Here is a 56588-nt window from a genome sequence, read left to right on the forward strand (position 1 = left end):
CTCGGCGGTGCGCTGGTCGGCTGGTGGGGTGCGAGCCCGGCCTTCGGCTTTGCCGCGGCGCTCTCGGCCATCGCCGTCGTGCTGCTCTCCGGCATCTACGAGCCCACCCGTACGCCCTCGCCGCGGCGCCATCCGTTCCAGGACATCCGCGAGGGCGCGGCCTTCGTGTTCCACCATCCGCTGCTGCGGCCGGTGTTCATTACCCAGTTCATCTTCAACACCGGCTGGTTCCTCCAGATCGCCGTGTTCGTGCCCTACGCGGTGCGCCATCTCGGCCTGACCGCCGCAGGCGTCGGCACCGTGCTGACGATGTACGGCGTCGGCATGGTGATCGGCGCGCTGTTCGCCACGCGCGTGATGAAGCGCATCGCCTTCGGCACGGTGGTCGGCCTTGGCCCGGTCACGGGTTTCGTCGCCGCAGTGGTGATGGCGCTGACGGTGCTGGTCCCCTCGCCCTGGCTCGCGGCCTTGAGCTTCTTCCTGCTCGGCGTCGGGCCGATCCTGTGGGTGATTTCGACCACGACCCTGCGGCAGTCCGTGACGCCGCCGCGCCTGCTCGGACGCGTCTCCGCCATCAACATCATGAGCTACGGCGCCCGCCCGCTCGGCTCGGCGCTTGGCGCGATCGTCGGCGGCCTCTGGAGCGCAGAGGCCTGCCTGTATCTCGCAGCCGCCGTGTTCGGCGTGCAGGCGCTGGTGATCTGGCTGTCGCCTGCAGTGACGCTGGACCGGCAGCCGGCCATGGTGGGGGACGAAGTACCGGCGCGGTGCTAGTCCGGTACGCAACCAGCGGCGATGGCCCGCGCCAGTCGGGCAACCGCCGGCGCAATGGTCTGCTGCGGGTAGCCGCTAAAGCCCAGCATCAGCGCCGACTGCGCCGGCGCCTCGATATAGTGGCGGCTCATCGCGCGAACGGTGACGCCGTGGTCGCGAGCGGCCCGTTCGATCTTCACGTCGGAAAGTCCCCGTCGCGTGTAGGCAACCAGGTGCATGCCCTGGTCCGGCGGCTCGACCGACAAATGGTCGCCCAGGCGCCGCCTCAGTGCCGCAACGAGGGTATCGCGCTGGCGGCGATACACTTCCCGCATTCTGCGGATGTGGGCTGCGAAATGCCCCTCCTCCATGAAGGCCGCAGCAACGGACTGGCAGAGGCTCGACGGTTGACGGTCGATCAGATAGCGCGCGGCAACGAAATTCCGCACCAGCGGGTGTGGCAGCACGGCGTAGCCAAGCCGCAGTCCGGGGAAGAGCGCCTTGTTGAGAGTTCCGACGTAAATGACACGGCCGGCCTCATCCAGGCCCTGAAGCGAAGCGAGGGGACGGCCGCCGTAGCGGAATTCGCTGGCGTAATCGTCCTCGATGATCCAGGCGCCGGACTCGCGGGCCCAGGCGAGAAGTTCGAGGCGGCGCGCCATCGACAGGGGAACGCCTGTCGGAAACTGGTGCGAGGCCGTTATGAAAACTGCGCGCGCCTTCGGGGCGCGGCGGATCCCTTCCGTGACGTTCACGCCGTGCTGGTCAACCGGGATGGCGCAAACCTTCGCGCCTGACGCAGCGAGCGTAAGACGGGTCAGGGTATAGCCGGGGTCTTCGATCCAGACCTCCTTGTCCGGCCCGGGCATGACACGTGCGACGATGTCCACGGCTTGCTGCGTGCCGGCGGTGATCACGATCTGGTCGACCTCGCAGCGCACGCCGCGTGCGGCCCGAAGATAGTCGCAAACCGACTTGCGCAGCTCCAGCAAGCCACGCGGATCGCCATAGCCGAGATGATGTCGCTCAAACGATCGCAGCGTGCGCGCCGTGAGTTTGCGCCACAATTCGGCGCTACGTGCATCCAACAGCGTGCGACCCAGGTTGAAGGGACGCTCGTCATTCTGCGTCGTCACATCGACGAAATCGCCGAGGCCGTGAAAGGAGGCCACGCCTGCCGCGGCCGGTGCCGCCCGCGTCTTGCGGCCATGAGGCGCGGCAAACGGTTCAGGCAGATCGGACGCAACGTAAGTCCCCGCCCCCTTCCTGCCGAAGGCATAACCTTCGGCTAGCAGCTGCTCGAAAGCCGAAACAACTGCGGTACGCGAGACGCCGAGCTGCGCCGCAAGGTCGCGCGTCGAGGGCAACTTGGCCGCCGGACGAAGCGCTCCGGACAGAATTGCCGATCGTAGTTCGAGGTAGATTTGGCGGAATACCGGCGCCTCCGCCGTACGGTCGACGCTGAAGGAATAGAGTTCTGCCCAGCTCTGCCTGCTCTTCACGGGTCCTCGTCCGACAGGGTGAGCCGCACGTTGAGAAGTGGTATGCCGCAATAGGACCAAGTGGACCTTTGCTCAAGACCACTATTTTTCTATCCTGTTTCGGATAACAAGGAAACCTGAAATGTCCGCTCATTCGGATCGCGGCGCGGAGCGTCTTGCACCATGAGTTCACCGCAAATCCGGCGCGAGGACCGCGCCATGTCGCAGGAGCGGATCCTGGAGATGCTGGCACGCGGATATGCTGGCCATCTTGCGACAGTCAGCGAGGACGGCTTTCCCTACTGTATCCCGCTCCTCTATCTCTGGCTCGACGGTGAGGTGTATCTGCACACGACGGCCGCCCGGGGACATCTGCGCGCAAACATCGAGCGAGATCCCCGCGTCTGCATCGAGATCGATGAGCACGAAGGTGTCTTCGACTATGGCCGGTTCGAATGCGATTCCGGCCTCGCCTATCGAAGCATATGCCTGTTCGGCCGCATCAGGGTCGCGGGCGACACGGGCATCAAGCAGCGGTTCTGCGAAACGTTGATGGCCAAATACGGCAAGCCGGATACGACGCGACCGAAGGGGTTCTTCCCGCGGCTCGACATCATCACCGTCTACGCCGTCGCCATTGAGCGCATGACCGGCAAGGAGACTTCGATGCCGCCGCTTTCCGAACAATGGCCCGCCAAGGATCGAACGAAAACGCCCAATGTCTCGGCCCCTACGATCCGCCGCTAGTTCGCCAGATACCGCTCGTAGCTCCCGGTCACCGGCTCGCTCGTATCGACCTCGGGATCGAGCGTGTAGAGGTCCTGCGCGCGGCCGATGCCGCGCAGCGCGTAGCGGCCGGTGGAGACGAGGTAGCGGCGGCCAGTGGCGTCCAGGCCCTTGTAGAACTCGGCCGAGGCCAGCAGCTCGCGGTCGACCGAACGGCTCATCGAGGCGATGCGGCTGACCTCGTTGACGGTGGGGCCGACGACGGTGAAGTCGAGCCGATCCGCGCTGCCGATATTGCCGTAAAAGACCTCGCCGACATGCAGGCCGATATAGGCCGACGTTGTGGGACGGCCATCGGCCTCCCGCCGCTTGTTCAGCGCAGCGACGTTCTTGCGGAACAGATGCTCGGCGCGCAGCGCAGCGCGCCGAGCGTCCGACATGTCCTCTCCCCAGAACATCGCGAGCACGCCATCGCCGATCAGCTTCAGCACGTCGCCGCCGGCATCGTGGATCGCGTCGATCACGGCCTGCGCATAGTCGTTGAGGAACGGGATGATCTCGTCGGGGCCGATGCTCTCGCTGATTCCGGTCGAGCCGCGCAAATCCGAATACCACAGCACGGCATTGATGCGCTCGGTGACGCCGCGCGTGATGCGCCCGCCCAGCACCTGCGCGGAGGCATCGCGGCCGAGATAGACGCGGCCGAGGGTTCGCGCGATGTCGACCTGCTGCGCCGACTTGATCGCGAGCCCCAGCACCGGCACGAGATCGCGCAGAGCTTCGAGCTCGGGTTCGGAGAAGCCGCTATCGCGGCGCGTGGTCCAGCAGGAATAGAGGCAATCCATCAGGCCGAGCGCGCCGTTCTCGCCGAAGCGATGCACGAAGGCGAGATAGTGCTTGTGGCCCTTTTCCGCGAGCTCGCCGATCTGCGAGAAATCCATCGAGGGCGCGTCGGCGAGATCAATCACCATCTCGTCGTTGCCGTGCTCGAGCATGTGGAAGAACACCGAGCGGCGCCAGCTCCTGGCCGCGTCGCCTTCGGCGGTCGAGCCGTATTCGAACGCGTCGCTCTCGTTGCTGGGACGGTCGCTCCAGCGGAAGCCGCGGCCCTCATAGATCGGATGCAGCGTGTCGATCACGACGAGCCCGCGCGAGAGTTCCAGCCCTTCGGCGCGACAGCGCTCGCAGAAGCCGCGGAGCAGCTCGTTTTCGGGCAGGCCCGTGAGCCCTTGGCCGGTCAGCCAGTTCATCAGCGCGAGGCGCGAGGTCAATTGCATGCGCCATTATGGCGTGCATTCGTGACGAGCGAAAGGCCGCGCGCGAACCGTGCGCAACCAAGGCTCCCGTCCGCAGCAGATCGAACATGTCGCGGACGCTGTTGACGCACTCTCGCCGCGGGCCGCAAATGCAACCGATGACACCGCCGCACACCGCGACCAGAATCGCACCAAGATGAGCCAGCGCCAGCTTCCAATCATCCTGGCGCTCGGCACCACGCAGACCCTGGCCTGGGCTTCCAGCTACTACCTGCCGGCGCTGCTCGCCGATCCCATGGCGCGCGACCTCGGCGTCTCCTCCAACTGGATCTTTGGCGCGTTCTCGGCCTCACTCGTGATCTCGGCGATGCTCGGCCCGCGCATCGGGCGGCAGATCGATCTGTTCGGGGGCCGGCAGGTGCTGTCGGTCTCGAACCTGACGATGGCCGCGGGTCTCGTCCTGCTCGGCCTCTCGCACTCATTGGCGGTGATGGCGTTCGCCTGGCTCGTGCTCGGCATCGGCATGGCGATGGGGCTCTATGACGCCGCCTTCGCCGCGCTGAGCCGCATCTACGGCACCGAGGCGCGCAGGCCTATCACCGGCATCACGCTGATGGCAGGCTTCGCCTCGACCGTCGGCTGGCCCCTCACCGCCTGGGGCCTGTCCCATATCGGCTGGCGCGAGACCTGTTTTGCCTGGGCGGCCGCCAACATCCTGATCGGCCTGCCCCTGAACTTCTTCATGCTGCCGGCGATCAAGGGCGCCGGGCAGGCCGCGGCGACGGCCGAGAAGCCGCATTTGCCGCTCGACCGAACCATGGTGCTGCTCGCCTTCGTGTTCGCGGCGGTCTGGACCGTCACCGGCGCAATGGCCGTCCATTTCCCGCGCCTGCTGGAGGCCACGGGTGCGACGCATGTCGAGGCCATCGCCGCCGGCGCGCTGATCGGCCCGGCACAGGTGGCCGCGCGCATTCTCGAAGCGGGCTTTCTGAGCCGCTTCCATCCGCTGTGGTCGACGCGCCTTGCCTGCGTCACCCATCCGCTCGGCGCCGCAATCCTCGCCATCTTCGGCGCGCCCGCCGCAAGCGCGTTTGCGCTGCTCCACGGCTCGGGCAACGGCATTCTCACGATCGCGCGCGGCACGCTGCCGCTGTCGATCTTCGGCCCGAAGGACTTCGGCTACCGCCTCGGCATCATCGGCGCGCCGGCGCGGATGGCGCAGGCCGTGGCGCCGCTGGCCTTCGGCCTGCTCATCGATGTCATGGGCGCCAAGGTGCTGATCGTCTCCTCCGCGCTCAGCCTCTCGGCGCTGGCCGCGCTGTTCCTGATCCGCGCCGAACGGCGCCCGGATTGACCGCGCAGCCCCTTTCGCGCACAAGCGGGCCATGAGCGAAGACAACAGCCCGCCCCGCACCTTCAAAGGCCTGCTGCGCTGGGCAACCACGCCGCCGCAGGCCTGGGGCGTCTATCTCCTCGCCATCATCCTGGTCTGGCTGCTCTCGTTCTACGCCGGCACGCTCAAGCCGAAGAAGACACCGGACGCCAGCCCGTCCCCGGTCACGGCACCGCGCACTTAAGCCGGCTTCGCCTGGCTGGTCGCGATCCAGATGCCGGCGAACACAGCAACCAGCCCGATCAGAAGGTTTGCGGTGATCGGCTCGCCGATGAGCAGCGCCGCCAGCAAGGTCGCGGCAATCGGGTTGACCGTCATGGTATTGGCAACGCGGGTCGGCGTCGCCCGCGCCAGCGCCATGACCCAGAGGATGAAGGCGAGCGCGCCGCCGCCGATGCCGAGATAGATGCCGGCAATCCACTGCGCCGTCGTGAAGTGATCGAGCGCCGCAAAGCTGCCCTTCACGAACCCCGCCAGCACCAGCACGGCAGCGCCCGCGCCCATGCCGACAGTGAGAAAGCCGAGCGCGCTCGAGCGCTGCATCAGCGGGCGCGATAGCACGTTGTAGAACGCCATGCAGAACACGGCACCGGTCATGATCAGTTCGCCGCGCCAGGCGCCGGGCGGGCTCTGGGCAAGCCCCGCTGCCAGCGCCGCTGTCACACCGAGCACGGCGATGCCGACGCCAATGATCTTGCGCGCCGTCAGCCGCTCGACGCCGAGGATCGCACCGACCACCATAGTGTGGAGCGGCAGCGTCGCCAGCGCGAGACTGGCGCGCGCGGCGGTCGTGTAGGACACCGCGATATTGTAGAGAATGAAGAACAGGCCGAAGAAGCAGATGCCGAGCAGCGCCACCGCCGGCCAATCAGGCCGCTGCGGCCAGCGCACGCCGAGCAGGAGCGCACACGGCAACAGGCAGAGAAAGCCGATCCCCCAGCGCAGGATTGCCAGCAGAACCGGATCGGCGCCGCCGACGAGATAGCGGGTGATCGCCGCGGCTGTGCCGCCGAGGCTGCTCGACGCCAGCGCGATCGCAACCCCGGCCCACTCTCCCACGATCATCTCCTGTCGCGGAGCTTTCCTAGGCCGTAGCACGCTGCTGCTGCCAGCATCATGGCAGCAGCCTCGACGCAAACGTTAGTCGTAAAACTCAGGCGCCATCTTCTGGCTGTCGCGCTGGGCCTTGTCGTGGTTGATCCAGAGCTGCGCCTTCTCCTTGGTCAGCGTGTCGGCGATCTTCTGCATCGATGCCGCGCTCTGGTCCTTGTTGGCGTTCATGCTGGGGACGCGGCGGTTGTCCCAATTGTCCTTGAAGTGGACGGCGTCGCCCGACAGCACCACCGCGCCGGTTTTCGGCAGTTTCACCAGCAGCGACTGATGTCCCGGCGTGTGGCCGGGTGTCGACAGGATGGTCACGCTGCCGTCGCCGAATACGTCCTTGTCGCCCGCGAGCAACTCGACCGGATGCGAGGGCTTGAAGCGCGGTTCGTTGTTGGCGCCGGGCCAGTCATATTCGGCCTTCTGCACGTAGAGCGTGGCCTGCGGGAACAGCTCGACATTGCCGGTGTGGTCCGGATGCGTATGCGACACCGCCATCGCCTTGACGTCATCCGGCTTGAGGCCGAGCTGTTCGAGCTGGGCGGCAAGCGTCTTCGGCCGGTGCCAGGTGACGGCCTTGGGATCGGCGGGGACAAGGCCATTCGGCATGGCGGCGACGGCATCGGCGATGCCGGTGTCCCACAGGAACCAGCCCTTGCTGCTGTGCTTGATGAGATAGCAGCTGTCGACGAAGTCCATCGACTTGCCCTCGTTCAGGCCGGGCGTCCAGCGCGAGATGTCCCCGGCGGTGCCCTCCCCGCAATTGAGGACGTAGAGCTTTTCGACGCCCGATTTCTCGGATTGCGCAACGGCCGCGTGGCCGGACAGAGCCAGCGCGGCGACGGCGAGAGCAAACTTGATCCTGGGCATCATCCTTGGTCCCTCTTGCGGAGCCGTGTATGGCTGCGACCGAGGATCAACCCCGGCCGCGCCGCCGAATTCCGTTTCGGCAGATCACATCAATGCGGGCAGGTCTCGACCTCGACCGTGACGTGGCTCAGGCCCTTCAGCCCGGCGAGCCGCTTCTTATAGACGGCCGGCTGCTTCGGCTTGTCCGACACCACCGAGACCAGCACGGCGCAATGGCCGGGCCCGACCTGCCAGAGATGCAGGTCGGTGACGCGGTCCTCTCCGACCTCCATGCGGGCGCGGATGGTGCGTTCGAGCTTCTCGTCGGCGCGCACGTCGAGCAGCACCGCGCCTGATGACTTGACCAGGCCGAACGCCCAGCTCGCGATCACGGCACTGCCGATCAGGCCGACGGCCGGATCGGCCCAGACCCATCCCGAATACATCGCGACCACCAGCGCCGCGATCGCCAGCACCGAGGTCGCCGCATCCGCCATGACGTGGACATAGGCCGCACGAAGATTGTTGTCGTGATGATGGTGGCGATGACCGTGATCGTCGTGATCATCATGCGCATGCCCAAGGCCGTGGTCAAGGCCGTGGTCATGGCCGTGGTCATGGCCGTGATGATGGTGATCATGGCTGTCGCGCAGCAGCCACGCGCTGACGAGGTTGACGCAGAGGCCGAGGGCGGCGACCGCGATGGCCTCGCCATAGACGATCGGCACCGGCGTGAACAGCCGCAGCACGCTCTCATAGGCGATCTCGACCGCGATCAGACCCAGGATGATCGCGCTGGAGAAAGCGGCGAGATCGCCGAACTTGCCCGTGCCGAAGGTGAAATGCGCATTCCCCAGGTGCCGGCGCGCGAAACGGTAGGCGAAAGCGGCAATGCCGAGCGCGGCCGCATGCGTGCCCATGTGCCAGCCGTCGGCAAGCAGCGCCATCGAGCCGAACAGCGAGCCGGCGACGATCTCGCCGACCATCATCACCAGCGTCAGGACGACCACGAGCCAGGTGCGCCGCTCGTTCTCGTCGTGCTTCTCGCCCAGAAAGGCGTGGTCATGGGTCCATTGCTCGGTCGAATGGGAATGCATCGAAAAGTCTCCGAAAGGTCCGTTCCGTTGACCCGCAATATAGACCTGCGGAATGTCCGGGCAAAATCAAGTCAACGAGCCGATTGACAGCCCGGCGCGGTTTCGTTGTAATGACGCTCATGGGGATTGAGCGATCTCCCCACGAGGCGACAAGCCCAAGTATCGCGTCCCGTTTGTCTTTACGAGGGCGCATCATGTCTTCCTACACAACGATATCTGCTGACAAATTGGCACGGCTGATCGGCACGGCGAACGCCCCTGCCCTGATTGACGTGCGCACGGACGAGGATTTTGCCGCAGACCCGCGGCTGATCCCCGGCTCGATCAAGTTCAGCCACAGCAACGTTCCGGACTGGGGCGGCGAATTTTCCGGCCGCTCCGCCATCGTCGCCTGCCTGCGCGGCGAAAAGCTCGCACAGGGCACGGCCGCCTGGCTGCGCCAGCTCGGCGTGCAGGCCGAGACGCTGGAAGGCGGTTTCGAGGGCTGGAAGAACGCAAAGCTGCCGCTGGTCGATGCTGCAAAACTGCCGCCGCGCGACGCCAAGGGACGCACCGTCTGGGTGACGCGGGCCCGGCCGAAGGTCGACCGCATCGCCTGCCCCTGGCTGATCCGCCGCTTCGTCGATCCCAACGCGGTGTTCCTGTTCGTCGCGCCCTCTGAAGTGGTCGCCGTGGGCGAGCGTTTCAACGCGGCGCCGTTCGACATCGAGAGCGTGTTCTGGAGCCACCGCGGCGAGCTCTGCACCTTCGACGTGATGATCGAGGAATTCGGGATTGCCACGCCCCCGCTGCTGCGGCTTGCCACGCTGGTCCGTGGCGCCGACACCGCGCGGCCCGACCTCGCGCCGGAAGCCCCCGGCCTGCTCGCGGCCTCGCTCGGGCTGTCGCGGATGTACGACGACGATCTCGAGCAGCTCGAAGCCGGCATGACGCTCTACGACGCCTTCTACCGCTGGTGCCGCGACGCGACGGCCGAGACCCACAACTGGCCGACCAACAAGGTGAAGGCGTGATGGACACCCGCGCCAATCCAACGGAAGCTGATGCCGGTCACGGCATCAGCTTCGCTGAAGCCTTCCGAGTCTGGCTCCGCGTCGCCTGCCTGAGCTTTGGCGGCCCCGCGGGCCAGATCGCGGTGATGCATCGCATCCTGGTCGAGGAGAAGAACTGGATCTCCGAAGGCCGCTTCCTGCATGCGCTGAACTACTGCATGCTCTTGCCCGGACCGGAGGCGCAGCAGCTTGCCACCTATGTCGGCTGGCTGATGCATCGCACCGCCGGCGGGCTGATGGCGGGCGGGCTCTTCATCCTGCCCGGCATCATCGCCATCATGGGCCTCAGCTATATCTACGCGGCTTTCGGCAATGTCAGCTTCGTCGAGGCGCTGTTCTTCGGGCTGAAGGCGGCCGTGCTGACCATCGTCCTCGAAGCCGTGGTGCGCGTCGGCAAGCGCGCGCTGAAGAACCGCATCATGATTGCACTCGCCGCAATCGCCTTCGTCGCGATCTTCTTCTTCGCGGTCCCCTTCCCGATCATCATCATCGCCGCCGGCGTGATCGGATATGTCGGCGCGCGAGCCGGCCGTCCGGAGTTTGCCCCGGCGGCCCACGGCCCCGGCGGCAGCACCGCCGTGATCGACAGCATGCTCGGCGAAGCCGTTCCCGAGCATGTGCGCCCCAACACCGCACGCGCGATCCGCGTCGGTGCGCTCTGGCTCGCGCTCTGGCTGGTGCCGGTGATCGCGCTGCTTTTAATCCTCGGGCAGGCCAGCGTGTTCAGCCAGATCGCGCTGTTCTTCTCGAAGATGGCGCTGGTCACGTTCGGCGGCGCTTATGCGGTGCTGGCCTATGTCGCCCAGCAGGCGGTCGAGCATTATCATTGGCTGAAGCCGCACGAGATGCTCGACGGTCTCGGCATGGCCGAGACCACGCCGGGTCCGCTGATCATGGTGCTTCAGTTCGTTGGCTTCATGGCCGCCTATCGCGATCCAAGCGGCCTGTCGCCGATGCTTGCAGCGACGCTCGGCGGACTGCTTGCGACCTGGGTCACGTTCACCCCCTGCTTCCTCTGGATCTTCGTCGGCGCCCCCTACATCGAGCGCCTGCGCGGCAACACGGGCCTCGCCGGCGCACTCAGCGCGATCACCGCCGCCGTCGTCGGCGTGATCCTTAACCTCTCGATCTGGTTCGCGCTGCACACGCTGTTCCGCGAGACCGTGCCGGTGCACGCCTTCCCGCTGTCCTTCGACAGGCCGGTGCTGACGAGCGTTGACGTCCCGGCGCTGCTGCTGTCGATCGCGGCCGCGACCGCGATCTTCCGCTTCAAGCTCGGCATGCTCACCGTGCTCGCCGGCAGCTGCGCCGCGGGCGTGGTGCTAAGGCTGGTGGGCCTGATCTAGGCCGCGGCAGCCGCACGACCGAGGTCGAACTCTCCGTCGCGCGGCTCGAGCAGGCGCGACGGTTGCTCCGCGCCCGGCTGCGCCGAGGGACGCTGCGCGGCATCGCAGGTGCCGCGCCACTGCTCGATCAGATCGAGATTCGAATTGGTGCGGAGCGAGTCCTCCAGCGCCGGCATCGCGCTGGCGCCATCGGCCCCCTGCAAAATCCGATCGAACTCCTCGGACCTTCCCTGGAGTCGCGCCTGCCACGAAGCCCACAGCAGCGAGCTCGCCGTGCGGATACCGTGCGTGCGTAGCTTTTCGCGTGCGCTGCCTCCTTCCTTCGGCTTGGGCTGCGGCCCAAGCTGCGTGTAGAGGATGGCCTGGTCGGTCCAGTCGATGATCCGCTCCGGCGGAAGGCGCGTGTTGAGCAGGAGCTCGACGATGTCGGCAGTCGCCATATTCGGGACGTTCTCGATGTCCTCCTCCTCGAGCCTGACCTCGTGCCAGACGGTGAGACCATCGAGATCGCTGATCGGCAATTCTGAGACCATGCTCGGCAAGATGAGGCCCGCCGCCTTCTTGAACATCTGCTCCACGACCTGCCAGAGCACGCGCGGGAATACGCCGAAGACGAAGCCGGCGAGCAGAAGCAGATGGTCGTTCGCGCTAGACACAGCCGTGAAGGTCCAGATCCCGATGACGGCCAGAATGATGCGCAGCGACACCGCGACATAGGCGCTGCCACCGAGATCCTCCAGGACGTAGCGGCGAAACAGCATCTGGAGCGAGAAGAAATAGGCGCCGAGGAACGCGAGCTGGACCGGCGTGCCCGACGGCGTCAGCGCCTGCACGCCCGGACTCACGGTGAAGACAACGTCGGCCTGATACGGCGGCAGCGTGACAAACCAGCCGAGCGAAATCAGCACCGTGGCGAGCAAGACCGGGACCGTCGCAGTCGAGAGTGTCGTCACGCCGCCGGTATCCGCCCTTGAATATTTGCCGAGACGGCCGCTCAGCACATCCGCATAGACGTTCGGCGCAAGCTCGCCATAGATGGCTTCGAACTTCTGAAGATACCCCTGAACGCGACGTCCCCGGATCGCCGCATCCTCGTTCCGCACCTGGCGCAACAGCCCCAGACGATCGAGATTGACCAGGTATTCGTTCAGCAGGCTCGCCTTGCGCGTTCCGACGAAGAGATACCACATTGCGCCGGGCAGCAGGCACACCACGGCCAGGAACACGCCGCGCAGCACCGTGTACTGGTAGAATTTGCCGAGCGAGGCAACAATGGCCACGATCGACACCAGCACCAGCATGAAGAATATGAAGAGCCCCGCACGTGTGGACGCCTTGCTCTCTCTCAGCCATCGCTGCCCGATCGGCATCAGCAAGATCGTCGGGATGACGACAGCGGCGAACAACACGATCGGGATGATCACCTGGCGTGAGTCCCAGATGAAATTGCGGAGCGGCTCCACGCTGAGGACCACGATGAAAACGCCGCCAAGAAATGGAATCACCTCGAAGAACGATTCCAGCCGTTTGGCGAATCCGGATGCGGGCGCCGGAGCTTCAGAATCTGCAAGGTCCGCCTGAGCCGACTCGTCGGCGGGCACGGGTTTTGGAGTGTCGCTCATTGCCAGACCTCCCTTCATTGCGGGAACAGCGTCTGAAAATGCGAACCGCCAGCGCTTATCGGGCATGGCGTAATTTGAGCCGAACTCCGGCCATGGTGCTGGGTCAGCCAGCACTGTCGAATGCTAGCACGACCCCGCTGTGACCGCTGTGAAGTGGTTCACCTTCGATGGCACCAGGTAAAATCAGCATCGACGTCAACGAGCCGTCATGCTCGCCGCGTGCATCAGATCCGAGCGTGACATTTGCGCCACGGCTCTACCCCAAATTGTGCACATCATGCGAATTGCACTTTCCCGAGCAGCGGCATTTCTGGCAGACATGTGCCAAGTTGTCGCAGGCGGGAATGGGGACTGACATGGGGCGTTTCGCGGTCGCTTGGGTGGGCGGGCTTTTGGCATTGGGATTTTCCAGCGCGGCCTTGGCGGCTGATCTGGCGGTGAAGGCACCTCCCCTCGCGCCTATCCCCTTCACCTGGACCGGTTGCTATGTCGGCGCACACGTCGGCGGTGTCGTCAGCGACGACCGGACCACCAACTCGCTTGGAAACTCTGTCTCCTTCAGTTCAACAGGCTTCGTTGGGGGCGGACAGGTCGGCTGCGACTATCAATTTGCGACCAGATGGGTCGTGGGTGCCGAAGGCCGTGCGGCCTGGAGCAGCCTCCGCAACTCGCACGCCGGCACCGTCAGAAACCTCGTGACCGGCGTCGTCGTCCCCAGCCAGTTCACGATGAGCAACGACTTCCTGGCCTCGGCCACCGCGCGGCTCGGCTACGCGTTCGCTGATCGCTGGCTGGTGTTCGTCCGGGGCGGCGGCGCCTGGACGCGTGAAAAGCTTGACGATGCCTTCACGCCCGCTGGTGGCGTCCCCGTCAATCCCAGCGGAGCCAGCACCCGAACCGGCTGGACCGCCGGCACCGGCGTCGACTGGGCGTTCGCGCCGCATTGGTCCGCGGTTTTCGAGTACGACTATTACGACTTCGGCGACCACAGCGCGTTTCTGAGCAATGGAGCCGGCACGACCGTCAACATCTTCAGCCTGAAGGATCGCATTCACGCGGTGACGGCGGGCGTGAACTATCACTTCTAGCGCTAACGCATCATCATCCGCGCAATCGCCTCGCCGATCACCACCGTCGTGAAGTGGGTGTTGGCGCGGCAATCGGACGGCATGATCGAGGCGTCGGCGACGCGTAGGCCCGAGATGCCTTTCACGGTGCCATCAGGGTTGACCACGCCATCGGGGTCGTTGACCCCAGTCATGCGACAACTGCCGGCCGCGTGCTGGATGTCTCCGGTCTCACGGCGCAGCAGCGCATCGAGTTCGTGATCCGGCAACGCCGCAGCTTGCGGAAGCGTCAGATCGGTGTCGGTCAGCCTGATCCAGTCGGCAATACCTGAAAGCGCCGGCTGGGAGGTGATCACGGCCAGTCGTTTCACCGCGTCCATCATGCGCAGCATGTCGCGGGGATCGGCGAGCATGTTCTCCTCGACGATGGGATCGATCGCCGGATCGGTCGAAGCCAGCTTGAGCGTGCCGCGCGAATAGGCGTTGAACAGGCCGGCGCCGATCGCTCCGGGCACGCCGATGCCGCGGTGGTTGAACGCGATCAGGATCATGTCGCGCTTGCCGCCATCGGCGAGGCCGGAGGAATAGGTCACGCAGCAATTGGTGTGGCGAGTGTCCGGATCGGTCGGCCGCAGGTTTTCATGGAGCTGGATCGTCGCGCGAAACAGCGGGTGGTCGAAGAAGTGGCGGCCGACCGGCAGATCGCGCTCGACCGCGATCCCCATCGCCTTCAGCTCATCCGCCGGTCCGATGCCTGAACGCAGCAGGATCGCCGGACTGTGGATGGCGCCGGCGCACAGCACGATCTGGCGCGCGCTGATCTCGTGGGTGCCCTGCCCTTCGATGTGAACACGAAGGCCGGTCGCCCGGCCGTCGCTGATCAGCACGCGATCGACCAGCGCGTGCCCGCGAATCTCGAGATTGGCGCGGCCGCGCGCCGGCTCGAGATAGCCCTCGTTGGTCGTGATGCGGCGGCTGTCGCGGCTGTTGATGGGATAGCAGGCGACGCCCTCGCCATCAGGACCGTTGAGGTCGGCGCACCAGGGATAGCCGTCGCCAGCGCCGCATCGCGCAGGCCACGATCGATCGGGCCCCACTTCTCGGGCGGAGCCCGATAGACCGGCAGCGGTCCGCCGCTTCCATGGCCCGGGGCGTCACCAAATTCCAAATCATCCTCGATCACCGAGAACAGCGGCATCACGTCCTTGGCCGACCAGCCGGTGCAGCCATTGGCTGCCCATTCGTCGAACGCGTCGGCGACGCCGCGGATGGCAATCTGGCCGTTCATCATCGATGAGCCGCCAAGCCCCTTGCCGCGCCAGTAGAAGCGCGGCTCCTGCCCGGCCACCCGGCGCGTCAGGAGATCAGGCCATTGCCATTTCTCCTGGTACTCACGCTTGTGGATGATCGGGATCGGATTTGGCGTCATCACCCCCAGGGCGCCTCGTCGGCGCGCCAGTCCAGCCCCGCCTCGAGCAGCAGGACACGCCGTGCGGGATCCTCGGAAAGCCGCGCCGCAACAGCGGCGCCGGCAGAGCCGCCGCCGACAACAATGACATCGTACATCGCGTTACTTCTCAACGTTCCAGAACACCGGGATGGCGGACGGTATCAGACCACGCAGGGTGGCGCGATAGGCAGCCGGCTGCGCGAACTGGCCCCATGGGATCGCGGGCGCCTGATCGTACATGACGCTCTGAATCTCGCCGGCGATCTTCTTGCGATCCTCCTCGGCAGGCGCCTTGGCGAAGGCTTCCATCAGCGGCGTGATGCGCGCATCGCATTGCCAGCCGGTGAAGTCGGCGCAGTTGAAGGCGACCATGACGTTGGTCAGCGGCGAGCCCAAGTCAAAACCGCCGGCGTGGACGCCATAGACGCTCCAGCCCTCCTTCTTGGCGCGGCGCGCCAGCACGCTCGCCCAGTCCATCACCTGGAGATCGACGTTGAACCCGGCCTGCTTCAGCCGCTCAGCCAGCACCTGCGCAGAGACGCGCGGGGCCTCGAGGTCGTTGGCTTCCATGACGACCACGGGCTCGCCGGCATATTTGGTCGCCTTCAACGCGGCTTTCGCGGTTTCAATCGACGTCTTCGCGGCCGCTTCCGTGCCCGCCTTGCTCTCATAGGTGGTGCCGCAGGTGAAGAACGTCGCGCAAGGCGCCGCGTATTTGGCATCGAGCCCGAGCGCATCCAGCACTTCGCGCTGGTCGACCAGCTTCCACAGCACGCGGCGAATTTCCGGATCATCAAACGGCTTCGATGCGGCGTTGAGACGATAGGCGCCGGCGAACATGTTGCCGCCGGTGAAATTGACCAGCTTGACGCGGGAATTCTTTTCCAGCTGCGGCAACAGATCGAACGGCGCATATTGCATGAAGTCGACCTCGCCCGCCTGCAGCGCAGACGCGGCGGTCGCACCATCCGGGATGACGCGGATCTCGAGCGTGTCGATGCCGACGCGCTTGCCGCCGGCGAGGAAATCGGCGGGCTCGGGGCGCGGCACATAGTCGGCGAATTTCTTCAGGATCATGCGATCGCCGGTGCGGTGATCGGCCTTGCTGTAGACGAACGGGCCGGAGCCGATGATCTCCGTGATGCGTTGGTCGCCGGGTGTTTTCGCGATGCGCTCGGGCATCATGAAGGCGACGGGGCTGACGGGATTGCCGAGCGCATCGATCACGAGGCCGGACGGCTCCTTCAGCGTCAGCACGAAGGTTTTCGCGTCCGTCGGCTCGAGCGAGGCCGTGATCGCGAAGATGCGACGGCCGAGCGCGCTGCGGGTGCCCCAGCGGCGCAGCGACGCCACGCAATCGGCCGCCGTGACCGGCTGGCCGTCATGCCATTTCAGGCCATCGCGCAGCGTGAACGTATAGGTCAATCCGTCGGATGAGACTTTCCAGTCCTGCACCATCTGCGGCTTGATGTCGCCCTTCGAGTCTTTCGCAAAGAGCGTGTCGAACACCATGTAGCCAAACGTGCGCGAAATGTAGGCCGTGGAAAAATGCGGATCGAGCGTGACGATCTCCGCCTCGAGCACCGCAACGAGATTGCCCGCCGCATGCGCGGGCGCCGCGACCAGCGCGAGGCCGAACAGCGCGGGGATGAAAGCCTTCAGTTTGAACATTGTGCCTTTTGCTTCTTCTTGAGAGTTCATTTGCAGGCAAAGAAAAAGCAATGTTCGTGCCCGATCAACGCAGGCACTTATGCGCTCACGCCTATCTGCCACGCGTTTGCGCCACACTCGCTGTCATCGCCTGCGACGGCGGGCGATCCAGTATTCCAGAGACGGGCGTGATGAAACCGAGAAGCCGCGGCGTACTGGATGCCCCGGTCAAGCCGGGGCATGACACCCGTGTTGTGGGTCCCGGCTCTGCGCAGCAGCGTTTCACGCTGCAGCGCGTCCGGGACACGAGCCTGCTTACCCGATCACCTTGCCGAACTTGTTCGACTTCGGGAAACCCTTCGGCGGCATGCGGCCGGCATCCGCACGGGTGCCTTGCCACTCGGCGAGCTCTTTCATGGTCGCGGAGAATTCGCGGCCGGCGGAGTCCTTCCAGGTCAGGCCCGCCTTGGCCTCGAACACGGCGACGTCGGACAGGCCGCCGTCCTTGTACTTCTGCAGGCGCACGCCGCGACCGCGGGCCATCTCCGGCACCTGGTCGAGCGGGAAGATCAGCATCTTGCGGTTCTCGCCGATGACCGCGACGGTGTCGCCGATCACCTCGGTGACCGTGCGCGCCTCGTTCGGCATGTCGACGTTGAGGACCTGCTTGCCCTTCTTGGTCGTGCCGACGCAATCGTCCTCGTTGACGACGAAGCCCTGACCCTCGTGGCTCGCGACCAGGAACTTGCGTCCGCCCTTGTTGACGAACAGCGCGACGGGAGCGGCCTCTTGCTCGAGGTCGATGAACAGACGGATCGGCTCGCCGTGACCGCGACCGCCCGGAAGCTTTGCGACATCGAGCGAGTAGAATTTGCCGTTGGTGGCGAACAGCAGCAGCTTCGAGGTCGTCTCCGCGAAGAAGGCAAAACCGAGCTTGTCGTCCTGCTTGAAGGCCAGCCCCGAGAGATCCTCGACATGGCCCTTCATGGTGCGGATCCAGCCCTTGTCGGAGACCACGACCGTCACCGGCTCGCGCTCGACGAGGGCTTCCTCCATCGCGGCGAGGTCGTGCTCGGGCGCGTCCGCAAAGGTGGTGCGGCGCTTGCCGAGCGGCGTCTTCGGTCCGAACATGTCGCGGACCTTGCCGACCTGCTCGCCGACCTTCTTCCACTGCTCCGGCTCCGAGGCGAGCACCGCGTTGATGCCCTTGAGCTCGGCGCGGAGGTTCTTGTCCTCGGTGCGGATCTCCATTTCCTCGAGCTTGCGCAAGGAGCGCAGGCGCATGTTCAGGATGGCTTCGGCCTGCACCTCGGTAAGCTTGAACGCCTTGATCAGCGCCGGCTTCGGCTCGTCCACGGTGCGGATGATCCTGATCACCTCATCGAGGTTCAAGTACGCGATCAACAAACCGCCCAGAACTTCGAGCCGGTGCTCGATCTGCGTCTTGCGGAAGTTGGTCCGGCGGATCAGGACGTCGCGCAGATGGTCGAGCCATTCGCGCAGGCACTCCGCGAGCCCCACGACCTTGGGGATGCGGCCCTTGATCAGCACGTTGAGGTTCAGCGGAATCTTGTTTTCGAGCTCGGTCAGCCGGAACAACGATTCCATCATCAGGGCGGGATCGACGTTCTTCGACTTCGGCTCGATCACGATGCGGACGTCTTCGGCCGACTCGTCCCTGATGTCGCCGACCAGCGGCAGCTTCTTCTGGTCCAGCAGCTCGGCGACCTTCTCGATCAGGCGCGACTTCTGCACCAGGAAGGGAATCTCGGTGACGACGACGACCCAGGTACCGCGCGTACCCTCTTCCTGCTCCCATCGAGCGCGAACACGGAACGAGCCGCGACCGGTCGCATAGGCTTCAGCGATCGCCTGCTTGGAATCAACGCAAATGCCGCCGGTCGGGAAATCCGGGCCCTTCACCCACTTCAACAGCGCCTTGGATTTCGCGTCGGGCTTCTCGATCAGGTGCAGCGCGGCCTCGCAGAGCTCGGCCGCGTTATGCGGCGGGATCGAGGTCGCCATGCCGACCGCGATGCCTTGCGCGCCGTTGGCAAGCAGGTTCGGAAAGCCGCCGGGCAGCACGACCGGCTCTTTCGACTGGCCGTCGTAGTTGGGCCGGAACTCGACGCCGTCCTCGTCGATGCCCTCGAGCAGAAGCCGCGCGACGTCGGTCATGCGCGCTTCGGTGTAGCGGTAGGCAGCCGGGTTATCGCCGTCGATATTGCCAAAATTGCCTTGGCCGTCGACCAGCGGGTAGCGCGAGGAGAAATCCTGCGCGAGGCGTACCATGGCGTCGTAGATCGCCTGGTCGCCATGCGGATGGAACGAGCCCATCACGTCGCCGACGATCTTGGCGGATTTCTTGAACGCCGTGCCGGGGTCGAGCCGGAGCAGGCGCATGCCGTAGAGGATGCGCCGGTGCACCGGCTTCAGACCGTCGCGCGCATCCGGCAGCGCACGGTGCATGATGGTGGAGAGCGCATAGGCGAGATAGCGCTCTTCCAGCGCCTCACGCAGCGGCACCTCGTGAATTTCGGCCGGTTCCTCCGGCGGAATCAATCGTTTTCCCATGCCGCCCGGTTAAACCGTGGAAGCGAATCGGGCAAGGATCGATTGGTTCCCTGTGGGCGGCTATTGCCCTGCCCAGCCGGCGGTGACTGGCTGCTGGGTCTTGGCTTGCGCGGTGACCGGCGCATTGGTCAGGCAACGCCGGGCGACCTCGATTTCGGCCTCCGTTGCCCCCTTGGACCGCGCCCAACTCTCTGCGGCCGCAGCGGAATATTTCGCCACGTAATACCGGATCACGGTGCAGGATGCCCGGCGAAAGACACCCGGTTGCGGCTCGCCAGCCACGGCGTCAGGCGCAAACGCAAGCAGCGCCGCCGACACGGCGAATCCCTTGATCAACATTTTTGGCTGTCCCCGTTGTGGAACCCTGCGAGGGCCAATTCAGCCAGGGGGATTTCGTTCCCGGGGAACTTCCATGTCTGGCAACAGGGCCGAAGCGCTCTCAGGTCATGGCGCCGGAATGGCCAAATTCGCCTGCTGCCGCGTCAGCGCATTGATAAAGCCGGCGCGCGCGTCGGAATGGCCCTGGCCGCGCGGCTCCAGCACATGGCGCAGCAGGAACAGGCCGGTGAGCCGGAAGCCGTCCTGGAGATCCTGGTCGGTGAGGTCGCTCGCGGCCTCGCCACGACGCAGGAACGGCGGCAGGCGCAACAGCCGGTCGCGCCATGGCTCGCCGGCCCCGCGCGACACCGCGCCGCCGGATTTCGGCGAAACATAGATCAGATCCGTGGTCTCGCCGGTCACCGCGCAGTTTTCCAGCGCCAGCCCAAAGCCGAGCTCGGCGAGCATCGCCAGCTCGAAATGGATGAGGTGCACCGCGGCACTGCCGATATCGTCGAAATCATCGAGTGAATGTTCGAGCATCGCAAAGATGTCTTCGTGCGGATCGCGCTCCGGCAGCAGCCGCGCAATCGAGGCGAGATGGGTGACGCCATAGACGCCGTGGGAGGATCCCAGCAGCGTCGCCGCGCGCAGCTTGAGGCCCTCAATCGCATAGGTGCCGAGATGCTCGTCGAGCCGCGCCCGCCACACCACACTGACGCTGTTGCCGGGCTGCAAGAGCGGCCGCATCCGCGAACCGGCGCCACCGCGCACGAGGCCGAGATGCCGGCCGTGCGCACGCGTCAGCAGCTCGACGATGGCGCTGCTCTCGCCATGCCGCCGCACGCCCAGCACGATGCCTTCGTCGGTCCATTCCATGGAACGGAGCTTATCGCATTTCAGGTGAGTGTAGGACGGGCAAAGCGAAGCGTGCTCACCAATTTGATCCGCAGCACGATTAGGTTGGGCACGGCGCGCAAGGGCGCGCCTTTGCCCACCCTACGGCATCGCGCAAGACGTTAGGCGTTGAACCAGCCCTGGGCGTCGCCGCTGAACGAGAAATACAGCCCCATCGCCGTCAACACGCAGGAGACGATTTCGATGACGCTGTCAAGCTCCATGCCCTTCTCGCCGATGATCTGGCCGAGCGAGATCACGGACAGCACGAGGGCCGCCGCCAGCACCCAGCGCGGCCAGTTCTTGCGCCAACGCGCAGCCAACCAGACGAAATAGACCAGCAGCAGGATCATGCCGCCGGCGAGCAGGGTCGCCATCATGATCATCGGCTCGGTCATCTCGGCACTGGGCGTGCGGTCCTGCACCGCGACCGACAGGGCATCCAGCATCAATGACGCATAGAGCAGCGCTTCGAAGCGCCGGACGTTGCTGGGTACGCTCATCGGTGACCGATCTTTTCTTGGTTATTCTTTGGGAAATTCCAGGCCCATCTCGCGATAGCGATCGGGATCGTCGCCCCAGTTTTCGCGCACCTTGACGAACAGGAACAGGTGCACCGGCACCCCCAGGATCTCGCCGATCTCCTTGCGCGAGTCCGCGCCGATCGACTTGATGGTGGCGCCGCCTGCGCCCAGCACGATCTTGCGCTGGCTCTCGCGCTCGACGAAGATCGTCTGCTCGATGCGCACCGACTTGTCCTTGCGCTCCTCCCACTTGTCGGTCTCGACCGTGGATTGGTAGGGCAATTCCTGGTGCAGCTTGCGATAGATCTTCTCGCGCGTGATCTCGGCCGCAAGCTGCCGCATCGGCGCGTCCGACATCTGGTCTTCGGGGTAGAGGAACGGGCCCGGCGGCACGATTTCGGCCAGCGTATGCCTGAGGTCGTCGACGCCGTCGCCCGAGATCGCCGCGATCATGAAGGTCTTTGCAAAGGCCATGCGCTCGTTGGCGGCCTGCGCCAGCGCCAGCAGCTTCTCGCGCTGGACCAGATCGACCTTGTTGATGACCAGGATCTTCTCGTGCTTGACGCTGGCGACCTTGGTGAGGATCGCCTCGGCCTCTTCATCAATCCCGGCCTTGGCGTCGAGCAGCACGCAGACGAGGTCGGCGTCGTGCGCCCCGCTCCAGGCCGTCGAGACCATGGCGCGGTCGAGCCTGCGCTTGGGCAGGAAGATGCCGGGCGTGTCGACCAGGATGATCTGCGCGTTGTCCTCGATGACGATGCCGCGGATCAGCGCGCGCGTGGTCTGCACCTTGCGCGAGACGATCGTGACCTTGGCCCCGACCAGCGCATTGACCAGTGTGGATTTTCCGACATTCGGCGCGCCGATCAGCGCAACGAAGCCGCAGCGCGTTGCGGAGGGCGCTTCGCCGCTTGCTTCAGCCGTCATTGCCGCCGCCAACACCTTCACGTTCGATCATCACTGAGGCCGCCACCTTCTCCGCTGCACGCTTGCTGCCACCGATGCCTTCGGCCGACGCCAATCCCGGCAGATCCACCGCGACGCGGAACTGCGGATCGTGATGCGGGCCGGTGCGCTCGACCTCGCGGTAGACAGGCGTCGGCAGCCCCTTCCCCTGCGCCCATTCCTGCAGCACGGTCTTGGGATCGCGCAAGGGACGCCGCGGCTTGTGCATGCGTTCGGTCCAGTTGCGCCTGACGAATTCCGCCGCCGCCGCGTAGCCACCGTCGAGGAAGACGGCGCCGATCACGGCCTCGCAGATGTCGCCGAGCACGCTCTTGCGCAGGCGGGCATCGGCGCTCGGCCCGACCGAACCGAGCTTGACGTCGTCGAGCAGACCGAGCGACTTGGCAACGTCGGCGCAGCTCTCCTTGCGCACCAGTTCGGCAAGTCGCTTGGACAGCTCGCCCTCGTCGGCATTCGGGAAGGCGTGATAGAGCATGTCGGAGACGACGAGCCCCAGCACATGGTCGCCCAGGAATTCCAGCCGCTGATAGCTATCGCCGCGCTTGCGCCCGGACTTCAGCGCCGAGACATGCGTGATCGCCTGCATCAGCAGATTCGGATCGGCAAAGCTGTGGCCGATGCGCGCCTCGAGCGCCGCGTTCGCATCCGAGGCCTTGGCCTTGCTGCTGCGCACCCGCTTCTTCTTTGCAGGTGTCTTGGTTTCAGGCGTCTTGGCTTCAGGCGTCTTGGTCGCAAGCGTCTTGGTCGCCGCTTCGCCGTCGGCGCCCGCCGCGGGCTCGGTCGATTGGATCGGGATGTCCTTGGCTTCGTCTTTCATCGGACGATTTTGAAGAAACGGTTCCAGCGCACCGCCCAAGGCCAGCGCCAGAACATCCAGGCATGCTCGCCTTCGGCGATGGAGAAGAAGATCATCTGGGCGCGGCCGATCAAATTCTCCTGCGGCACGTAGCCGACCTGGCCGAGGAAACGGCTGTCGGTGGAGTTGTCACGGTTGTCGCCCATCATGAAGAAATGGCCCGGCGGCACGTTGTAGACGTTGGTGTTGTCCATGTAGCCGTTGTCGGCGCAGTCCAGCGTCTCATAGGACACGCCGTTCGGCAGCGTTTCCTTCCAGCGCTTCACCCGCGAGATGCCCCCGCCTTCGGAGCCGCAGGGATCCTCGCCGACAAATTCGCTCATGCGCTGCCGCTCGACCGGAGTGTCGTTGATGTAGAGCAGCCCATCCTTCATCTGGATGCGGTCGCCGGGAAGGCCGATGACGCGCTTGATGTAGTCGGTGGAGTCGTCCTTCGGCAGGCGGAACACGACGATGTCGCCGCGGTTCGGGTCCGAGCCCCAGATCCGCCCCGAGAACAGCGGCGGCGAGAACGGGATCGAGTAGTGGCTATAACCGTAGGAATATTTCGAGACGAACAGATAGTCGCCGACCAGCAGCGTCGCCTTCATCGAACCGGACGGGATGTTGAACGGCTGGAACAGGAACGTGCGGATCACGAGCGCGATCAGGAGAGCATGGATCACGACGCGGATCGTTTCGCCGACGCCGCTTTCAGTTTTCGTTCCCGAGGTCACGCTCATTGCTCTCTCAATTCCGGCCGGCGGTCACAGAGCGCCCTCCTTCCGCGAACAGCCCATCGCTTCGCGGCCCAAGGAGATTGTCCTGATTCTGATAATGAGGGCCAATTCCGGCGTAAAGCCGAATTCGCCCAGCCTGATTTGCGTTCGCGGACTTTTAGACGGTTGTCGGGGGCCACGCAATCAAGGATCGCATCAAAACTGCATAAGACATTGATTTTTAATGTGAATTATAAAAACAGCCCGCTGATGATCAGGGCCTGGCCAGCGGCACGGCGGAAATGATGACGAAGGCCTGCGCCAGCGGCCAGTCGTCGGTGATCGACAGGTCGATTTTCGCCTCGAACCCCTCGGGCGTCAGGGCCTGGAGCCGGGCCAGCGCCCCGCCCGTCAACTGCATGGTCGGCCGGCCTCCCGGCAGGTTGACCACCCCCATGTCGCGCCACCAGACACCGTTCCGGATGCCGGTACCTAGCGCCTTCGAGCAGGCCTCCTTGGCCGCGAAGCGCTTGGCGTAGGTCGCGACCACCATCTTCTCGCTCTTGGCGCGCCGCTCCGCCTTGGCCCGCTCGGCCGCGGTGAAGATGCGGTCGAGGAACCGCTCGCCATGGCGCTCGATCACCTTGCCGACGCGGGTGATGTCGATCAGGTCGGAGCCGATGCCGATGATCATGCCCGGCTCCGGCCGCGGTCCATCGCCGCGCGCATGCTGCGCACCGTCTCGGCGAGCCCGACGAACAGTGCCTCGCCGATCATGTAGTAGCCGATGTTGAGCTCCATGATCTCCGGTAGCGCCGCAATCGTCTCCGCCGTCGCGTAGTCGAGCCCGTGGCCGGCATGGATTTCGAGCCCGGCTTGCTTCGCCAGCTTCACCCCCGCCACGATCCGCTGCCATTCCGCCTCGGCCTTCGCGGTATGACCGTCGACGACGGCGTCGCACCAGGCGCCGGTGTGGATCTCGATCACGGGCGCCTTCAGCCGCGCCGCCATCTCGATCTGCGCGGGATCGGCGGCGATGAACAGCGAGACCCGGATGCCCGCATCGTTCAGCCGCGCGATGTAGGGCGCGAGCGCATTGTGCTGGCCGACGACGTCAAGGCCGCCTTCGGTCGTCACCTCCTGGCGGCGCTCCGGCACGAGGCACACCGCGTGCGGCTTCGTGGCGAGCGAGATGCGCATCATGTCGTCGGTCGCCGCCATCTCGAAATTGAGCGGCTTGGAGATCCCGGCCTTCAGCCGCGCCATGTCCTCGTCGCGGATGTGCCGGCGATCCTCGCGCAAGTGAGCGGTGATGCCGTCGGCGCCGGCCTCGATCGCCAGCAGCGCGGCACGCATCGGATCGGGATGGCGGCCGCCGCGCGCGTTACGCACGGTTGCGACGTGGTCGATATTGACGCCGAGGCGGAGCGGAGAAGCGGACATTTCAGGACTCACGAAATCAGGGAGACGGACGCCTACGAAAGGCGTCTATCCATTAACACGTTCGACACGGGCCACGACCGCCTTGGCGCGCAGCTGGGCGAGGATCGCGCTCAGATGCTTGAGATCGTAGACTTCGAGATCGATCGTCGTCTCGGTGAAGTCGGGCGAGCGGCGCTGCATGCTGATGTTGTCGATGTTACCGTCGTGCTCGGCGATCACGGTCGCGATCTGTGCCAGCGCGCCGGGCTCGTTGACGTTCTCGACCTTGATGCGGGCCGGGAAGCGCTGCGGGGCGGAATCCTCGATGTCCCAGCGCACGTCGAGCCAGCGCTCCGGCTCCTCCTCGAAATCCTTCAGGGCCGGCGCCTGGATCGGGTAGATCGTGATCCCCTCGCCCGGCGTGACGATGCCGACGATGCGGTCCCCGGGCACGGCGCCGCCGTTCGGCGCGAATTTCACCGGCAGGTCGGAATTGATGCCGCGGATCGGGATCGCGACCGGGCTGCGCGGCGGCTCCGACGACTTCTCCCTGAGCTTGGCGGCGAGCCCCTTCTTGACGCCGTAGCGCGCGATGCGCTCCTCCTTGTAGTCGGGATACATCGCACGCGCGACGTGGGAGGCCTTGATCTCGCCGCGGCCGACCGCCGCCATGACGTCCTCGATCGAGGTGCGCGCGAGCCGCGGCAGCGCGCCCTTGAGCTTGTCGTCGGCGTATTCGATCTTGGCGCGCTCGAACAGGCGTTCGACGATGCGCCGGCCGAGACCGACATATTGGTCGCGCACCGCCGTCCTGGTGGCGCGGCGGATCGCGGCGCGCGCCTTGCCGGTGACCGCGAGCGTTTCCCAGGCCGACGGCGGCGCCGCCTGCGCCTCCGAGGTCAGCACCTCGACCTCGTCGCCGTTCTGGAGCTCCGAGGACAGCGGCGCGAACTGGCCGTTGATCTTGCAGCCGACGGCGCTGTTGCCGACGTCGGTATGCACGGCATAGGCGAAGTCGATCACATTGGCATGGCGCGGCAGCGCGATCAGCTTGCCCTTCGGGGTGAAGCAGAACACCTGGTCGTGGAACAGCTCGAGCTTGGTGTGCTCGAGGAATTCCTCGGGGTTGGCGCTCTCCGAGAGGATGCCGATGGTGTGGCGCAACCAGGCGAACGCATTGGACTCGCGCTTGAGAAACTCGGTCGGCGAGCCCACGTCTTCCTTGTAGAACACGTGTGCGGCGATGCCGCGCTCGGCGATCTGGTCCATCGCCTCGGTACGGATCTGGAGCTCGACGCGCTGGTTGCCGGGGCCGATCACCGTGGTGTGGATCGAGCGGTAGTCGTTCTGCTTCGGCGTCGAGATGTAGTCCTTGAAACGCCCGGGCACGACCGGCCAGTTGGTGTGGACGATGCCGAGCGCGCGATAGCAGGCCTCGATGTCGTTGACGACGAGGCGGAAGCCGAAGATGTCGGACAATTGCTCGAAGCCGACCGACTTGCGTTCCATCTTGGTCCAGATCGAGAACGGCTTCTTGCGGCGGCCATAGACCCGCGCGCCGAGGCCCCGGTGGCGCAGATTGTTGGAGAGCTGGTCCTCGATCTCGCCGATCAGGTTGCGGTTGCGCTCGGCGAGCGCGTCGAGCCGCTGCATCACCACCGAATAGGCTTCGGGATCGAGGGTGCGGAAGGACAAATCCTCCAGCTCCTCGCGCATTTCCTGCATGCCCATGCGGCCGGCCAGCGGCGCATAGATGTCGAGCGTCTCCTCGGCAATGCGCCGTCGCGACTCCGGCGGCACGAAGTCCAGCGTACGCATGTTGTGCAGGCGGTCGGCGAGCTTGACCAGCAGAACGCGGACATCGTCGGCAATGGCCAGCAACAATTTGCGCAGGTTCTCAGCCTGCTTGGCCTCGCGCGACACCAGCTCCAGCCGCTTCAGCTTGGTCAGGCCTTCGACCAGCGCGCCGATCTCGGGCCCGAAGATCTGGTCGATCTCGGCACGCGTCGCCTCGGTGTCCTCGATCGTGTCGTGCAGCAGGGCAGCCACGATGGTGGCGTCGTCGAGCTTCAGATCGGTGAGAATCGCCGCCACTTCGAGCGGGTGCGAGAAATACGGATCGCCCGAGGCACGTGTCTGCGAGCCGTGCGCCTTCATGGCGTAGACATAGGCGCGGTTCAGCAGGTCTTCGTTGGTATTGGGATTGTAGGACCTGACGCGCTCGACGAGGTCATATTGACGCATCATGCGCGCGCGAGGCTTGGCCGGGCGCCCCACCGGCGCAGTCGGGGCCACGGCAACCGATTCGGTTGCGGCCAGCATCTGCGTTTGTCTCCGGCGCCGATACACCATGCCATCCTGCCTTCAAACGGACCATGAACTGCCCGCATACATCTTAGCCCCGATCGCGCGTGCGTCCGATCAATTCGGTGACAGGCAAGCAACGCGATGCGGCAACGCTATGGTAACCACGAAAACGCCAACAAAAGCAAAGGCCCGAACACGGGTTCGGGCCTCTGATAAGATCACAAGAAATCGACGACTGCGACGGGACGATTACTCGTCCTCCTCGGGCTGTTCTTCCGGCGGCGCGAGGCCCTCGAGGCCCTTCAGGAGCTCCTCTTCGGTCATGCGCTCAACGGCAACTTCGGTATCGTCGGCATCGACGCTGGCACCGGCGGAACCGATCAGCGGGACCGTATCGGGCTCGGGCTCGTCGACCTCGACGAATTTCTGGAGCGAGTGGACCAGCTCCTCGCGGAGGTCCTCCGGCGAGATGGTTTCGTCCGCAATTTCGCGTAAAGACACAACGGGGTTCTTGTCGTTATCGCGGTCAACCGTTAGTTGTGAACCGGACGAAATCATGCGGGCCCGGTGGGCGGCCAGCAGGACCAGGTCAAACCGGTTGTCGACCTTGTCGATACAATCTTCTACGGTGACGCGAGCCATGGACTGTCGCTCCGTTGTGGGTGGGACGAAATATGTGGATGATTGGGGCTAGTTATAGGGGACAGGGCGATTTCGCAAGGCCAATTTGTGATTTGGCCTCGCCAAACGGCTCTGCTACCCCCACATTGGGGCTGGGATGGGTGGTTTGCCGGGCTGCTATTGAGGGTGGCACCGGGCGTATGCAGGTCCGCCATAACTATACCTTGATTGCCACGACTTCTCCGGATTTGCGGTTTCGACGGGCTTCGGCGGCACCATAGACCTGCGCGGCTTGCTGTCGCCGCGCCAACAATAAACGATCAATCACGAACGCTACGCGAGCAAACTGAATGTCACCTTCTGCCACTAACAAGATCGCGCTCTTCATCGATGGGGCCAATCTCTACGCGACGGCGAAAACTCTCGGCTTCGACATCGACTACAAGCGCCTGCTGAAGGAGTTTCAGAGCCGCGGGACGCTGTTGCGGGCGTTTTACTACACCGCGATTATCGAGGATCAGGAATACTCCTCGATCCGCCCGTTGATCGACTGGCTGGACTACAACGGCTACACGGTCGTCACCAAGGCGACCAAGGAGTTCATCGACGCCTCCGGCCGCCGCAAGGTCAAGGGCAACATGGACATCGAGCTCGCCGTGGACGCCATGGAGCTCGCCGAGCACATCGACCAGATGGTGCTGTTCTCGGGTGACGGCGACTTCCGCTCCCTGGTCGAAGCCGTCCAGCGCCGCGGCGTCCGGGTCACCGTGATCTCCACCATCGCGAGCCAGCCGCCGATGATCGCCGACGAGCTGCGCCGCCAGGCCGACGTCTTCACCGACCTCGTCGAGCTGCAATCCAAGCTCGGCCGCGACCCGTCCGAACGCCCCGCCCCGCGTGAGCGCGGCGAGCGTGGCGAGGGACGCCATCACGCCCCGCAGTTCCTCCAGCGCGCGACCACAATGGCGCCGAGGGGCGATGACGACTTCGAGGAGTGAGGCGGCCCGGTCAAGCCGCCAGCCTCTCACCCTCGTCCCCGATCGTGACTGTCCGCTTTGTCCGCGCCTGGTCGCCTTTCGCGAGGCGAACCGCGCGCGCGAGCCGTTGTGGCACAACGCGCCGGTCCCCCCCTTCGGCGACATCAAGGCGCGCCTGCTGATCGTCGGCCTGGCGCCAGGCATGCAGGGCGCCAACCGCACCGGCCGCCCCTTCACCGGCGACTATGCCGGCGACCTGCTCTACGCCACGCTGCTCGAATACGGCTTCGCCAAGGGCACCTATCAGGCGCGGCCCGACGACGGCCTGAAGCTGGTCGACTGCCGGATCGCCAATGCCGTGCATTGCGTTCCGCCGCAGAACAAGCCGCTGCCGGTCGAGATCAACACCTGCCGCCAGTTCCTCGGGGCCACCCTCGCGTCGATGCCGAAGCTGCGCGCCATCGTCGCGCTCGGACGCATTGCGCACGACACGGTGCTCAAACCGCTGAACCTGAAGGCCTCGCAAGCTCCCTTCGGCCACGGCGCCGTGCATCAGGCCGGCGCATTCAGGCTCTACGACAGCTATCATTGCTCGCGCTACAACACGAACACCGGCGTGCTGACGACGGACATGTTCCGCAGCGTGTTCGCGAAGGTGAAGGCCGACCTGGATTAGGGCTCGGCCGGATTGGCCTTCAGCCAGTCCAGGACATCGCCGGCGTTCCGGTCGGGCGGAAACACCGGATAGAACACATGCGTGACCTTGGCATCGTCGATGATCAGCGCAAGGCGCTTGATCAAGGTCAGGCCAGCGACCTCCATGGTCGGCAGATTGAGGGCGCGCGTCAGCGCCAGCTTCTCGTCCGACAGCACGGGAAACGGCAGGTGCAGCCGCGACGCCATCTCGGTCTGGTACGCGTTGCTCTGGGTCGAAAGTCCGAACACCTGCGCGGCGCCGGCAGCTTTCAGCTCGGCAAACAGATCACGAAACGCGCAAGTCTGCGGCGTGCAACCGCGCGCGCCCGGGATCATGTCCCAATCATCGACCAGCCCGATCTTGCCGGGCTCGCCGGTGCGCGGATAGGCGAACACCACGGTCCGGCCGGAGAGCGCTGACAGATTCACCGACGTATCGTCGGTCGCGAGCAGGCTGACCGGAGGCAAGGTCATGCCCTTGAGATGCGCGGCGCCGCCGTCGTCGGCGGGTGCGGGAATCTGGCTCCAATCGACCTCGAGCAGGTTCTTCTGAGTCATCCGCCAACCTCTTGCCGCTATCCCCTCGCCCGCAACAGCCGGCCCTTCTCCCGGCTCCAATCGCGCTTCTTCTCGGACTCGCGTTTGTCGTGCAGCTTCTTGCCCTTTGCAACTGCCAGCTGCAGCTTGGCCCGCCCGCGCTCGTTGAAATAGAGCTTGAGCGGGATCAGCGTCATGCCTTCGCGGTCGACCGCGCCCATCAGCTTGTTGATCTGCTTGCGATGCAGAAGCAGCTTTCGCGGCCGCTTGGGTTCGTGATTGAAGCGGTTGCCCTGGAGATATTCGGGAATGGTGGCGTTGATCAGCCAGATCTCGCCGTCCTTGGAATCGGCGTAGGACTCCGCGATCGTGCTCTTGCCGTTGCGGATCGATTTGACCTCGGTGCCGGTGAGCGCAATGCCCGCCTCGATCGTGTCTTCGATCGCATAGTTGAAGCGGGCCTTGCGATTTTCCGCCATGACCTTGATAGGACGTTCGTTCTTATCGGCCATAACAGACAAATCCGGTCGAGATGCGCGCGTAAGCTAACAGTTTGGATGAAGCGCGCGCGTCACTTCTTGAGGAGATCGCGGATCTCGGTCAGCAGTTCGACCTCGGCCGACGGCTTCGCTGGAGCAGCGGGCGCAGCCTCTTCCTTGCGCTTCAGCGTGTTCATGGCGCGGATCACCAGGAACAACACGAAGGCAACGATGATGAAGTTGATCGTCAGCGTCAGGAAGCTGCCGTAAGCAAGTACTGCGCCTTGCTTTTTCGCATCCGCTAAGTTGGTGGCGGTCACCGCCTTCGACAAGGGGGCGAAGTAGTTCGAGAAGTCGAGGCCGCCGGTCGCGGCGCCGATGATCGGCATGATGACGTCACCGACCAGCGACGTGACGATGGCGCCGAAGGCCGCACCGATGATGACGCCGACGGCGAGGTCGACGACGTTGCCTTTCATGGCGAACTCGCGGAACTCCGTGAGCATCTTCCTGCCCTTCTCGTCGACGCTCATGAACGGCTCCCCGGTTGGCTAAATCAGTTGATCAGCCCAGCATGAACCATCGCGCTGCGCACGGCAACGCGCGTCGGCTCGGTGACCGGAACCATCGGCAGGCGCAGCGTCTCGTCCAGCTTGCCGAGCAGCGACATCGCGTACTTGATCGGCGCCGGATTGCTCTCGATGAAGAGGTTGTTGTGCAGCGGCATCAGCTTGTCGTGGATTGCGAGCGCCGCCTTGGTGTCGCCCTTCGCCCAGGCGGCCTGGAATTCCGAGCACAGGCGCGGCGCGACGTTCGAGGTCACCGAGATGCAGCCATGGCCGCCATGCGCCATGTAGCCGAGGATGGTCGCGTCCTCGCCGGAGAGCTGGTTGAAATCCTCGCCCATCGCCGCGCGCTGCTGCGAGACGCGGACCATGCTGGCGGTGGCGTCCTTGACGCCGGCGATGTTCTTCAGCTCCCACAGCCGCTTCATGGTGTCGACCGACATGTCGATCACCGAGCGCGGCGGAATGTTGTAGATGATGATCGGGATGCCGATCGCATCGTTGATCGCCTTGAAGTGCTGGTACATCCCTTCCTGGGTCGGCTTGTTGTAATAGGGCGTCACGACCAGCACGGCATCCGCGCCAGCCTTCTCGGCGTGCTGCGCGAGCTCGATCGCCTCCTTCGTCGAATTGGAGCCGGCACCCGCGACCACGGGTACGCGCCCCTTGGCTTCAGCGATGCACCATTCGACGACCTTCTTGTGCTCGTCATGGCTGAGCGTCGGGCTCTCGCCGGTGGTGCCGACCGGGACCAGGCCGTTGGTGCCCTCCGAGATCTGCCAGTTGACCAGCGAGCGGAATGCCGCCTCGTCCAGCGAGCCGTTCTTGAACGGCGTGACCAAGGCGGTGAACGATCCCCGGAATTTCGTCTTGGCTGCCATGGACTTCCTCCGTACGCGGCTATCTCTTGAGCAAGCTGCATTCATATCGGGTCTATCCCGCCGGTAAAAGACCCGCTTCCGTGTGACGCACCGTTTAGGCCGCGATTTTGCCGCGGTGGTGGTGCAAACCGGGCAAAGGTAAGCAGCTGTTGGTATTTTGTCCGCATATTCAAGCGAATACAGCTAGGTCTTGAGCCAACTGACTGATTCGGGGCGACCAAACGCCGTGACCTCCTTTCCTCGTTCCGCATGGCGATCCACCGGTCTGGCCGTGTGCCTCATGGCCGGGCTGTCGGTCGGCTGCGCCGCCCTGGCCAAGTCCAATGAGACACCCGCGGACGGCGCCAAGGACACCGCGAAGCCGGCGGCCAAGGACGCCGCAAAGGGATCAGCCAAAGAAACAACGAAGGGAACCGGCAAGGAAACACCGAAGGGCGCGAGCAAGGGAGCAGCTGCCGCCCCGGCCAAGGATGCCGCGAAGAAACCTGGCAAGGATGCTGGCAAGGACGCCGCCAAGGATGCAGGCAAAAGCGCCGGCAAGGAACCCGCCAAGGACAAGCCCAAGCCCGCAGCCGCCGCGCCAAAACCACAGCCGGCCGCCAACGGCTCGCCCCCCAAAACCGCACCCGCGCCGGCCGTGACGGCCACCGTCAGGCCTGCCGCCCCGGCGCCCGTCGCCAAACCCGTCGCAGCTCCTCTGCTTGCGCCGGCGACCCGCCAGCACGCCGCGCCGCGCAAGCCGGTCACGCCGGCCGCGGTCGCTGCGACCTCCTCGACGTCGCAGGCCGACAAGGACACGCTTGAGAACGTCATCGAACTCGTGCGCAAGCGCAAGGCGGCCGACGCCACCAATTACGCCGCCTCGATCTCGGATCCCGTCGCACGAAAGCTCGCCGAATGGATCATCCTGCGCAGCGAGGACAATGGCGCGACCGTGGAACGCTATCGCGCCTTCCTCTCCGCCAATCCGAGCTGGCCGTCGCAGACCTTCCTGCGCCGGCGCCTGGAGGCCGCGATGTGGGACGACAGGCGCGACGATTCGGTCGCGTGGTCGTGGTTCGAGAATGAATCGCCTGTGTCCGCCAAGGGCCGCTTCACGCTCGCCAAGGCGATGCTGGCGCGGGGCGACCGCGCCAATGCCGAGCGGCTGGTGCGCGAGGCCTGGCGCAGTGATCCGATGTCGGAGGAGACCGAGAACAACGCGCTCGACCAGTTCGGCGCCCTGCTGACGCCGGGCGACCAGAAGGCGCGGATGGACACCTTGCTCTACGGCAGCGAGAACGAAGCCGCGCTCCGCGCCGCAAAACGCCTCGGCGCCGGCTATGTCGCGCTGGCCAAGGCCCGCATCGCCTCCGTCAAGAAGGCGCCGAATGCGCGAGCGCTGCTCGACGCCGTGCCGCGCGAGCTGCACAACGATCCCGGCTTCATCTTCAGCAAGATCCAGCTCCTGCGCCGCGAGGAGAAGTTTGCCGAAGCCGCCCAGCTGATGCTGTCGGCGCCGAAGGATCCGAACCGGCTCTACAATCTCGATGAATGGTGGATCGAGCGGCGCCTGCTGGCGCGCAAGATGATCGACACCGAGGAATTCCGCAGCGCCTATCTGATCGCGCGCGATGCGGCCCTGCCCTCGCGCGACATCTACAAGACCGAGCAGGAGTTCACCGCCGGCTGGATCGCGCTGCGCTTCCTCAACGACCCCACCGCCGCCACCCAGCATTTCGCCCGCATCGGCGTCGGCAGCGTCAATCCGACCACGCTGGCGCGCGCCGGCTATTGGCAGGGCCGCGCGGCGGAAGCGGCGGGCCGCCAGCAGGAGGCGCGCAACGCCTACGCCCGGGCGGCCGAGCAATCCACCAGCTATTACGGCCAGCTCGCGCGCGCAAAACTCGGCCTGCCGCAGATCGAGCTCAACAGCCAGCCGCGCGGCCGCGGCGCCGAACGGCTGGAGATCGTGCGCGCCGCGCACCTGCTCTACGAGCTCGACGAACGCGAGATGGCGATACCTGTTCTCGCCGACATGGGCGAGAACGGCGATCCCGAGGCGCTTGCCGGCCTTGGCGAGCTCACCCAGCGCTACAGCGACGCGCGCGGCATGCTGCTGCTCGGCAAGGCTGCGCTCAACCGCGGCCTCCCCTTCGACTTCTACGCCTATCCCGTCAACGGCATTCCGCAGTTCACGCCGATCGGCCCCGAGGTCGAGCGCAGTATCGTCTATGCTATCGCGCGGCAGGAAAGCGCGTTCAACCCCTCCGTGGTCTCGCCGGCGCAGGCTTACGGCCTAATGCAAGTGACGCCGGACGCCGCGCGTTACGTCTGCAAGCGGCACGGCGCGACCTACGATCTGGGGCGGCTGAAGAACGATTCGGTCTACAACGCCACGCTCGGCTCGGCCGAGCTCGGCGGACTGCTCGAGGACTACCGCGGCTCCTACATCATGACCTTTGCCGCCTACAACGCCGGCCGCGGCAGCGTGAAGAAATGGGTCGACCGCTACGGCGACCCACGCGATCCCAAGGTCGACGCGGTCGACTGGGTCGAGCTGATTCCGTTCTCCGAGACGCGCAACTACGTGCAGCGGATCATGGAGAATCTTCAGGTCTACCGCGCTCGCTTCGGCGGCGGCACACGGTTGCAGATCGAAGCTGACCTGCGCCGCGGCACCGGCAGCGTGGAATAGAGCCATCCTCCTGTGCGCTCCCGATTGACCGCCGAGAGCGTCGGCGGCGAGCGCCGCAGCGCGTCCGGACGTGAGCTGCTGAAGAAGAGCTGAAGCTCGCGCGTGATCTTCAGGCGAGCCTTGCTCGACGCTGAGCCCTGAGCGCTCCCTGGTCGTAGTCCGATCGGCAAGCTCGCCGTTCCACGTCCTCGAACATGAAGGCGTCGATCGCCGCCTGCTGCAGCGTCAGGACGGTGGGGCGCTTGCAAGGCCATGCCGGTCAACGGCAGGCGGCCCGTTGCATACATTGCGCGCAGATGCCCGCAGCGCAGAGGCCCCTCCTCCGTAACAGCCTCGTCCAGATCGTCACGGACGATGGAGCACGGGAGCAACGCCAGCCCTCCGCCAGCATTCCGCGGCGTTAGAACAGCCATGCCGCCAAAAGAAAAGCCCCGGCGGTTTCCCGCCGGGGCTCTCTGTCAGGTCGTTAGACCAAACTTACCAGTTGCGCTGAGCGCGGAGCAGCAAGCTGACCGTGTTCTGATCCTTCAGCTCGTACACAGCACCCGGCTTTGCGACAACTGCCGCAGGGCCAGCAGCGAGCGTGCTGATCGTGCCCGCGAACTTCTGGTCGAGCATGGTGTAAGCCACGTCCGCCGAGAAGGTCAGGTTCTTCACCGGCGTCCAGCGGGTGATCAGACCGATCGTGCCGAGGTTGAAGTTCGGGTTGCAAGAGGTGATACCCGCAGTGGCTGCACCCAACGTAGCGAGTTGGTTGCAAATGAGAGTCGCACCACCGTTGCTGTACGTCAGCTGAGCGTACGAACCGTAGATCGCGGTGTTCCAGTACGGATCCCAGTTGTGGGTGTAGGCGCCGCGCATACCCCAGCTCGTAACCGTGTTGATACCGGTTCCGTTGGCGAACACACCGTCAGCCGCACCGGCAAGGCCAATGCTCTGATAGGCACCAGCCAGGTTGGTACCGCCGAACATTGCATAGTTCTGCGAAGCCAAGCTCTGGAAGTTGTAGCGGGTCGCACCATCGGTGTAGACCGCCTGGACGTTGATCACGTCGCCCGCACCAGTCGGAATGTTCTTGATGGACAATGCCGCCTGGACAGCCCAGCCCCACTTGTCGCCCGGATGACCGGCCGCTTCGGTTCCGACAAGCCCCGGAGTCGCGTAGTACGCTACGTGGTTGTTGTGCGCCGCGGCGGACAACTGGAACAGACCCCAAGCCTGGTCAATACGGACCATACCCTGGATGTCAGGAGCCCGCGTGCCGCCGAAGGCATTGATGCCGTAGCCGCCGGTACCAAAATTCGCGACCGAAACGCCGGCGCTGGTGTTGTACAGGTTGCTCTGATAGTAGGCCGTCGGATCCACCGCCGAAATCGCGGCAGTTATGCCCTGACCGAAGTCGGCAGTATAGGTGAACTGGTTCACACCAGTGACCGTGCCGCCGCCGCCGGTCAGACCGTCGAAGTTGTTACCCGGATAGTTGGTCCAGGGAGCGTCGAACTGGGCAACAGCTTTACCCATCGTGAAGCCCGCGAACTGGATGAAGGCGTAGTACACGCCGAGCGTACCGCCGGCGATTGCGCCTGAGGTGGCATTGTTGGGTCCGCCAACGCCCGTAGCGCCGAGCTGCGAGTAAACGGTGGAGCCGTTGCCGGTGCCGTTGCCCGTGTAGTTATCCGTCGTCCACGAGAACACCACGTCGGCGAAGGTACGAACCACGCCGTATTCGGTCGCGGTGCGCGTGTCGACGTTGAAGTCTTCACGGGCGCGAGTGACGTAGTAGTTCGTCAGACGGTTCGCAGAACCGTTAACACTGCTGAAGTTACCGTTGAAATCGGTAGCGTTGATCGCGACTTCAGCACGCAGGTAACCACCCAGCTTGATGCAGGTGTCAGTGCCCGGGATGTAGTAGAATCCGGCACCGTACAGGGAGCAGATCTTCACGTATTCGACCGCTTTGGCCTTCACGGGGAGATCGGCTGCCTGTGCTCCGCCAACGGCAATCAGACCTGCCGCTGAACCGAGCAAAAGGCTCTTAACCAACTTCATGTTAAACCTCCAAGTTTGCTCTATAGGGAAGGTTCCGGATCCGCTGGGTGACGACACCCTAAGGTTGGTTCCCTTGTCCCTTAACTCACCGCTTAGTCGCTTCGCGCCTTCGGACACACCCGCTGAACGCGAGGGACTTAAGCGAACCACCTAAAACGGGACGACCTCGGGATGCCCCCCTCCGTCGCTCAGTCACAATTACCGAACGTCTTTGCACACACAACAAGAGAACGCTCCGTAGCGAGCCCATGACGTTTGTTTTCCGAAGGGTGTTGCACAAATAACACGCAGATGTGATCGAAGCGCTCTCGCAACATATTGTTTTTGCTTATTTTTCTAGGACGGTTCCGTTTGCCGTCAAAATTCCCCACCTGAGGCGTTGTGGACGGAACTCCGGCCTGAACAGGCTTTGACGCGCACGAATCGTGGAATCAGAAGGAGACTCAAGGAGAAGGCACACAGGTCTTCCCGCGACTCTCCACCAGGCGCAGACATGGTCGCGGCAACGCTCAAGGCGCGCTGCGAAGGCTCTTTATCGATGGTGGGGATGATTGAGACCGGAGCGGACAGCTCGGCTGGCGGAGACGGAGGGATTCGAACCCTCGATAGGCCTTTACAAGCCTATAACGGTTTAGCAAACCGCCGCCTTCAGCCACTCGGCCACGTCTCCAATATGCCGGGTATGCCCGACACGGCGGCGAGCCGCAAGCGGCAGAATCAAGGTCTGTGCGTTCTTTCACCTGAAAGCGACCGCCGGACGACCGCGAAAGCCTGGCGCATGGATCAGCGCGGCACGCGCAGCCGATTCGCGCTCTCTATATATGTGTGCATCCATCCACGGGATTGCCGGATCCGCCGCTGCGAGGGCGCATTCAGCACCACCTCGCCGGCTCAGATATTGAACCAGACGCCGGAGCTGCGCCGGGACGGAAGGCCCAAGACCTCTATATCCCCGGCAAGAGGCCCGTCTTGTGCGGCCGTCCGGGTTCCAGAGCGGAATCGTCGGGCGGCGGCTCGGTCATGCCGCGCGGGTCGATGCGGCGACTCGACGAAGGAACTTGATTGAGCGCAATCGGGCTGCCAGTGAAGACAAGGGGGTGGATGCGATTCTCGGCTCAGTGAGCCGAGACCCACGCCCTCGCCTCGCGCTGCGCGGCCGAGATCTCGGCGTCCGACATCTGCCCGGCGACTTCCTGGCGCAGCGCCACAGCGTCCTTGCGGCCCTTCAGCGCGGCGAGGTTGAACCATTTATGTGCGGCGACGAGGTCGACGAGGCCGGAGCGGCCGCTCGCCCAATAGATCCCGCGCTCGAACAACACGTCCGACAGCGCGCTCGCGTCGATCGGCGTCGCCGTCTCCAGATCGAAAGTACCCTGAAACATAACGCATCCCCTTTTTTTCTGCCGCCTCGTTCCCCCGAGCGCGGCTCCCGTCCAAAGACCTGTTCAACTCATCCCCATGCCGTTTGCCGGCTTGTTGAAGGCGATGATGGCGGGCAAATTTGAATGGCAGTTTAAGTATCGCGATGAAGCAGACGTAAACGCACCCGCACGGGGCGCGCGCGACGAATGCAAGAAGTCCCCACTTTGCAGGCACTTCTGCGATTCGTCAGATTCGGTTTACCCTGGGATCTTGGGAGAACGATAACCATCGCGCGCGGTGACGCGTGTCCTGCGGTTACAATTCGTGGGAGGGGCGCGTTGTGGGAGGGGCGCGCCGGCAAAGCCACACGGGCGCCTCGCGTGGCCACCCCGTGGCCGACAAGGCCGCGCAGCGCGAAGCGCGCGACTTTAGGAATCGGAGCGACGGCTTCGCATTGCGCCTGCGCGGCGCGCCGTCGCGGCAAACGACAGTTCGCCGCAGCCCTCGCCTGCCCCAAGGCAGCGCGGCCACGTCACGGTCAGATCAGCAATGTGGGAAAAGGGAATGCCGGCAATACCCCGGCCTCAAAAGAACGAGGGCGTCGGCGAACACGTCAGGACCAGATTCCACGTTGGCCCGAAGGCCGCTTGTGAAATTGCGGAGCCCTTGAGAAGGAGAACCGCACCGAACGAAGAAAACTTGTTTCTTCTGCCGGACCGTACTTTGGCGAGCGAACCCGCGAAAGAGAACGATCCGACCGTTGGCCTGATGTCTCGCCGACACCCTCTATCGCCGACCAGAACCTGTTAGAAGGCGCTGATGACGTGCCGGCTCTCTAGGAGCCGGCAACTTCAGAAGCGAAGTTACTTCTTCTTCGCGACCTTGCGGGTCTTCTTCGCAGTCTTCTTCACTGCGCTCTTCGCCTTCTTCGCCTTCTTCGCCTTCTTCGCTTTCTTGGCCATGTTGCCCTCCGATGTGTGAGATGGCTGTAATCGCTGCATGCAGTCGGGGATCGAATGCACACTCATCCCGAATACACCAACACGACGAAAAAAACAGCTTCTCGCTTAAAGAAGTGTTGACGGCACAACGCGCCTGCGCTTGGCGAGCGCGATGCGGGCGCACTGCATGACGCGTGCTTGCGATCGCGGGGAGTGCCCGCATCGTCGATGTTTGCGCGAGATGCGATTGCAGAAAAACACTACACGGCAAGTATTTTTCTGCACGCGCGCATTGCGCATGCGCGATGCGATGATGTGCATGGTCGATCCCGCGATCGCCGCGCAAGGGCGCTTCGCGGACTCTGAGTCGCGAGTTTTGGCAACGAAAATATTTTCATGCTTAACGGCGCAAGCGCTCGTCAGCGCGTGTGGAAGCCGCCGTTTTGCGCGAATCGCGTGGCGGCGATTCGGCCGCCGCATCGCCGTCGGTCGGGATGGAGTTTGCCGCCGAGGGTGCGCGCGAGCGTCGCAGCGCGAACCGGAAACGAGGTGACGAAGCGTATCCGTCACCTCGTTCGAACGTGTGACGTCAGATGCCGAGCTTCGACTTCAAGAGGTCGTTGACGCTCTGCGGGTTGGCCTTGCCGCCGGACGCCTTCATCACCTGACCGACGAACCAGCCGAGCGACTGCGGCTTGTCCCTGACCTGCGCGGCCTTGTCGGGATTGGCCGCGATGATGTCGTCGACCACCTTCTCGATCGCCGAGAGATCGGTGACCTGCTTCATGCCGCGGCTTTCGACCAGCGCGCGCGGATCGCCGCCCTCCTGCCAGACGATCTCGAACAGATCCTTGGCGATCTTGCCGGAGATCGTGCCCTCGCCGATCAGGTCGATGATCGCAGCCAACTGCTCGGCGTTGACGGGAGAGGCCGTAATATCCCGGCCTTCCTTGTTGAGACGGCCGAACAGCTCGTTGATCACCCAGTTCGCCGCCATCTTGCCGTCGCGGGCGCGGTTGCCGAGCGTGTCCAGCACCGTCTCGTAGAACACCGCGCTCTCGCGCTCGGCGACCAGCACGCTCGCATCGTAAGCCGACAGGCCGAAGTCGGCGACGAAGCGCGCCTTCTTCTGGTCCGGCAGCTCCGGCAGCTCTGTCTTCAGCTCGTCGACGAAGCTTTGCGAGAATTCGAGCGGCAGCAGGTCGGGATCGGGGAAGTAGCGGTAGTCATGCGCCTCTTCCTTGGACCGCATCGATCGCGTCTCGCCCTTGTTGGGGTCGTAGAGCCGCGTTTCCTGGTCGATCTCCCCGCCGTCCTCGAGGATCTCGATCTGGCGCCGCGCCTCGTACTCGATCGCCTGGCCGATGAAGGTGATCGAGTTCATGTTCTTGATCTCGCAGCGGGTGCCGAGCGGCGCGCCTGGCTTGCGCACGGAGACGTTGACGTCGGCGCGCAAAGATCCCTTCTCCATGTCGCCGTCGCAGGTGCCGAGATAGCGCAGGATCGAGCGCAGCTTGGTCACATAGGCCTTGGCCTGCTCGGCGTCGCGGATGTCGGGCTTGGAGACGATCTCCATCAGCGCCACGCCACAACGATTGAGATCGACATGGGACATGGCCGGCGACTGATCGTGCAGCAACTTGCCGGCGTCCTGCTCAAGATGAAGGCGCTCGATGCCGATGGTCGCGGTCTTGCCGCCATCCAGTTCGACCACGACCTCACCTTCGCCGACGATCGGCGATTTGTACTGGCTGATCTGGTAGCCCTGCGGCGAGTCCGGATAGAAATAGTTCTTACGGTCGAACACCGAACGCAGGTTGATCTGCGCGTTCAGCCCGAGCCCGGTCCGGACAGCCTGTCTGACGCATTCCTCGTTGATGACGGGCAGCATGCCTGGCATCGCGGCATCGACCAGCGACACGTGGCTGTTCGGCTCGCCGCCGAACGTGGTCGAGGCGCCCGAGAACAGTTTTGAGTTCGACGTCACCTGGGCATGGATCTCCATGCCGATGACCATCTCCCAGTCACCGGTGGCGCCCTTGAGAAGCTTGTGCGTGGCCGTGCTCATGTCCTGCTCCCGAGCAGCGTGGCAGCGATCCGCTCCCACTCCGCCTCCAATGAATCCTTTGCCGCGGGTTGGCCGGCCTGGCGATACCAGTAGCCGGCATTGCCGAGATCGCCTTCGACCCGGTGCAGATAGGCGTGCACCCAGGCAGCGTCACGGCTGCTCTCGTCCTGAACGATCTTGTGCGCCTGATCCCAGTCGCCCTTCGCGGCCCACCAGAGGCCGGCGAGCGGCGCACTCAGATCCGGCGCGGGCGCCGCGCCGTCGAGGCTCGCGATGAACGCGGCGACATTCACCACCACCTCGCGGGCGTGAAGCGGCCGGCGGCCTGTTCGATCACCTCGCCGAGCGAGAACAGCGTCTCCTCGTCGAACGGACGTCCGATCAGCTGCAGGCCGAGCGGCAGGCCTTGCGCGTCCTTGCCGGCGGGCACGGCGATGCCCGGCAGGCCCGCCATGTTCACGGTCACCGTGAAGATGTCGTTGAGATACATCTCGACGGGATCCGCCCCGCCCTTCTCGCCGATGCCGAAGGCCGCCGACGGCGTCGCCGGCGTCAGGATCGCGTCGACGCCCTTGGCGAAGCAGTCCTCAAAATCCTTCTTGATCAGCGTCCGCACCTTCTGCGCACGCAGATAATAGGCGTCGTAATAGCCGGCCGAGAGCACATAGGTGCCGATCATGACGCGGCGCTTCACCTCCGCGCCAAAACCCTCGGCGCGGCTGTTCTCGTAGAGCTCGATGATGTTCTTGCCCTGCTCGCGCAGTCCGTAGCGGACGCCGTCATAGCGCGCGAGGTTGGAGGACGCCTCCGCCGGCGCCACGATGTAATAGGCCGGCAGCGCGTATTTGGTGTGCGGCAGCGACACCTCGACGAGCTCGGCGCCGGCCGCCTTCAGCCAGGCCGCGCCCTCGCTCCAGAGTTTCTCGATCTCGGCCGGCATGCCGTCGAGGCGATACTCCTTGGGGATGCCGATCCTGATGCCCTTCACGGACTTGCCGATCGCGGCCTCATAGTCCGGCACGGCAATGTCGACCGACGTCGTGTCCTTTGGATCGTGCCCGGCCATCGAGCGCAGCAGCATCGCGCTATCGCGCACGCTGCGCGCGATCGGGCCGGCCTGGTCTAGCGAGGAGGCGAAGGCGACGATGCCCCAGCGCGAGCAGCGGCCGTAGGTCGGCTTGATGCCGACCGTCGCGGTGAACGCCGCCGGCTGGCGGATCGAGCCGCCGGTGTCGGTCGCGGTCGCGCCCATGCACAGCAGCGCCGCCACGGCCGAGGCCGAGCCGCCGGACGAGCCGCCTGGCACCAGCGTCGTGTTGCTTCCCTCACGCCGCCAGGGATTGCCGACGGGGCCAAAGCACGAGGTCTCGTTGGCCGAGCCCATCGCGAACTCGTCATTGTTGAGCTTGCCGAGCATCACCGCACCGTCGCGCCACAGCTGCGAGGTCACGGTGGACTCATAGGTCGGCACGAAATTGCCGAGAATCTTCGAGCACGCCGTGGTGCGCACGCCCTTGGTCGCGAACAGATCCTTGATGCCGAGCGGGATGCCGGCGAGCGGGCCGCCCTCACCCTTGGCGATCTTCTCGTCCACGGCCTTGGCCATGTCGCGCGCGCGATCGGGCGTCTCCATCACGAAGGCATTGAGCACGCGTGCGGCTTCGATCGCGTTCAGATGCGCGTCGGTGAGCTCGAGGGACGTGAAAGTCTTGGCCGCGAGACCCTTGCGGGCCTCGGCGAGCGTCAGCGATGTCAAATCGGTCATTTATTGATCGGGCTGCAGAAGAACGGAGACAGGGTTTTGTCGTTGGCCGGGTCGTCTTTTTTCTTGGCGGCGGCGTTCGCGGCGGCCTCGATCTCGTCGAGCACGGCATTGACGGCGACGTTGGGATCGGCAGCCTTGCCCTGCCGCTCCATCTTGTCGAGATAGTTCATGTAGGCCTGATAGGCCTTCTCATCGTCGCAAAGCATGCACATCGGACTTGGTCCTAAGGCTCTTTAGTTTGACGCGTTTTCTTTACGCGAACCGGCTTCCACTTCGCTCGAAAACGCTACGTCACTCGACCACCTTGGGCACAAGAAAGAAGTGACCTTCGGTCGCGGGCGCGTTGGCAACGATATCGTCGGCGATCTCGCCGTCATTGACCACGTCCTGCCGCTTCTTCATCTGCATCGGGGTGACCGAGGTCATCGGCTCCACGCCCTCGACGTTGACCTCCGAGAGCTGCTCGACAAAGGCGAGCATGGCGTTGAGCTCGCCCTGCAGATGCGGAACCTCGCCCTCGGAAACCGCAATGCGCGCCAGATGCGCGATGCGGCGGACGGTAGTGGCGTCGACGGACATTATATAAGGCCTCTCACGGCAAAATCTAACTGCCGTATAGCAGAGGCCGGTTTTGCGCCGCAACCGGCGGCGCGACCTTAGCCAGCCAATCCCTTCATGCGGGCCAGGGCCGATTTGGCAAAATCCCGGGTCAATTCGGCTGCGAGGACCTCGCGGCCCAGGGCCACGGCCTGGCCGGCCCAGAGATTGGTGAAATCCACCCTGCCCTGCTTTTCGGCAGCTGCCTTGAGCGGCCCCAGCGCGGTCGCGGCATGGGGAAAAGGCGGCGCCTCGGGCGAGATCGGGCCGGCTTCGCGCATCAGGCGGTTCTGGACGCCGCGCGCCGGACGCCCGGTCATGACATTGGTGATGACGGTGGAATCGTCCCGCGCTTCAGCGAGCGCCTTGCGCCCGCCCGCGCTGACCTTGGATTCCGGGCAGCGCAGATAGGCGCTGCCGATCTGCACGCCGGATGCGCCGAGCGCGAAGGCTGCGGCGATGCCGCGCCCGTCGGCGATACCGCCGGCCGCGATGACAGGCACCTTCACGGCGTCGGCGACCTGCGGCACCAGCGCAAAGGTGCCGGGCTGCTCGGAGATCTTGTCGGTCAGGAACATGCCGCGATGGCCGCCGGCCTCGGCGCCTTGCGCAATCACGGCATCGACGCCGCGCTCTTCCAGCCAGACTGCTTCCTTCACCGTCGTGGCGGACGAGATGACGAGGCAGCCGGCAGCCTTGACGCGCTTGAGCAGCGCCTGCTCCGGCAGGCCGAAATGAAAGCTGACGATCTCCGGCTTCAGCTCTTCGACGACCTCGCAGAACGCGGCGTCGAACGGCGCACGGTTCGCGGCGTTGATGGGCGCTGCGGGATCGAGGCCGTGCTCGGTGTAATAGCCCGTGAGCCGCTGCTTCCAGCGCGCTTCGGCTTCGGCTGTGAGGTCAACCGGCGTGTGGCAGAAGAAGTTCATGTTCACCGGCGCCTTCACCCGCTGGCGAATGATGTTGACCTGCTCGCGCGCCTTCTCCGGCGACAGCATCGCGCTCGGCAGCGAGCCGAGCCCGCCGCCCTCAGCCACGGCGATCACCAGTTCGGCATCCATCACACCGGCCATCGGCGCCAGCACGATCGGGAATTCGGTCTTGAAGAGATCGATCAGTCGACGGTCAGGCCACATAATTCTTGCCTCATGTTCGCTCTTCCCTCTCCCCTTGTGCGAGAGGGTGGATCGCCGCGCAGCGGCGAGACGGGTGAGGGGTTTGCATCCGCGGAGACAGCCCCCTCATCCGGCGCGGATTGCATCCGCGCCACCTTCTCCCACAAGAGGAGAAGGAAAAGAAGAAACCGAGTTGCGCCGGCCGGCGAGCAATTGCTCCGCTTCAATCGCAATCCGCTCCACGATCTCGGCCGCCGGTGCAATATCATGAATCAATCCGACCGCCTCGCCCGCGATCACGGCCGCGACATCGAAATTGCCGGCTGCTTTCGCGGCCGCATAGTCCGCCGCGACTGCGGCAACATTCTGCATCAGCTCGACCTCGCGGCCGATCCAGCGCCTGGCGTGGTCGTTGATGAGGCACCTTCCCGTGAACGGCGCCGGCCAGACATTGTTGCGCGAGAGATCGAAGATGATGCCGCGCACGGTCGTGCCGCTGTTCGCTGCGCAGATACGCCGCTTGGCCTCCTCCGCGCCATCAGCCTCCTGGCTCGCATAGAAGCGCGTGCCGAGCAGCACGCCGCTCGCGCCCAGCATCATCATGGCGGCGAGACCGCGCCCGTCGGCGATGCCGCCGGCCGCGACGACAGGCACGTGGCCCGCGGCAAGATCGACGATTGCAGGCACGAGATCGACGGTGGTGCGGGAGGCGCCGTGACCGCCCGCCTCCGTGCCCTGCGCGATCAGGATGCCGGCGCCGGCATCGAGCGCCTGCCGCGCCATGGCTTCATCCTGCACCTGGCAGATCAGGCGTGCACCTGCGGACTTGATCTTCGGCGCGAACGGCGCGGGATCGCCGAACGACAACATGATCGCAGACGGTTTTGCGGCAAGAGCGACATCGAGCAGCTCGGGCCGCTTGGCGAGGCTCCAGGTGATGAAGCCGATCCCGAATGGCGCCGACAACCCCGCGAGCTTCGCAGTCTCCTGCTCCAGCCACACCTTCTCGCCATAGCCGCCGCCCAGAATGCCGAAACCGCCGGCACGGCTCACGGCCGTCACAAGCCGGCTGCCGGCAACGATGTCCATCGGCGCCAGCAGGACGGGATGCTCGATCTCCAGCAGCCTGGTCAGCGACGTCTCAATGGGCATAGCCCCTCCCTGATCTGGACAGGGAGACTAGGCGCGACTAGCATTCTCGAAAAATGAATTGTTGCGAACGCTGCCATCACAAAAGCGAAACGACGCCATGGAACTCAGCGATATCCAGACCTTTGCCGCCGTCGCCCGCACCGGCGGCATCACCCGCGCCGCCGAAGAGCTGAACACGGTGCAATCCAACGTCACCCAGCGCGTGAAGGCGCTGGAAGCGGAGATCGGCACACCGCTGTTCGAACGCCACAGCCGTGGCATGACGCTGACCGGCGCCGGCAAACGCCTCCTGCCCTACGCACAACGGATGGCCGCGCTATCACGGGAGGCCGTGCTTGCCGCGCGTGACGACGGCGAGCCGAAGGGACCGCTCGCGATCGGCTCGATGGAGACCACGGCAGCCGTGCGGTTGCCGTCCCTCCTCGCCGATTTCCACCGCAACTTCCCTGCCGTGCGGCTGAGCCTGCGCACCGCGACCACCGCCGACCTCGTCGCGGGCGTGCTCGAAGGCACGCTCGACGGCGCCTTCGTCGCGGGTCCCATCGCACATGCCGACCTCACTGCGACGAGCGCGTTTCGCGAAGAGCTGGTGCTGGTCAGCGCGCGGCGCTGGGGTTCGCTCGCCGAGCTGCGCGCCGGCACGCCGGAGTCCGGTCCGACTGCGCTGGTGTTCCGCACCGGCTGCACCTACCGCCAGCGTCTCGAACAGATCTTTGTCGAGTTCGGCTGGCCGTCGGCCGCACGCTTCGAGCTCGGCACGCTCGACGGCATGATCGGCTGTGTCGCCGCCGGCATGGGCGTGACGCTGCTGCCGCGCGCCGTGGTCGAACGCAGCGCGATGGCCGGCAGCGTGTCGATCCACGCGCTGGGCTCGTCACATGCGCGCGTCGAGACGCTCTTCATCCAGCGCAGCGCCGGACATCAATACAGCGCGCTTCAAGGTTTCATGTCCTGCCTGAAGAAAGACAACGACGTTATCGCGGCCTGACACCGGCGCAGCGTTCCACGTGGCGAAATTCGTCACAAATCCATCGCGCTTGAATTAGTCTGCGCTGCGTTCAGCCGCCGCAGCGCGGCACCGCGAAATGCTTTGAAGCACGCATCCGTTCTACGTTAGGATGTGCCACTGGCCAGCGCAAAAACACAACGAAGCCAAAACATCGGGAGGACTATCGATGCGCAATACGCTCGTGTTGTGCTGTGTCGCCGCGTTGTCGGCGATATCAGGAACTGCAAGCGCACAAGACTGGACCAAATCGAAATGGGGACCGAACGACGAGATCGGTGCCGCCAATTACATGACGCCGGAGCTGGTGGTGAAGGCCGCCTCGCTGGTGAAGACCGGCAAGACCTACGCCCTCGGCATTCCCGTCACGCCACAGACACCCGCCTATCCGCCACGCACGTTCAAGCTCACCATCGTTCAGCCCGGACAGGCCGGCAGCCCGGGCCTCGGTCCGAACAAGGCGACCTATAACGACGACATTCTTGATACGTGGGTCGGCATCGGCAGCCAGCTCGACGGCCTCGGCCATCTCGGCGTCGAGCACGTCTATTACAACGGCAACAAGCTCGCCGATTTCGCCGATCCGAATGGCTTGAAGAAGCTCGGTATCGAGAAGGTCCCACCGATGGTCACGCGCGGCGTGCTGCTCGACATGGCCGCCTATTTCAAAACCGACATCGTGAAGGAAGGCACCGCCTTCAACGTCAAGGAGATCGAGGAAGCCGCCAAGCAGCAGAACGTCGAGATCCGCCAGGGCGATGTCGTCATCTTCCACACCGGCTGGCTCAGTCTGATCGGCAAGGACGACAAGCGTTATTCGGCCGGCGAGCCCGGTCTCGGCGTCGAAGGCGCGAAGTACCTGACCGGCAAGGGCGTGGTCGCCATCGGTGCCGACACCTGGGCGCTCGAGGTGCTGCCGTTCGAGTCCAAGAACGTGTTCGAGGTGCACCAGATCCTGCTCGCGATGAATGGGACCTACATTCTCGAGAACATGGACACCGCCGCGCTCGCTCGCGACAAGGGCTACGAATTCCTGTTCGTGCTCGGACAGCCGCGCTGGACCGGCGGCGTGCAGGCGATGATCAACCCGATCGCGATCCGCTGATCGGCGACGTACTCAGCGGGCGAGGATCGGCCTGCCGCCCGGCAGGCGCCCTCGCCCGACCTGTCCGTCATCGCGGCCTCAGATGCCATCGCCGCAATGCAACGAAGGCCCAGATGGCTTCGACGAGACCAAACGGCCAGGCGCCTTGCAGGAAGCCGTAAGCCGAGCCGAGCGCGCAGGACACCGCGAACAGCAGCACGAACCAATGGCTGCGATCCTCCAGGGCATAGCAGACCAGCATCGCCGTCACGGCAAACAGGCCGAATAGTGTCAGTGCATCCATGTTCCGGGTTCACTCCGCAGCGCGACGCGTGATAAGCGCTAGTCCCATGCCGGCTCTTATCCTGCCCCTGATCGATGCTGCAACCCACTGGCCCGAACGCGGCGGGTTGGTCGGCCTTGACCTCGGCACCAAGACCATTGGCGTTGCCGTGTCCAATCCGGACCGGCGGTTAGCGACCGGCGTCGAGACCATCCAGCGCAAGGCGTTCAAGCAGGATGCCGCCCGGCTGCTCGCGATCGCGGCCGAGCGCAAGGCGGTCGGCTTCGTGCTCGGCCTGCCCATCAACATGGACGGCAGCGAGGGCCCGCGGGCGCAATCGACCCGCGCCTTCGCCCGCAACCTTGCCGGGCTGACCACACTCCCCATCGGCCTCTGGGACGAGCGTCTGTCGACCGCCGCCGTCGAGCGCGAGCTGATCGGCATGGATGTCAGCCGCGCCAAGCGCGCCGAAGTGATCGACGAGCACGCCGCGATCTTCATCCTGCAAGGCGCGCTCGACCGCCTCGCCAATCTTCGCGCGGCATCGGGCTGATCCATGGCCGTCGTGATCGCGGCGCTGCTGCCGGTCTTCATCCTCATCGTGCTCGGCGTGGTGCTCAGGCGCACCCTGATGCGGCTCGACACGCAATGGCACGGGCTGGAGCGGCTGACCTATTTCGTGCTGTTCCCGATGCTGCTGATCCAGACGCTGGTGAAGGCCGACCTCTCCAGGGTGCCGGTCGCCGGCGTCGGCGGCGCGCTGCTGCTGTCGGTGCTCGCGATGTCGCTGCTCTGCCTCGCGCTCCGCCCGGCGCTCGCACGGTTCGACATCGACGGTCCCGCCTTCACCTCGATCTTCCAGGGCGCGACGCGCTGGCAGACCTATGTGGCGCTCTCGGTGTCCGCCAACATGTTCGGCGATGTCGGGCTGGCGCTGGCCTCGGTGGCGATGGTCGCGATCATTCCGCTGGTCAACGTGTTCAGCGTCGCCGTGCTCGCGCACTATGCTTCGCCCGAGAAGCAATCGGCCCGCGCCATCGTCATGACGGTGGTCCGCAATCCCCTGATCTGGGCCTGCGTGATCGGCCTCGTCATCAATGTCATCCATCTGCCGCTGCCAAAGATCTGGCACGAGGTTGCGGACGCGCTCGGCCGGTCCTCGCTCGCCATCGGCCTGCTCGTCACCGGCGCCGGTCTGCAGCTCAAGGGCCTGCTCCGCCCGAGCGTGAGCGCGACCATCGGCGTGGCGTTCAAGCTGGCGCTGATGCCCGTGCTCGCGCTGGCGCTCGCCGCCTGGTTCGGGCTCTCGGGCGACAGCCTGGCGATCGTCGCAATCTGCGCGGCGGTGCCGACCTCGCCCAGCGCCTATGTGCTGGCCCGCCAGATGGGCGGCGATGCGCCGCTGCTGGCGCAGATCATCACGCTGCAGACGATCTTGGCGGCGGTCACGATGCCGATCGCGATCGCGTTGGTGGCTTAGACCTCGTGCGAGGCTTCAGCTCCCCAGCCACATCGTCAGCACCACCGCAGTCAGATTGTTCAGCGCATGCAGCACGATCGTGAGCCAGAGCGAGTTGGCGCGATAGCGCATGTAGCCGAACCACAGGCCGATGGAGAAGACCTCCGCGAGGAAGTACAGGTCGTACTGCAGGTGCACGACCGTCCACACCAGTGACGACAGGATGATCGCGCCGGGCACGCGCAGGAAGCTCGCCGACCAGCCGCGAAACAGGAAGCCGCGCGCCAAAACCTCTTCCGACATCGGCGCAGCGACACTGAACGCGAACAGCAGCATCACAGCCGCGCCCTTGTCGCGGCCCGATTTCAACAGATCGGTCATGAAGCCCGGCGTCGCCTCGCGGCCAAGGCTCCGCGACATCGTCTCCCAGGCAACCACGATCAGGACAAGCCCGATGGCGCCGAACAGCATTTGCTTCCAGGACGGCCAATGCAGCGCGAGGTAATCGACGAACGAGGCCTTCTTGATGCGGATGGCGAGCCATACCGCGGCCAGCGTCGCCGGCAGGCCCATGGTCACCGACAGCGCGAGCGCCGCGGGCTCGCGACCGACACGCTGGATCGACATCAGGTCGAGGGGATCGCCACGGTCCCAGGCCAGATAGAGGATGGCACCGATCTGGCCGACAAACATCGCGACGAAGATAAGCAGGCCCCACACCGCCGTGCCCCAGAATTTCCAGACGCGCGGTGCGGCTGGCGTCACGGTCATCGGCGGGAGATCGGGATTGAGGGAGTCCATTCAAGCGCTTTCGTTGGGACGGCACCGTCATTCCGGGGCCGTTCGCACGACGATCTACTTCGTTCGCGGCGGAATCGGGAAATCATAGGCCGCCCCGCCCGCCCCCGGCAGGGAAAAATGCCACCACTCCTTCGCATAGTTCACAAAGCCTTGCTTCGCCATCGCGGCCACCAGCCGCTTGCGCCAGGCGCGCTGGTCCGGATTGATCGACGTTACAGCGGTATGCCCCTTCGCGTCCGTGCAGTCATAGCCCGTGCCCATGTCGACGCTGCCCTCCGGCAATCGCGCCTCGACCGGCGCCGTGCAATCGGCATAAGTTTTCGACGGGTCGTATCTGGCGGAATTGTCAGCCTTGAGATCGACCAGCGTGAGATCGAGCGCCGCGCCCGTGGAATGCTGCGAGCGGCTCGCGATGTAGCCGAGGCGGAACAGCTCGCTCTTCGGTATCTTCGGATTATAGCGCCGCTCGGCCGCCGTCTCGAAGCCGTTCTGCGACCACTTCACCATGTCGAGCGAGGCCCGCGCCGGCCGGTAGCAGTCGAACATCTTCAGCGACAGGCCTTGCGCCGCCAGCTCCTGCTGAACCGCCTTCAGCCGCAGCCCCACCTCCCGCTTCACCACGCATTCGCCGGCGCCGTAGCCGGCGAGCGGACGGCCGACGAAATTGTTCGAGGTGGCGTAGCGGATGTCCTGGATGATGCCGGGATCGATGTCGCGCAAATAGACGAAGCCGCCGGGGAGCGACTGGGCGTGGGCTTCGCTGATAACGATTGCTGCCAAGAGCGCGATCAAAATTGTTTTCAACTGGAGCTCCCCACATCGTGATGGCCGGGCTTGTCCCGGCCATCACGGCCTTTTACGTCAAATGCGAATGAAGCACGTGGATGCCCGGGACAAGCCCGGGCATGACGGAGAGGATGAGCCCGCACCGACAGATCAGGGGATAACTCCCCGCCCTGGCATTGGCCCTTGCCCCCCCAGCCATCCCCGCCTATAGCTCTCGTTTTAATGACATCGAAATCGACCTTCGTCCTCGGCCACCGGCATTTGCTGGGCATCGAGGGCCTTTCCGCGGCCGACATCACCGGCCTCCTCGACCTGTCCGAAGAATATGTCGAGCTCAACCGTCAGGTTGACAAGAAGCGCACCGTCCTGCGTGGACGGACGCAGGTGAACCTCTTCTTCGAGGCCTCCACCCGAACCCAGTCCTCGTTCGAGCTCGCCGGCAAACGGCTGGGCGCGGACGTCATGAACATGTCGGTCTCCTCCTCGTCCATCAAGAAGGGCGAGACGCTGGTCGACACCGCGATGACGCTCAACGCCATGCACCCGGACATTCTGGTGGTGCGCCATCACGCCTCCGGCGCGGTGGAACTGCTGGCGCGCAAGGTCGACGGTTCCGTGATCAATGCCGGCGACGGCGCGCACGAGCATCCGACGCAGGCGCTGCTCGACGCGCTGACCATTCGCCGCAACAAGGGCCGGATCGAGGGCCTCGTGGTCGCGATCTGCGGCGACGTGCTGCATTCGCGTGTCGCCCGTTCCAACATCATCCTGCTCAACACCATGGGCGCCCGCGTCCGCGTCGTCGGCCCCTCGACGCTGCTGCCGCCGGGCATCGAGCGCATGGGGGTCGAGGTTGCGCGCGACATGCGCGAAGGGCTCAACGGCGCCGATATCGTCATGATGCTGCGGCTCCAGCGCGAGCGCATGAACGGCTCCTTCGTGCCGTCGACCTCCGAATATTTCAACTATTTCGGGCTGGACCAGAAAAAGCTCGCTTACGCCAAGCCGGATGCGCTCGTCATGCATCCCGGCCCGATGAACCGCGGCGTCGAGATCGACACCGCGGTCGCCGACGGCGCGCAATCGCTGATCCGCGAACAGGTCGAGATGGGCGTGGCGGTACGGATGGCCGTGCTCGAAGCGCTCGCCCGCAACTTGCCGAACGCGTGATGCTCATGCTGACTGACCGCCGTCCCATCCTGCTTGCCAACGCCCGCGTCGTCGATCCCAGCAGGGACTTCGACGGCCCCGGCGATGTCCTGATTGCCGACGGAATCATCCGCGAGACCCGTCGCGGCATTGGCGCTGCCGGCGTCCCCGAGGGCACCGACGTCGTCAACTGCGCCGGCAAGATCGTGGCCCCCGGCCTGGTCGACATGCGCGCCTTCGTCGGCGAGCCCGGCTTCAGCCACCGTGAGACCTTTGCCTCGGCGAGCCAGGCGGCCGCGACCGGCGGCATTACCACCATCATCTGCCAGCCCGACACGTCTCCGGTGATCGATAACTCGGCAACCGTCGACTTCGTGATGCGCCGCGCCCGCGACACCGCGATCGTCAACATCCTGCCGATGGCGGCGCTCACCAAGGGCATGCACGGCGAGGAGATGACCGAGTTCGGCCTCCTCAAGGCCGCCGGCGCGATCGCCTTCAGCGACAGCGACAAGAGCGTGATCAACGCGCAGGTGATGCGCCGCGCGCTAACCTACGCGCGCGATTTCGACGCGCTGATCGTGCATTACACCGAGGATCCCGATCTCGTCGGCGAAGGCGTGATGAACGAGGGCGAGTTCGCCTCGCGGCTCGGCCTGATGGGCATCCCGAACGCGGCGGAGGCCGTGATGCTCGAACGCGACATGCGTCTCGTCGCGCTCACCGGCGGGCGCTATCACGCGGCCTCGCTGTCCTGTATCGACTCGCTCGACGTCCTCAAGCGCGCCCGCGACGCCGGCCTCGCCGTGACCGCCTCCGTCTCGATCAATCATCTTGCGCTGAACGAGAACGACATCGGCCCCTACCGGTCGTTCCTGAAGCTGTCGCCGCCGCTGCGGACCGAGGACGACCGGCGCGCGCTGGTCGCAGCGGTCGCCTCCGGCCTCGTCGACGTCATCATGTCCGACCACAATCCGCAGGACGTCGAGGTCAAGCGCCTGCCGTTCGCGGAAGCAGCACCCGGCGCCATCGGGCTCGAGACCATGCTGCCCGCGGGCCTCCGCCTCGTGCACAATGAGGAACTCGACCTGAAGACGCTGATCCGGGCCATGTCGACGCGGCCGGCCGAGATCCTGGGCCTGCCGGGTGGAACCCTGCGCGCCGGCAGCCCGGCCGACGTCATCGTGATCGACCCCGACGTCCCCTGGGTGGTCGATCCCGCCGACCTCAAATCGCCCTGCAAGAACACCCCGTTCGACGAGGCCCGCTTTACAGGCCGCGTGGTGCGCACCATTGTCGGCGGACGGACGGTCTACGAACATGTCTGACGGGCAAATTCATGCGTGGCGTCGCGGTTCAGCATGGAGATGCGGCCATGGGGCTTGAAGCCTTCCTGCCGGTGGCCTTTGTCATCGGCTACCTGCTCGGCTCGATTCCGTTCGGGCTGGTCCTGACCAAACTCGCCGGCACGCAGGATATTCGCTCGATCGGCTCCGGCAGCATCGGCGCCACCAACGTGCTGCGCACGGGCCGCAAGAGCCTTGCCGCGGGCACCCTGCTGCTCGACGCGCTCAAGGGCACGGTCGCGGTGGTGATCGCCGGCTACATCGCGGGACCCAATGCCGCCATGGTGGCCGGGCTCGGCGCCTTCCTCGGCCATCTCTTCCCGGTCTGGCTGAAGTTCAAAGGCGGCAAGGGCGTCGCCGTCTATATCGGCATCCTGCTCGGCCTGTTCTGGCCCGGCGCGATCGTGTTCTGCCTGCTTTGGCTCGCCACCGCCTTCACCACCCGCTACTCCTCGCTGTCCGCGCTGGTGGCGGCATTCATCACCCCGATCTTCCTGTGGTGGTTCGGGCACCTCGCGCTTGCATCGCTGTTCGCCGCGCTGACGCTGCTCTTGTTCTACGCGCATCGCGAGAACATCAAGCGACTGCAATCCGGCAAGGAAAGCCGGATCGGCGAGAAGGCCTAGAGCGTTTTCGAGCGAAGTTGATACCGGTTCGCGTCAAGAAAACGCGTCAAAACAAAATCCCAAGGCCGGAAAAAGTACGGATATCGCCGCACCGCCTCCGCATTATGTGCCAATTCCTGTTCGCAACTCGGAAGCTGCTCGCGGCCGGAGTGGCGAACGAGTTCCACGCCTGTCATCCTGACAGCGGAAATGGCGTTACGCGGTAGCTCAGAATGAGCGAGAAGATTGTCGGCACGCATGACGGGTCCGGTTCGCACGGTGCTTCCAGCACCGCAGCAAGCCGGCTGCTCTCGATGACCAATGTCTGGTCCGATGCGCCATCGCCGCTGCCCGCGCCCGAGCCTGCTCCCGTACCCCCGCCACTGACCCGGCCTGCGCCCGTCGCGCAAGCCGCTGCTCGATCCGAGATTGTGACCATTGCCGCGCCGGTCGCGCCCGTGCAGCCGCGCTCCAGCCAATGGCCGGCGCAAAGAGTGTCGCTGGCCCTTCAGGGCGGCGGCACTTTTGCGGCCTTCACCTGGGGCGTGCTGGAGCGGTTGCTGGAACACCCGACCATCCAGATCGACACCATCAGCGGCGCCAGTGCCGGCGCCATCAATGCGCTGCTGCTCGCCTCCGGCCTCGCCGAAGGCGGACGCGAAGGCGCCCATTCGCGGTTGAACCGGTTCTGGGCCCGCCTGATGCACGAGGCCTCGTTCCGCTCCTTGATGCTGGTCGGCGGATTCTCGCCGGCGGGAAGCTCGGTCGCGTTCGGTCCGACGCTGCGCTCCGGCCAGTTCGATCCGTTCGACCTCGACCCGCTGCGGCTGGCGCTGTCGCGCGACATCGATTTTGCCGCCTTGCGCGACGTGGCCTGCCCAAAACTGCTGATCGCTGCGACGCGAATCCGCGATGGGCAGCAGCAGATCTTCCGCAACGATTGCATTACCGCCGACGTCGCGCTGGCCTCGACCTGCCCGCCTTTGGTTCACTGCGCCGTCGAGATCGACGGCGAGGCCTATTGGGATGGCGGCATTGGCGGCAATCCGCCGCTGGTGCGCCTAGCGCAGGAATCGACAGCCTCCGATCTGCTGCTCGTCCAGGTCACGCCCACGCGCGACAGCTACGTGCCGATCACGCTCGCCGCGATCGACCGCAGGCTCGACCAGATCGCAGCCAACGCCGCCCTCAACGCCGAGATCGCGGCGCTGGAATGGGCGCGAGCCACGGCCGCACCTTCGCTGCGGCTCTCCAGGATCGCGGCCGAAGACTCCGTTGAGGGCCTGGCGCAGCGCTCATCCACCGATCTCGGCCGCGGCTTCATTCGCACGCTGCACCGGAGCGGCCGCGAGGCCGCCGAGCGTTGGCTCGGACAAGGCGCGACAGGCGCCGAGGCCGAACGCGCGCTGCCCGCCGCTGAGCCCGCGCTAGCCTGATTTCGCCAGCGCATCCTCCAGGAACCATGCCGCCGCAAGCGCGCCCGGATCGTTGCCGAAGCGCGCGATCACCTGCACGCCGATCGGCAGGCCGCCGACCTTCAGCACCGGCACGTTGACGCAAGGATTGCCCATCAGCGTCCAGAGCCGGTTGTAGCGGGGCGAGCCGGTCGAGGCGAGCTCCTTGGCCGGCGCGGTGCCCGGCGCCGAATAGGTCAGCAGCACGTCAAAACCCTCGAACAGCTCGCCGAGCTCGCGGCGGCCACGGCGGGCGATCCGACGCGCGTCGTCATATTGCTTCGGCGTCAAGCCGACGGTGTCATCGAGGCTGGCACGCAGCATCGGCGCGATCTCGTCGTGATGCTCCGAAAACTCCCAGGCCAGCGCGCGATGCGCCTCGAAATCCTGGATGATCGGGTGGATGCGCCAGGCTTCCTGCACCGACTCCGGCAGATCGATGGTCTTGACACTGGCACCGGCCTTCTCGGCCGCCTTGATCGCAGCCTGCAAGCCCTCTTCCGCCGCCGGCTCCACGGCCTCGGCAAACTCCTGCCTCACCACGCCAATGCGCGGCGCCTTGGCCGCGGCGATGCCATCGAATTCAGTGCGCCCGGTGATCGCCAGCAGCCCGCGCGCGAGATCTTCCGCGCGCGATCCGAACAGGCCGACAGTATCAAGCGCCCATGAGTAGCACTTCACGCCGATGGTCGGCAGCATCCGGAACGACGGCTTGATCGCGGCAGCC

At 65.1% G+C, this 56588-nt stretch carries 53 protein-coding genes, 1 tRNA gene and 1 pseudogene (2 of these 55 only partly in view); 18 read left to right on the forward strand and 37 right to left on the reverse strand.

What is annotated here, in order from left to right; genetic code table 11:
* Positions 1-774, forward strand: the 3' portion of a protein-coding gene (locus ABIA90_RS17380) for an MFS transporter (protein ID WP_354117983.1). 471 nt of this gene lie to the left of the window's left edge; only the last 774 of its 1245 coding nucleotides appear in the window; its start codon lies beyond the left edge, outside the window; it ends in the stop codon at positions 772-774.
* Here ABIA90_RS17380 and pdxR read toward each other — a convergent pair.
* Complete coding sequence (gene pdxR / locus ABIA90_RS17385; protein ID WP_354117982.1) at positions 771-2255, reverse strand: MocR-like pyridoxine biosynthesis transcription factor PdxR; 1485 nt, start codon at positions 2253-2255, stop codon at positions 771-773. The genes ABIA90_RS17380 and pdxR overlap by 4 nt on opposite strands.
* A 162-nt stretch (positions 2256-2417) precedes the next feature.
* Between pdxR and ABIA90_RS17390 the strand changes: the two genes are divergently transcribed.
* Positions 2418-2981 (forward strand): pyridoxamine 5'-phosphate oxidase family protein, encoded by a 564-nt coding sequence (locus tag ABIA90_RS17390; protein ID WP_354117981.1) that lies wholly within the window; start codon positions 2418-2420, stop codon positions 2979-2981.
* Here ABIA90_RS17390 and ABIA90_RS17395 read toward each other — a convergent pair.
* Positions 2978-4237, reverse strand: coding sequence for an adenylate/guanylate cyclase domain-containing protein (locus ABIA90_RS17395; protein WP_063982846.1), 1260 nt, complete (start codon positions 4235-4237; stop codon positions 2978-2980). The genes ABIA90_RS17390 and ABIA90_RS17395 overlap by 4 nt on opposite strands.
* 175 nt (positions 4238-4412) lie before the next feature.
* On the opposite strand from ABIA90_RS17395, the gene ABIA90_RS17400 reads away from it, so the two are divergent.
* Positions 4413-5570, forward strand: coding sequence for an MFS transporter (locus tag ABIA90_RS17400; RefSeq protein WP_354117980.1), 1158 nt, complete (start codon positions 4413-4415; stop codon positions 5568-5570).
* Between the two features lie 31 nt (positions 5571-5601).
* A complete protein-coding gene (locus tag ABIA90_RS17405) occupies positions 5602-5793 on the forward strand; it encodes a hypothetical protein (RefSeq protein ID WP_354117979.1) in 192 nt (63 codons plus the stop codon).
* Here the strand turns inward: ABIA90_RS17405 and ABIA90_RS17410 are convergent.
* The 3 genes from ABIA90_RS17410 to dmeF all read right to left on the reverse strand — a co-directional run bounded on the left by ABIA90_RS17410 (position 5790) and on the right by dmeF (position 8656).
* Positions 5790-6668: a DMT family transporter gene (locus tag ABIA90_RS17410; protein ID WP_247302070.1), complete on the reverse strand. Its 879-nt coding sequence runs from the start codon at positions 6666-6668 to the stop codon at positions 5790-5792. The two genes, ABIA90_RS17405 and ABIA90_RS17410, sit on opposite strands and share 4 nt — an antisense overlap.
* A gap of 81 nt (positions 6669-6749) precedes the next feature.
* Entirely contained in the window at positions 6750-7583 is an 834-nt protein-coding gene (locus tag ABIA90_RS17415; protein ID WP_354117978.1) for an N-acyl homoserine lactonase family protein, read from the reverse strand.
* Between the two features lie 86 nt (positions 7584-7669).
* Positions 7670-8656, reverse strand: a complete 987-nt coding sequence (dmeF, locus tag ABIA90_RS17420) for a CDF family Co(II)/Ni(II) efflux transporter DmeF (RefSeq protein WP_354117977.1) — start codon at positions 8654-8656, stop codon at positions 7670-7672.
* Positions 8657-8850: 194 nt separating this feature from the next.
* Here dmeF and ABIA90_RS17425 point away from each other — a divergent pair, with 194 nt between their 5' ends.
* Positions 8851-9669 carry a chromate resistance protein ChrB domain-containing protein gene (locus ABIA90_RS17425; RefSeq protein WP_354117976.1) on the forward strand — a complete coding sequence of 273 codons (819 nt, stop codon included), beginning with the start codon at positions 8851-8853 and terminating at the stop codon, positions 9667-9669.
* Positions 9669-11054, forward strand: coding sequence for a chromate efflux transporter (gene chrA, locus ABIA90_RS17430; protein ID WP_354118363.1), 1386 nt, complete (start codon positions 9669-9671; stop codon positions 11052-11054). The genes ABIA90_RS17425 and chrA overlap by 1 nt, the downstream gene beginning before the upstream one ends.
* On the opposite strand, the gene ABIA90_RS17435 is transcribed toward chrA, so the two are convergent.
* Positions 11051-12676, reverse strand: coding sequence for a hypothetical protein (locus ABIA90_RS17435; RefSeq protein ID WP_354117975.1), 1626 nt, complete (start codon positions 12674-12676; stop codon positions 11051-11053). The two genes, chrA and ABIA90_RS17435, sit on opposite strands and share 4 nt — an antisense overlap.
* Positions 12677-13032: 356 nt before the next feature.
* On the opposite strand from ABIA90_RS17435, the gene ABIA90_RS17440 reads away from it, so the two are divergent.
* Positions 13033-13764 (forward strand): outer membrane protein, encoded by a 732-nt coding sequence (locus tag ABIA90_RS17440; RefSeq protein WP_354117974.1) that lies wholly within the window; start codon positions 13033-13035, stop codon positions 13762-13764.
* Positions 13765-13766: 2 nt separating this feature from the next.
* On the opposite strand, the pseudogene ABIA90_RS17445 reads toward ABIA90_RS17440, so the two are convergent.
* The 13 genes and pseudogenes from ABIA90_RS17445 to rpoZ all read right to left on the reverse strand — a co-directional run bounded on the left by ABIA90_RS17445 (position 13767) and on the right by rpoZ (position 28047).
* A pseudogene (locus ABIA90_RS17445) lies at positions 13767-15309 on the reverse strand (GMC family oxidoreductase).
* 4 nt (positions 15310-15313) lie between these two features.
* Entirely contained in the window at positions 15314-16864 is a 1551-nt protein-coding gene (locus tag ABIA90_RS17450; RefSeq protein ID WP_354117973.1) for an ABC transporter substrate-binding protein, read from the reverse strand.
* 294 nt (positions 16865-17158) lie between these two features.
* Positions 17159-19417, reverse strand: a complete 2259-nt coding sequence (parC, locus tag ABIA90_RS17455) for a DNA topoisomerase IV subunit A (protein ID WP_354117972.1) — start codon at positions 19415-19417, stop codon at positions 17159-17161.
* A gap of 60 nt (positions 19418-19477) precedes the next feature.
* Positions 19478-19756, reverse strand: coding sequence for a hypothetical protein (locus tag ABIA90_RS17460; RefSeq protein ID WP_071913189.1), 279 nt, complete (start codon positions 19754-19756; stop codon positions 19478-19480).
* Between the two features lie 105 nt (positions 19757-19861).
* Positions 19862-20614, reverse strand: a complete 753-nt coding sequence (gene recO / locus ABIA90_RS17465; RefSeq protein WP_354117971.1) for a DNA repair protein RecO — start codon at positions 20612-20614, stop codon at positions 19862-19864.
* A gap of 140 nt (positions 20615-20754) precedes the next feature.
* Positions 20755-21135 carry a hypothetical protein gene (locus ABIA90_RS17470; protein ID WP_354117970.1) on the reverse strand — a complete coding sequence of 127 codons (381 nt, stop codon included), beginning with the start codon at positions 21133-21135 and terminating at the stop codon, positions 20755-20757.
* A 21-nt stretch (positions 21136-21156) separates the two neighbouring features.
* Positions 21157-22083, reverse strand: a complete 927-nt coding sequence (gene era, locus ABIA90_RS17475; protein WP_085399877.1) for a GTPase Era — start codon at positions 22081-22083, stop codon at positions 21157-21159.
* Positions 22073-22939 carry a ribonuclease III gene (gene rnc, locus ABIA90_RS17480; protein ID WP_354117969.1) on the reverse strand — a complete coding sequence of 289 codons (867 nt, stop codon included), beginning with the start codon at positions 22937-22939 and terminating at the stop codon, positions 22073-22075. Before rnc ends, era begins: the two co-directional genes overlap by 11 nt.
* Positions 22936-23700 (reverse strand): signal peptidase I, encoded by a 765-nt coding sequence (gene lepB / locus ABIA90_RS17485; RefSeq protein WP_014494746.1) that lies wholly within the window; start codon positions 23698-23700, stop codon positions 22936-22938. Before lepB ends, rnc begins: the two co-directional genes overlap by 4 nt.
* 250 nt (positions 23701-23950) lie before the next feature.
* Positions 23951-24370 (reverse strand): holo-ACP synthase, encoded by a 420-nt coding sequence (gene acpS / locus ABIA90_RS17490; protein ID WP_354079197.1) that lies wholly within the window; start codon positions 24368-24370, stop codon positions 23951-23953.
* Positions 24367-25119 (reverse strand): pyridoxine 5'-phosphate synthase, encoded by a 753-nt coding sequence (locus ABIA90_RS17495; protein WP_354117968.1) that lies wholly within the window; start codon positions 25117-25119, stop codon positions 24367-24369. The genes acpS and ABIA90_RS17495 overlap by 4 nt, the downstream gene beginning before the upstream one ends.
* Before the next feature lie 45 nt (positions 25120-25164).
* Positions 25165-27450 (reverse strand): RelA/SpoT family protein, encoded by a 2286-nt coding sequence (locus ABIA90_RS17500; protein ID WP_071913178.1) that lies wholly within the window; start codon positions 27448-27450, stop codon positions 25165-25167.
* A gap of 204 nt (positions 27451-27654) precedes the next feature.
* The gene (gene rpoZ, locus ABIA90_RS17505; protein WP_014494742.1) at positions 27655-28047 is read right to left on the reverse strand and encodes a DNA-directed RNA polymerase subunit omega; all 393 of its coding nucleotides are present in this window, start codon (positions 28045-28047) and stop codon (positions 27655-27657) included.
* Between the two features lie 329 nt (positions 28048-28376).
* Here rpoZ and ABIA90_RS17510 point away from each other — a divergent pair, with 329 nt between their 5' ends.
* Both ABIA90_RS17510 and ABIA90_RS17515 read left to right on the forward strand, forming a co-directional pair.
* Positions 28377-29024 carry a LabA-like NYN domain-containing protein gene (locus tag ABIA90_RS17510; protein ID WP_071913176.1) on the forward strand — a complete coding sequence of 216 codons (648 nt, stop codon included), beginning with the start codon at positions 28377-28379 and terminating at the stop codon, positions 29022-29024.
* Positions 29005-29679: a uracil-DNA glycosylase gene (locus ABIA90_RS17515; protein ID WP_063982832.1), complete on the forward strand. Its 675-nt coding sequence runs from the start codon at positions 29005-29007 to the stop codon at positions 29677-29679. The genes ABIA90_RS17510 and ABIA90_RS17515 overlap by 20 nt, the downstream gene beginning before the upstream one ends.
* On the opposite strand, the gene ABIA90_RS17520 is transcribed toward ABIA90_RS17515, so the two are convergent.
* The 4 genes from ABIA90_RS17520 to dapA are packed head-to-tail and all read right to left on the reverse strand — an operon-like array spanning position 29676 to position 32162.
* Positions 29676-30257, reverse strand: coding sequence for a peroxiredoxin (locus ABIA90_RS17520; protein ID WP_071913174.1), 582 nt, complete (start codon positions 30255-30257; stop codon positions 29676-29678). The two genes, ABIA90_RS17515 and ABIA90_RS17520, sit on opposite strands and share 4 nt — an antisense overlap.
* Before the next feature lie 17 nt (positions 30258-30274).
* Positions 30275-30748 (reverse strand): SsrA-binding protein SmpB, encoded by a 474-nt coding sequence (smpB, locus tag ABIA90_RS17525; RefSeq protein WP_008133025.1) that lies wholly within the window; start codon positions 30746-30748, stop codon positions 30275-30277.
* Between the two features lie 59 nt (positions 30749-30807).
* Complete coding sequence (gene mscL / locus ABIA90_RS17530) at positions 30808-31221, reverse strand: large conductance mechanosensitive channel protein MscL (protein ID WP_063986320.1); 414 nt, start codon at positions 31219-31221, stop codon at positions 30808-30810.
* Between the two features lie 50 nt (positions 31222-31271).
* A complete protein-coding gene (dapA, locus tag ABIA90_RS17535; RefSeq protein ID WP_038975901.1) occupies positions 31272-32162 on the reverse strand; it encodes a 4-hydroxy-tetrahydrodipicolinate synthase in 891 nt (296 codons plus the stop codon).
* Between the two features lie 280 nt (positions 32163-32442).
* On the opposite strand from dapA, the gene ABIA90_RS17540 reads away from it, so the two are divergent.
* The gene (locus ABIA90_RS17540; protein WP_354117967.1) at positions 32443-34839 is read left to right on the forward strand and encodes a lytic transglycosylase domain-containing protein; all 2397 of its coding nucleotides are present in this window, start codon (positions 32443-32445) and stop codon (positions 34837-34839) included.
* Positions 34840-35316: 477 nt separating this feature from the next.
* On the opposite strand, the gene ABIA90_RS17545 is transcribed toward ABIA90_RS17540, so the two are convergent.
* The 10 genes from ABIA90_RS17545 to ABIA90_RS17590 form a co-directional block, all read right to left on the reverse strand.
* Positions 35317-36888, reverse strand: a complete 1572-nt coding sequence (locus ABIA90_RS17545; RefSeq protein ID WP_071913168.1) for a porin — start codon at positions 36886-36888, stop codon at positions 35317-35319.
* Between the two features lie 576 nt (positions 36889-37464).
* A tRNA-Ser gene (locus ABIA90_RS17550) sits at positions 37465-37558 on the reverse strand.
* A gap of 445 nt (positions 37559-38003) precedes the next feature.
* On the reverse strand, positions 38004-38270 hold the full coding sequence (locus tag ABIA90_RS17555) for a hypothetical protein (protein WP_014494734.1): 267 nt from the start codon (positions 38268-38270) through the stop codon (positions 38004-38006).
* A gap of 1510 nt (positions 38271-39780) precedes the next feature.
* The gene (gene gatB / locus ABIA90_RS17560) at positions 39781-41259 is read right to left on the reverse strand and encodes an Asp-tRNA(Asn)/Glu-tRNA(Gln) amidotransferase subunit GatB (protein WP_354117966.1); all 1479 of its coding nucleotides are present in this window, start codon (positions 41257-41259) and stop codon (positions 39781-39783) included.
* A complete protein-coding gene (locus ABIA90_RS17565) occupies positions 41256-41558 on the reverse strand; it encodes a hypothetical protein (RefSeq protein ID WP_028155069.1) in 303 nt (100 codons plus the stop codon). Before ABIA90_RS17565 ends, gatB begins: the two co-directional genes overlap by 4 nt.
* Positions 41549-43024 carry an Asp-tRNA(Asn)/Glu-tRNA(Gln) amidotransferase subunit GatA gene (gene gatA / locus ABIA90_RS17570; RefSeq protein ID WP_063982825.1) on the reverse strand — a complete coding sequence of 492 codons (1476 nt, stop codon included), beginning with the start codon at positions 43022-43024 and terminating at the stop codon, positions 41549-41551. Before gatA ends, ABIA90_RS17565 begins: the two co-directional genes overlap by 10 nt.
* Positions 43021-43236, reverse strand: coding sequence for a hypothetical protein (locus ABIA90_RS17575; protein ID WP_014494728.1), 216 nt, complete (start codon positions 43234-43236; stop codon positions 43021-43023). The genes gatA and ABIA90_RS17575 overlap by 4 nt, the downstream gene beginning before the upstream one ends.
* 79 nt (positions 43237-43315) lie before the next feature.
* Positions 43316-43603: an Asp-tRNA(Asn)/Glu-tRNA(Gln) amidotransferase subunit GatC gene (gatC, locus tag ABIA90_RS17580; RefSeq protein ID WP_028150645.1), complete on the reverse strand. Its 288-nt coding sequence runs from the start codon at positions 43601-43603 to the stop codon at positions 43316-43318.
* A gap of 77 nt (positions 43604-43680) precedes the next feature.
* Positions 43681-44757 (reverse strand): NAD(P)H-dependent flavin oxidoreductase, encoded by a 1077-nt coding sequence (locus ABIA90_RS17585; RefSeq protein WP_354117965.1) that lies wholly within the window; start codon positions 44755-44757, stop codon positions 43681-43683.
* Between the two features lie 105 nt (positions 44758-44862).
* A complete protein-coding gene (locus ABIA90_RS17590; protein WP_354117964.1) occupies positions 44863-45888 on the reverse strand; it encodes an NAD(P)H-dependent flavin oxidoreductase in 1026 nt (341 codons plus the stop codon).
* A gap of 97 nt (positions 45889-45985) precedes the next feature.
* Between ABIA90_RS17590 and ABIA90_RS17595 the strand changes: the two genes are divergently transcribed.
* The gene (locus ABIA90_RS17595; RefSeq protein ID WP_354117963.1) at positions 45986-46876 is read left to right on the forward strand and encodes a LysR family transcriptional regulator; all 891 of its coding nucleotides are present in this window, start codon (positions 45986-45988) and stop codon (positions 46874-46876) included.
* A gap of 187 nt (positions 46877-47063) precedes the next feature.
* The gene (locus tag ABIA90_RS17600; RefSeq protein ID WP_071913117.1) at positions 47064-47999 is read left to right on the forward strand and encodes a cyclase family protein; all 936 of its coding nucleotides are present in this window, start codon (positions 47064-47066) and stop codon (positions 47997-47999) included.
* Between the two features lie 67 nt (positions 48000-48066).
* On the opposite strand, the gene ABIA90_RS17605 is transcribed toward ABIA90_RS17600, so the two are convergent.
* Positions 48067-48282, reverse strand: coding sequence for a hypothetical protein (locus tag ABIA90_RS17605; RefSeq protein WP_028155062.1), 216 nt, complete (start codon positions 48280-48282; stop codon positions 48067-48069).
* 46 nt (positions 48283-48328) lie between these two features.
* Here ABIA90_RS17605 and ruvX point away from each other — a divergent pair, with 46 nt between their 5' ends.
* Both ruvX and ABIA90_RS17615 read left to right on the forward strand, forming a co-directional pair.
* Positions 48329-48814 (forward strand): Holliday junction resolvase RuvX, encoded by a 486-nt coding sequence (gene ruvX / locus ABIA90_RS17610; RefSeq protein ID WP_028150651.1) that lies wholly within the window; start codon positions 48329-48331, stop codon positions 48812-48814.
* 3 nt (positions 48815-48817) lie between these two features.
* A complete protein-coding gene (locus tag ABIA90_RS17615) occupies positions 48818-49741 on the forward strand; it encodes an AEC family transporter (protein WP_166097093.1) in 924 nt (307 codons plus the stop codon).
* Positions 49742-49756: 15 nt separating this feature from the next.
* Here ABIA90_RS17615 and ABIA90_RS17620 read toward each other — a convergent pair whose 3' ends face one another.
* The gene (locus ABIA90_RS17620; protein WP_135215726.1) at positions 49757-50521 is read right to left on the reverse strand and encodes a CPBP family intramembrane glutamic endopeptidase; all 765 of its coding nucleotides are present in this window, start codon (positions 50519-50521) and stop codon (positions 49757-49759) included.
* Positions 50522-50575: 54 nt separating this feature from the next.
* Complete coding sequence (locus ABIA90_RS17625; protein ID WP_354117962.1) at positions 50576-51325, reverse strand: M15 family metallopeptidase; 750 nt, start codon at positions 51323-51325, stop codon at positions 50576-50578.
* 204 nt (positions 51326-51529) lie between these two features.
* Here ABIA90_RS17625 and ABIA90_RS17630 point away from each other — a divergent pair, with 204 nt between their 5' ends.
* From ABIA90_RS17630 to ABIA90_RS17645, 4 genes are all read left to right on the forward strand, one after another.
* Positions 51530-52477, forward strand: a complete 948-nt coding sequence (locus tag ABIA90_RS17630; RefSeq protein ID WP_014494716.1) for an aspartate carbamoyltransferase catalytic subunit — start codon at positions 51530-51532, stop codon at positions 52475-52477.
* 5 nt (positions 52478-52482) lie between these two features.
* Positions 52483-53784 carry a dihydroorotase gene (locus ABIA90_RS17635; protein ID WP_071917407.1) on the forward strand — a complete coding sequence of 434 codons (1302 nt, stop codon included), beginning with the start codon at positions 52483-52485 and terminating at the stop codon, positions 53782-53784.
* Positions 53785-53831: 47 nt separating this feature from the next.
* On the forward strand, positions 53832-54428 hold the full coding sequence (gene plsY, locus ABIA90_RS17640; protein ID WP_063986317.1) for a glycerol-3-phosphate 1-O-acyltransferase PlsY: 597 nt from the start codon (positions 53832-53834) through the stop codon (positions 54426-54428).
* Between the two features lie 212 nt (positions 54429-54640).
* On the forward strand, positions 54641-55843 hold the full coding sequence (locus ABIA90_RS17645; RefSeq protein WP_354117961.1) for a patatin-like phospholipase family protein: 1203 nt from the start codon (positions 54641-54643) through the stop codon (positions 55841-55843).
* Here the strand turns inward: ABIA90_RS17645 and ABIA90_RS17650 are convergent.
* A protein-coding gene (locus ABIA90_RS17650; protein ID WP_354117960.1) for an amidase crosses the window boundary here: on the reverse strand, positions 55835-56588 show its 3' portion. The gene runs 491 nt beyond the window's last position; the window shows 754 of its 1245 coding nt (coding positions 492-1245); its start codon lies beyond the right edge, outside the window; its stop codon occupies positions 55835-55837. The genes ABIA90_RS17645 and ABIA90_RS17650 overlap by 9 nt on opposite strands.

The sequence above is a fragment of the Bradyrhizobium sp. LA6.8 genome, from assembly GCF_040547935.1.
GTDB lineage: Bacteria > Pseudomonadota > Alphaproteobacteria > Rhizobiales > Xanthobacteraceae > Bradyrhizobium > Bradyrhizobium barranii.

Bases quoted from the DNA above. Each gene is read 5' to 3' on its own strand.
- ABIA90_RS17645 (WP_354117961.1), top strand. From the start codon at position 54,641: ATGAGCGAGAAGATTGTCGGCACGCATGACGGGTCCGGTTCGCACGGT.
- ABIA90_RS17415 (WP_354117978.1), bottom strand. From the start codon at position 7,583: ATGATGCCCAGGATCAAGTTTGCTCTCGCCGTCGCCGCGCTGGCTCTG.
- ABIA90_RS17435 (WP_354117975.1), bottom strand. From the start codon at position 12,676: ATGAGCGACACTCCAAAACCCGTGCCCGCCGACGAGTCGGCTCAGGCG.
- ABIA90_RS17575 (WP_014494728.1), bottom strand. From the start codon at position 43,236: ATGTGCATGCTTTGCGACGATGAGAAGGCCTATCAGGCCTACATGAAC.
- acpS (WP_354079197.1), bottom strand. From the start codon at position 24,370: ATGATCATCGGCATCGGCTCCGACCTGATCGACATCACCCGCGTCGGC.
- mscL (WP_063986320.1), bottom strand. From the start codon at position 31,221: ATGCTCACGGAGTTCCGCGAGTTCGCCATGAAAGGCAACGTCGTCGAC.
- ABIA90_RS17460 (WP_071913189.1), bottom strand. From the start codon at position 19,756: ATGTTGATCAAGGGATTCGCCGTGTCGGCGGCGCTGCTTGCGTTTGCG.
- ABIA90_RS17470 (WP_354117970.1), bottom strand. From the start codon at position 21,135: ATGAGCGTACCCAGCAACGTCCGGCGCTTCGAAGCGCTGCTCTATGCG.
- ABIA90_RS17595 (WP_354117963.1), top strand. From the start codon at position 45,986: ATGGAACTCAGCGATATCCAGACCTTTGCCGCCGTCGCCCGCACCGGC.
- ABIA90_RS17395 (WP_063982846.1), bottom strand. From the start codon at position 4,237: ATGCAATTGACCTCGCGCCTCGCGCTGATGAACTGGCTGACCGGCCAA.
- ABIA90_RS17400 (WP_354117980.1), top strand. From the start codon at position 4,413: ATGAGCCAGCGCCAGCTTCCAATCATCCTGGCGCTCGGCACCACGCAG.
- ruvX (WP_028150651.1), top strand. From the start codon at position 48,329: ATGCCGGCTCTTATCCTGCCCCTGATCGATGCTGCAACCCACTGGCCC.
- ABIA90_RS17590 (WP_354117964.1), bottom strand. From the start codon at position 45,888: ATGCCCATTGAGACGTCGCTGACCAGGCTGCTGGAGATCGAGCATCCC.
- ABIA90_RS17425 (WP_354117976.1), top strand. From the start codon at position 8,851: ATGTCTTCCTACACAACGATATCTGCTGACAAATTGGCACGGCTGATC.
- ABIA90_RS17510 (WP_071913176.1), top strand. From the start codon at position 28,377: ATGTCACCTTCTGCCACTAACAAGATCGCGCTCTTCATCGATGGGGCC.
- ABIA90_RS17545 (WP_071913168.1), bottom strand. From the start codon at position 36,888: ATGAAGTTGGTTAAGAGCCTTTTGCTCGGTTCAGCGGCAGGTCTGATT.
- chrA (WP_354118363.1), top strand. From the start codon at position 9,669: ATGGACACCCGCGCCAATCCAACGGAAGCTGATGCCGGTCACGGCATC.
- ABIA90_RS17605 (WP_028155062.1), bottom strand. From the start codon at position 48,282: ATGGATGCACTGACACTATTCGGCCTGTTTGCCGTGACGGCGATGCTG.
- ABIA90_RS17520 (WP_071913174.1), bottom strand. From the start codon at position 30,257: ATGACTCAGAAGAACCTGCTCGAGGTCGATTGGAGCCAGATTCCCGCA.
- ABIA90_RS17630 (WP_014494716.1), top strand. From the start codon at position 51,530: ATGACATCGAAATCGACCTTCGTCCTCGGCCACCGGCATTTGCTGGGC.
- parC (WP_354117972.1), bottom strand. From the start codon at position 19,417: ATGGGAAAACGATTGATTCCGCCGGAGGAACCGGCCGAAATTCACGAG.
- ABIA90_RS17600 (WP_071913117.1), top strand. From the start codon at position 47,064: ATGCGCAATACGCTCGTGTTGTGCTGTGTCGCCGCGTTGTCGGCGATA.
- rpoZ (WP_014494742.1), bottom strand. From the start codon at position 28,047: ATGGCTCGCGTCACCGTAGAAGATTGTATCGACAAGGTCGACAACCGG.
- ABIA90_RS17440 (WP_354117974.1), top strand. From the start codon at position 13,033: ATGGGGCGTTTCGCGGTCGCTTGGGTGGGCGGGCTTTTGGCATTGGGA.
- ABIA90_RS17620 (WP_135215726.1), bottom strand. From the start codon at position 50,521: ATGGACTCCCTCAATCCCGATCTCCCGCCGATGACCGTGACGCCAGCC.
- ABIA90_RS17515 (WP_063982832.1), top strand. From the start codon at position 29,005: ATGACGACTTCGAGGAGTGAGGCGGCCCGGTCAAGCCGCCAGCCTCTC.
- ABIA90_RS17635 (WP_071917407.1), top strand. From the start codon at position 52,483: ATGCTGACTGACCGCCGTCCCATCCTGCTTGCCAACGCCCGCGTCGTC.
- ABIA90_RS17555 (WP_014494734.1), bottom strand. From the start codon at position 38,270: ATGTTTCAGGGTACTTTCGATCTGGAGACGGCGACGCCGATCGACGCG.
- ABIA90_RS17495 (WP_354117968.1), bottom strand. From the start codon at position 25,119: ATGTCCGCTTCTCCGCTCCGCCTCGGCGTCAATATCGACCACGTCGCA.
- ABIA90_RS17615 (WP_166097093.1), top strand. From the start codon at position 48,818: ATGGCCGTCGTGATCGCGGCGCTGCTGCCGGTCTTCATCCTCATCGTG.
- plsY (WP_063986317.1), top strand. From the start codon at position 53,832: ATGGGGCTTGAAGCCTTCCTGCCGGTGGCCTTTGTCATCGGCTACCTG.
- ABIA90_RS17500 (WP_071913178.1), bottom strand. From the start codon at position 27,450: ATGGTGTATCGGCGCCGGAGACAAACGCAGATGCTGGCCGCAACCGAA.
- dapA (WP_038975901.1), bottom strand. From the start codon at position 32,162: ATGGCAGCCAAGACGAAATTCCGGGGATCGTTCACCGCCTTGGTCACG.
- ABIA90_RS17540 (WP_354117967.1), top strand. From the start codon at position 32,443: ATGGCCGGGCTGTCGGTCGGCTGCGCCGCCCTGGCCAAGTCCAATGAG.
- gatB (WP_354117966.1), bottom strand. From the start codon at position 41,259: ATGAGCACGGCCACGCACAAGCTTCTCAAGGGCGCCACCGGTGACTGG.
- ABIA90_RS17585 (WP_354117965.1), bottom strand. From the start codon at position 44,757: ATGTGGCCTGACCGTCGACTGATCGATCTCTTCAAGACCGAATTCCCG.
- ABIA90_RS17450 (WP_354117973.1), bottom strand. From the start codon at position 16,864: ATGTTCAAACTGAAGGCTTTCATCCCCGCGCTGTTCGGCCTCGCGCTG.
- dmeF (WP_354117977.1), bottom strand. From the start codon at position 8,656: ATGCATTCCCATTCGACCGAGCAATGGACCCATGACCACGCCTTTCTG.
- gatA (WP_063982825.1), bottom strand. From the start codon at position 43,024: ATGACCGATTTGACATCGCTGACGCTCGCCGAGGCCCGCAAGGGTCTC.
- lepB (WP_014494746.1), bottom strand. From the start codon at position 23,700: ATGAGCGTGACCTCGGGAACGAAAACTGAAAGCGGCGTCGGCGAAACG.
- ABIA90_RS17390 (WP_354117981.1), top strand. From the start codon at position 2,418: ATGAGTTCACCGCAAATCCGGCGCGAGGACCGCGCCATGTCGCAGGAG.
- gatC (WP_028150645.1), bottom strand. From the start codon at position 43,603: ATGTCCGTCGACGCCACTACCGTCCGCCGCATCGCGCATCTGGCGCGC.
- era (WP_085399877.1), bottom strand. From the start codon at position 22,083: ATGACGGCTGAAGCAAGCGGCGAAGCGCCCTCCGCAACGCGCTGCGGC.
- recO (WP_354117971.1), bottom strand. From the start codon at position 20,614: ATGGAATGGACCGACGAAGGCATCGTGCTGGGCGTGCGGCGGCATGGC.
- ABIA90_RS17405 (WP_354117979.1), top strand. From the start codon at position 5,602: ATGAGCGAAGACAACAGCCCGCCCCGCACCTTCAAAGGCCTGCTGCGC.
- smpB (WP_008133025.1), bottom strand. From the start codon at position 30,748: ATGGCCGATAAGAACGAACGTCCTATCAAGGTCATGGCGGAAAATCGC.
- rnc (WP_354117969.1), bottom strand. From the start codon at position 22,939: ATGAAAGACGAAGCCAAGGACATCCCGATCCAATCGACCGAGCCCGCG.